The organism is Bacteroidota bacterium (genome assembly GCA_016714535.1).
Taxonomy (GTDB): domain Bacteria; phylum Bacteroidota; class Bacteroidia; order AKYH767-A; family OLB10; genus JADKFV01.
On the sequence record JADKDR010000005.1, the window covers coordinates 346,029 to 403,699 of the forward strand.

Sequence of the window (57,671 nt, forward strand, 5' to 3'; positions counted from 1 at the left end):
CTATTGGGTACAAGAGAGTGTAAAATATATAGCTTTTGAAGATGGTTTGGGTGGTTATCAGCCGCGCGATGCCGAGGTGGTATTGCAACGAAGGTTTGGCGACTGCAAGGATATGAGCAGCATACTTACTGCTATGCTGCGAATAGCAGGCCTTGACGCTTACCTGTGCATTATTGGTACGCGACATATTCCTTATAAATACAGCGACTTTGCATTGCCTCAATTGAACAATCACATGATATGTGCATTAAATGATAATGGGAAATGGAAATTTTTGGATGCCACCTTTAATGCATTAAAGTATGGGCTCAATCCTTATCATATTCAAAATAGAGAGGCATTAATTATTAAAGACAGCAATACTTTTGAAGTGTATGCAATTAACGAAACAGATAAAAGTGTAAATTTGATTATTGACACAGTTATGCTCACCATAAATAACAATACACTGGATGGAAGCGGGGAAATTCGTTTTACTGGCTATCACAAAAGCAATTATCAGATGGAATGCAGGTATTTGGCATCCAAAGATATCTATGAGCGATTTAGCAAAGTAGTGCAGGCAGGCAATAACAAATGCATTACCGATACCCTTAATTACCGTGGCCTAACTGACCGCGATCAGGACCTTATAATAGATTATAAGTACCATATTCATAACTACAGCACCGTAGTTGATAATTCAGTTTTTGTAAATCTAAATCTAGATAAGCCTTATAAAGACACCCATATAAACAAGGCTCAGAAAAAATATGATATTGAACATGATTTTAAATCGCAGGATATTTTTGTTGCAGAACTTGAAGTGCCCGCTGGATACACAGTGGTCAAAATTCCTACTGATGTGAAATTTGAGAATCCCAAGTTTGGTTTTACTATTAAATATGAGCAAAAAGGTAACCGCATAAGGTTGCACCGGACTTGCTTTGTTGATACCTTGTCTATAAAACCTGAATCGTTTGATACATGGAACGAAATGATATTAAAACTAAACAACGCTTACAAGCAAACAATTGAATTGGTAAAAAAATAATACAAGCAATATGATTAAGTATTTCGCATTCGTGCTCTCTTTGTCAATAGTTAGTTGTTTTACAATCCTTGCTCAAGACATAGATTACGCTCAGTTTCATTTTGACAAAAAGGCACCAGTGCCAGAGCTAAACGCAGAAGCTAAAAAGGAACCGGCAGTGCTTTTAAAAGATAAGCGAGTTGTAGAATATGTTTACAGTGATAAAGGCGATTTGGAATCCTATACATTCAGATATAAGGCCATTGCCCTGTTGGAAGACCGTGCCATTGAGATGTATAACAAAATATATGTTCAGGCTTACAGCATCGAGCAGATAAAAAAATTGCGAGTACGAAGCACTTCTCCTTCAGGAAAAGTAATTACACTAGGCGAAGCTGAAATGAAAGAAACCACTGAAGATGGCAGAACATTTTTTATACTTGCCATCGAAGGATTAGAGAAAAATAGCTTGCTTGAGTATTATTATATTTTGCAAAACGGGGTTAGTTACTGGGGTACCGAAAAATTGCAGACCAGAAGCTATGTGCAAAAATCAGAGCTTGAGATTATTTCTCCCAAAAATTTATTTTTTAAAGCAAAATCTTACAACGGATACGGAGCTTGTATAGATAGCACTGGCAATGAAAAAAATTATATAATGGCTGCAGCTGAAAATATTACCCCAACCTACGAAGAACAATTTTCGCCAGACGAAGCAGCAGCCATGCGAGTAGAATATAGTATGCAACGCAACAGTGCACGCGAAGGTTTAAGTATGTTCGATTTTAAAAAGGCGGCTACCTACTTTTTTGAGCAACTACATCCTGAAAAAACGCTTAGCGAAAAATCGTTAAAGAAAATTATTGCTAACCTTGAAACTAAAAATGAGAATGAAGAGAAAATGGTTTTGGCAATTGAGAATCACATAAAATCGGCATACCAGATAATTGATAATACCAATAGCAAATCACTTGACGATGTGGTGAAAAATAAATACGGCACTCAAACCGAAATTAACCAACTATACGTGGCGTTGTTTGAATATCTTGATATTCCCTATGAAATGGGACTTACATGTAATCGGTTCGAAAAAAAATTTGATAAAGAGTTTGAAGCATGGAATTACCTCGATGAAGTAATTTTTTATTTTCCGGGTTCCAAGGGATATTTGAGTACCAATAACATTACCCTCCGATACCCAATGATACAGCAACATTATATAAATCAACAAGCTTTGTTTATTGCTAGTTTTGGCATTGGCGAAGTGAAGAAGGCCGTTCATTCTGTGCGTACTATTGAACCACCTGCTGCCGATAAAAGCAATGATAATCTTGATTTAAAAATTTCATTTTCAAAGGATATGGAGGCAGCAGAGATTGATTACACAAGGGAAATTACAGGTTATAATGCAGCGGGAATAAGACCGTTTTATTTTATAACAGCGCAGGATAAGCGCAGTGAATTAATAGAGCAAGTAATTAAAGAAAAGAATGACAATTCTAAAATAGAAAAATTGCAGGTACTCAACTATGACATGACCACAGATGATGTGCAGAAACCATTTACGATGAAATGCATTTTTATCAATCCGAATTTGTTAGAAGCTGCCGGAGATAAGTATTTATTTAAGCTAGGCGAAACTATAGGAGCACAAACCGAAATGTATAACGAGCGTCCGCGAGTTACGGATATTGAGAATGAATACAACCGCTTTTACTTGCGAAAAATAGAGGTAGCCATACCTGAAGGATACACCGCAACCGGCCTTGAAAAGTTAAAAATGAACGTGGTGATGCCAAAGGATAAAGCAAAGGGTACAGGTTTTGAGAGCGATTATGTATTGGAAGGAGACAAGTTGACCGTTACGGTGCGAGAGTATTACAACGACCTTGTTTTGCCAAAAAGCGAGTATGAGCAATTTGTAAAAGTGATAAATGCAGCTGCCGATTTTAATAAGATAACGTTGGTTCTACAAAAAAAATAAACAAGCTTATTGTTACAGGTATTAATTAATTCCCATTATTAATTGCAATGAAAAAAGTAGTAGTTTTTACAGGAGCTGGTGTTAGTGCCGAAAGCGGAATAAAAACGTTTCGCGATAGTAATGGACTTTGGGAAGAACACAGAATAGAAGATGTTGCTACACCTGAGGCATGGCAGCGCAATCCGGAGTTGGTGCAATCTTTTTATAATGACAGACGTAAGCAGTTACTAGAGGTGGAGCCCAATCAGGCACATTATTCAATTGCAAATCTTACCAATTATTTTAGTACCAAGGTTATTACTCAAAATGTTGACGACTTGCATGAGCGTGCCGGAAGTAAAAATGTGCTACACCTTCATGGTGAATTGCGCAAATCGCGCAGTACAGTTAACCCAAGCTTGGTTTACGATATACCAGGATGGGAACTGGGTATGGGAGATACCTGCGCTATGGGTTCGCAATTGCGACCACACATTGTGTGGTTTGGTGAAGCAGTTCCGTTGATGGAACATGCCATTATGCAAGCTCAAGATGCAGATATTTTTATTGTAATTGGTAGTTCTCTCGAAGTTTATCCTGCAGCCAGTCTTATTGAGTTTGCCCCTGAGAATTGTGTTAAATATTTTATTGATCCCAATGCCCGAAAGTTAGGCCATATTCAAAACCTGCATGTAATAAAGGGTACTGCTGCATCCGAAGTTCCCAAATTAGTTGAGCATTTAATTGCACGTTAACCCATAACTTGGCAATAACTTTCATTAATTTCTCTTAGCTCTTAAAAATTGCTGAATGGTGTTGCTTTTTTTTCGTTTTCATTTAAGTTTAGTTTGAGCCTATATCCATTGTCTTTGCTTTGCAAAGGCTCATTGCACAGATATCAAAGATTAAATCTATCATGTGGCAGCCCAATTATTAAGCGCATTATCTGTCATGTTAAAGATGCCGTAAAAATTGAACCATCAACCAATGTTTTTAAATAATTGTTTTCATTTGCAATGAAGATGCTGATCTTGGATTAAAAAATTATGTTTAGAGACTATTTCCAAAACCAACCAGAATTATACGAATGGGTTATTCTGCCACTTATGATTTTTCTGTCGCGTGCCTCTGACGTATCATTGGGTACCCTGCGCAATATTCTTATAAATAAAAATCAGAAAAAGATAGTCCCTTTTATAGGTTTTTTGCAGAAGCAATGCTTTGGCTATTTGCTGTAAGCGGTGTATTAGGATATGTAAATAATTGGATTGGTTACCTGGCATGGGGCTTAGGGTTTGCAACAGGCATTTTTCTTGGTATTAAGATTGACGAGAAGTTAGGCCTCGGATATCAGTTGTTTCAGATCATTACTCATATGGATGTGGCAGAATTGCTACAAAGTTTGAAGGAAGAGGGTTTCTCTGCAACGGTATTAAATGGAGAAGGTACACGTGGCAAAGTATTACATATTTCACTGATTGTATTGCGTACCGAAAGTCTCAGGATTCGTTATTTATTAGGGGTTTACGCCCCTGGAGCATTCTATACAATATCGGATGTTAGGGAGTCTAATGCAGGAGTATTCCCCCAAAACCATAGAAATAGTATTCTTTTTTACGTAAAAAGGTTACTTCCCTTGCACAAATAGTAACTTTGAGCGATATTTGAAACCAAACAAACGTTAGTTGTTGTGTAGTAAAGCGACCAAAAAGTCGCATTTTTTAACCTTACATAAGATACTTTAGAAGTCATGAGCGACAAAAAAACAGGTAATAAAATTTATTCAACGAGTACCTTTTCTCGTATTGAACAATTACATCCATTCAAGACTTTTTTATTTTTTGCAATGGTAGGAAGCACATTGGTTTTCCTTTCACTGCTATGTGTCTATGTCATGAATACTGATTTTGCAACATTATCATCCTATAGTTTACCAAAAGCATTTACCATTGGTACCATTCTGGTTTTGTTCAGTAATTTTTGCATTTCGCATTGCGCAAGAGCCTATAGCGAGGATAGAATAAAGAATCTGCAATTGCTTCTTTCTATTACGCTAGTATTAACTGCCGCATTTTGCATTTGTCAGTTTTACGGATGGAAATTAATGTTTAACTCCGGGTTAATAATTGCCAATGCCGAGGCCATGAAATATCTATACATCGTTTCTGGCTTATATATGTTACACCTCATTATTGGAATTGGTTCGTTAGTCTATTTCAATCTTTCTATTTTTTCTATTTCTGGCGACATAGTAAAAACGTTGCTCTACTTTAGCAATAAGTCAAATAAAACACGCATCGAGATTCTTTCAGTGTACTGGCATTTTACAACTTTTTTGTGGCTTACAATGTTTACACTTTTTCTTGTTACATTGTAAATTCAATTTGGTTTTTCATGAATTCGCAACCAGCATTATTTCCGGTTTAGCAATTTGTTGTAATCCATCAGCCTCTACTTTTTTTATTAATTTATAGTCATAAGATTTATTTAACAATTCATTTTGTGAAATACCTATTGCGCGTGCATCAAAAGTTTGTATTGCCCAGGGATTTAACTTAACTAAAATGTTATACATGCAATTAAAGTGGGCACCCTCACGTATTTTTTAATAATCACTTAAACAAAAATCAAAATGAAAAGAAGTACACTCATCATTATCGTATTATTAGCTGTAGTATTTTTTACAGGAGGCTATGCCTTTCGTTTGTTGCTTGTAAAAGGAGATTTTAACAGTAACAAGCCATTAATGGCTGCGCGTTTTGCAAATCAATTGCCAGATATAATTTCAGCCGAAGAAGAAATAAAAGAGATGCCCAAGGCCGCAACTGCTAGCTCAAACTTTTCGATTTCAGTAAAAAGTATAACCCGGTATAAGAATCTTTCGATGTTTGCATTAATAAGTAATACTGAACTTGATGCTAAAAAGTATATCACGTTGCAAGAGGCTATAAAAAAGGGGATGGCCATTGTGCACGAAACAGAGGATGTCAACAATCTTTCTATAACCAATAAGTCAAATTCATTTCTATTTGTAAATGCAGGGGATATAGTAAAAGGTGGTAAGCAAGACCGCACACTGGCCACAGATTTAATAATAGGACCAAATCAGCAGCGGGTTAAGCTAGCAAGTTTTTGTGTTGAGCATGGAAGGTGGAGTAACCGGGCAGGAGAGGTAACAACTCATTTTAACGCATCCGAGAAATCGTTATCGAGCAACGAGCTTAAAATTGCCGCCAAGCGACAGCGCAACCAATCGCAAGTATGGGAGAAAGTTTCAGTACAACAGAATAAATTGACAGATAATATTTCGAAGATAACAGGTGCTAAAGGGTATATCGCGAGTGACGAGGCTTCCAGATCGAGTTTGCAACTTACGTTAGAAAACAGTGTGGTTGACTCACTCCTAAGTGATTATAAAAAGTATCTGCAACATGCACTTAAACAAGATGGTGTAAACGGAGTTGCATTTTTTATTAATGGAAAATTTTATGCACTCGATATTTATAATAATGCACAGCTATTTAATGACCTGGCTAATAAGTTGCTCGAAGCCGCAATAACCGAGGCCATTAGTGAGTATAATGAGAACATTACTGTAAATCCCCTGAATACCGAGCATTTAATGGTGTATTTAAAAAAGGAATTTAAAGTAGACAATACCATTAATCCTAATAAATACACAACCATAGTCAATAAGATTTTCAAAGATAAAAGCGATATATTTTTATTTGAAACTATAGATACCCATGCAACAAATTGGTTGCACCGCAACATTCTGGTTGATGTAGAAAATACAGCAAGCAACATCAAGCCTCAACAGAGTAATCAGTATTTAAGGAACTAAACTAAAAGTCGAGTTTTAATGCGTTAGTTAAGTTGACTGCATTCGAATTATTGCATAGCCGGGATAGTAATTATTGATTCGATTTCCAATCTTTTTGGCAAAACCCAATGGGAGCTCATCAAAATAGTAAACGAACGTTTCGTTTACATCTATAGAAGGCAACGTTGTACCTCCGCGCAGATAAACCAATGCATCATCGTATGAAAGGGCAACAGAACGAAATGCATCCTGATTAAATCTGGTACATAATGCCAAGGATAATTCTGGTAAGAATTTACGCATTTGGGTATCGCCAATTTTGCAACCGCAATCAACTATGCGGATATGATTTTCGAGTTTACTTAGCATATCAGCCGCTTGTACAGGCAAGGCATGCATGTTATTGCCAATCATTCTGTAATCATACGAAGTATGATTTAGTAGAAATGGTTCCTTATTACTAACCTGAACATACCTGCTGGTTTTGTTGCGTCTGGCACTTTTACGATTATTAGTTGAATCATTTTTTCTTAACATGGCAACCGTAAACCCTTCGCCTTTGCTTTGGCCTGCAAAAAAGCGGTTAGCGTTAATATTTTTTTGCTGAAGGAAATATTCCTTCGGCCTCTGATTTTACAGCAATGTTTTCTGCCTTTAAATTTTCAATTGCCCAAAGTATATTTTCTTCGTTTTCATATGTATTGTAAGTACAAGTAGAATAAATAATATAACCACCGGGCTTGAGCAATTGCCATGCATCGGTAAGTAGTTTTTTTTGCCTAGCAGCATTTAGCTTTACACTTTCTTCACTCCAATAATGCAAAGCTTCTTTATCTTTTCTAAACATGCCTTCGCCACTGCACGGTGCATCCAGTAAAATCAGCTCAAATAATTCTCCTGCTTCAGCAAAACTTTCGATGGATGATTGAGTAACTATACTGTTCATATTTCCCCATTTGGCCATGTTGTATTGTAAACTTCCGGTACGGCTTGCTATTACTTCGTTGCTAATTAGTATACTTTCTGCATGCAGGTAATCTAAAAGAAGAGTCGATTTGCCCCCCGGTGCTGCGCATGCATCAAGCACAGTTATTGGTTTTTCATTTAGCTTAAGAGCATTAACAACATAGCCTATGAACATAGATGATGCCTCTTGTACATAATAACGCCCCTGATGAAAATGGGGGTCAAGTGTAAACTTAGGTCGTTGTGGCAAATAATATCCATACTTACACCATGCTACACAATCCTCAGAAGGTGGTACGGCATGTTTGTTTGCATTCACTCTAACCGAAACGGGTACCGCTCCATCAAGAAAACGTTGAGCAATGCTATCAGCGATTTTAAGATTAGTTGTAATAAACTTGATGTAGTTGCTTTCTGTTGACATTCTAATAGTTTGCTGCCTGCTCAGATTTTTAGTCTGTTTATGATTTATAATTTGAATTTATTTCGAGCTATTTTTTTATTATTAGGAAACGTTCTGCAGATTTATTGCAGTGTGCGATGGCATAAAAACCTAACGAAGATAATTGGAAAATTCGCTATCAGAAAACAATTAGATAAATCTTATACCTTCTCTTTATAACAAATAAAAATATAACTTTGTCACAAAATAATTTTATTAAAAATGCAGGAGCAAAATAACAATCAATTAAATATTGAACTAACAGAAGAAATAACCGAAGGTATCTACTCAAACCTTGCCATAATAACCCATAGTAACAGTGAGTTTGTTTTAGATTTTGTAAAGGTAATGCCCGGTGTTCCAAAGGCAAAGGTAAAATCGCGCATATTGCTTACACCACAGCACGCTAAGCGACTCATAAATGCGCTTGCAGATAATATTTCGAAGTATGAAAAAATGCATGGTCCCATAAAGGAAACCGAAGGATTTGGTATACCAATGAATTTTGGCGGACCTACGGCACAAGCATAATCATTGCTGCTTATTAATCTAAGATCATCTGAGCAGCTTCAAGGCCAATTATACTGCCTATAGCCACGCCCATGCCTCCCATGCGCACCGCACAGTAAACATTGGGTTGTAACAGTTTCACTATACTTTGCTTGGTCGAACCCAATCCCATAATCCCGCTCCAGCGCATATCAACTTCGTAAGTAGTGTTTGGTAATATTACCGTGTTTAACAATTCCTCAAGTTTAGTTTGAATTTGTTGGGTAACATTAAATTCAAATGTATGTTCACCTTCGAAGTTCAAATTGCGCCCTCCGCCAAACAATAAACGGTTGCCCACATTGCGGAAATAATAATACCCTTGCTGATAATGGAATGTTCCTTCAATTTTAAGATTGTCGATAGGCTTGGTAATCAATACTTGTGCACGGGCAGGATTTGTTTCAACTTCAGGAAGTAATTGTCTTGCAAATCCATTGGTACAAATTAATAGTTTGCCTGCCGTTATGCTGAATCCGGCAGAGGTCGTTAATTCAACACCATCATTAAGCGAAGTAAACTGCGTAACCTCTAATCCACAAATTATTTCAACCCCTTCACGCTTTACAGCATCTGTCAATGCATGCATCATTTTTCCCGTATCTACCTGACCCTCACATTCATTTCTAATAATATGTTCAACTCCTGCAAACCCTGATTGCGCAATTTTTTCATTATTCCTGCTATAAGTATTTGTATTTGCAGTAATGTCAGCTAACAATTTATTATAGTCAGGTAAATGTTCTTGACATTGTTCAAATGATGCTTGATCATCATTTGTAAACAGTTCGAAGCCGCCCAAAGCAAGGTAATCTATGCTTTTATCGCCAAGATTTTTGCGTAATAGTTTTAGGCCTTCAAAACGTTTCGATACAATTTCCAGCATGCTTTGTTCGCCCCATTTAGAGGCATCTTCAATCAATTCACTTAGGCTGCCAAAGCAAGCAAAGCCAGCATTGCGAGTACTCGCGCCATAAGGCAAAAAGCCCCTTTCTAATATCACAATCTTTAATTTCGGATTTTTTCGCTTTAAGTTTAATGCGCTGTTTAGCCCAACTATACCGCTGCCGGCAATTACAATATCGATGTGATCAAAATACGTTTCTCTTTCCCAATAACTTAAGTGGAACATGCCTTCTTAATTAATAAAGCAAATGTGACTTTATTTTTTCTAATAGAAAATACTTGAGAGTAAATTACTATACGCTAACTTCGCCAATCTTAAAATTAGGTAATGAAAAGAATTATTGTTAGCACGATGCTATTCTTGTTAGCTCATATGGCTTATGGAATAAAAATTCGGTATTCACTAGACTTTGCTAAAGCAGCCACGCATTACATAAGTGTAACCATGCATGTTACTGAGTGGGCCGGTGATAGCATGATAATAAAACTTCCCGTATGGATGCCGGGAAGCTACATGGTGCGCGAATACTCTAAAAATATAGAATCGGTTGCGGCACAAGTGGGAGGCAAAGCAACCAAGGTTACCAAGGTTAGAAAAAACGGTTGGAAAATAGATACACGCGGAGCTAATACGGTTACCGTTACTTATTTATACTATGCTAATGAACTTAACATAAGACAAACCCATACCGATGAAGGTCATGCCTTTATTATGCCCGGAACTATATGTTGTTTTGTAGAGGGATTCATTAACCAACCCTGCACCTTAGCCATCGTCCCTTTATCTGACTGGAAAAATTTAAGCACAGCGCTTGAGCAAATTGCTAATACTAGGTTTGAAGTAGTGGCAATGGATTATGACGAACTGGTTGATAGTCCGGTAGAAGTTGGTAATCATCAGGTTATTCAATTTGAGGCCCAAGGAATTCCTCATGAGTTTGCAATTTATGGAAACGTGAATCCTGACAAGGATAAATTAGTTCGCGATACGCGAAAGATTATTAAAGCATGTACGAATGTTTTTGGAGAAAATCCCTGTAAGCGCTATGTTTTTTTTTCGCACCACTATCCCGGAGCAGGTGGTGGCTTGGAACATAAAAACAGTTGCACCCTTGCTGGAAGTACGGAGATTTTTAGTAAGGATGATTTGTATAGAGGTCATTTAAACTTAATTGCACATGAGTATTTTCATTTGTGGAATGTGAAGCGATTAAGGCCGGAGCCTTTAGGTCCATTCGATTATGATAACGAAAATTATTGCGAATTACTTTGGTTTGCCGAAGGCTTCACAGCTTATTATGATGACCTGATTACTTACCGGTGCGGCCTTGTAAAACAAGATGATTATTTAAAAACCGTGTCAGGATCATTAAGTTATCTCATACATACTCCGGGCAATGATGTGCAATCTCTTGATGAAAGTGGTTTTGACGCATGGATTAAATACTATCGCGCCAACGAAAACTCACCAAACAGTACCGTTTCTTATTACACCAAAGGTGGTATGGTAGGTCTCTTATTAGATTTGGAAATTATTTCGCGCACACAAGGGTTAAAAAATCTTGATACCCTGATGCGTTACATGTATACCATTTACAGCAAACAACTTGATAAGCCTTTTTCCTATTCTGATGTTATTGCTGCAGCTAATACCATTACCGGTACAAATATGAGTTCCTTTTTCGATAAATGGATAACATCTACAGGTGCGGTACCAACGGCATCTTATTTCGATCAATTTGGAATATTGTATAAACAAACGATAGATTCAGCGTTATCATGGACACTCGGCATTAAAGGTAATGCGGTAAGGCAAGGATTCGCAGTTACAGGTGTTACGCGAAATTCGGAAGGCTTTAACAAAGGTATTACTGCCGGGGATATCATTATTTATTTTGATGGGGTAGGTGGACCGGAAAAAATTGACAGCCTTGTCAAAGTTTCTACAAATTTGACATTCGAAACGCATGTATTCAGACGTGGGCAGACTATAAAACTCAAGTTAGAAAAAAAGTTTCAGGCGGTGTATCAAATAGCGCTGGAGCCAATAAAGAAGCGGGATAAGTACTTTGATTTGTGGCTGCAAAAGGAAGACTAGGTACGAATGAAGTTGCAGTTAGACATACAAATTAAGAGGCCCTCTTCTTTAATCACATTTAGCGATTCTATTTTTTTAATAGGCTCATGCTTTACAGGAAATATTGGTGTTCAGTTGTCGCAGTTAAAGTTCAATACCATTCATAACCCTACCGGAATTTTATTTGATCCCAAAAGTATTGCTACCCATCTTGAACATATTGTATCAGGCAAAACGTATACTGAATCAGATACATTTTACATGAACGAAGTCTGCAGCAGTTGGCTACATCATTCAGATTTTAATGGCATGACCTGCGATGAATGTATTAATTTGATAAATGAGGCTACCCAAAGAGCTCATTTATTTTTATTGCGTGCTAACAAGCTTGTGATTACGCTTGGCAGTGCATTTCATTATGTGCTTGCAGATAATGATATGCCGGTGGCAAATTGCCACCGGGCTCCTTCTGCATGGTTTACTAAGAAATTGATAAGGGCTACCGAGGTGGCAGATATGTTACGAAATGCAATCACTGCAGTTCGAAAAGTTAACCCGGATATTACCGTAATATTTACTGTAAGTCCGGTGCGGCACATTCGCGATGGAGTGGTTGAGAACAACCTGAGTAAGGCGCAACTGATTACTGCCGTGCATCAACTATGCGATGAGTTAACAAATTTGCACTATTTTCCGGCTTACGAGATTGTGGTGGATGTATTGCGCGACTATCGCTTTTATGATATCGATATGGTACATCCTAATTATCTTGCTACACAAATCGTGGCCGATTATTTCTTGCAAAATTATTTTGACGAAAGAACAAGGGCTATTATACCAGGCATAAAGCAGTTGACAACTGCAATGAATCATCGCCCACGCAATCCATTAAGTATGCAACATAAGCAGTTTCTTCAAATACATCTTGATTTATGCAGGCAATTGCAACAGAAACTTCCCCACCTAAACTTCAATAACGAGCAAGCATATTTTTCAACATAAAGCGCAGCGTCTTTTAGAATTAGCAATACATGGCTCTAAAGCTAAATTACCCTCCGGCTTTTTTATGCAATATTTAATAATCCAAATGATTGCTGCATGGTAAAAACTACTACTTTTGTGTTGTGGTACCCTATCAAAAAAGCATAGTCGGTTGTTTTACAAGCATCTTTGTTTTAATGCAAGTGCTTTCCAATGCACATGCGTGGTCGCATCATGATGATTTTCATTGCCTGGCCAAGAACGAGTATCACTTTCATCAGCATGAGCACTCTTGTACACTATGTGATTATGCAGTTCAAGTTATTGATAGTGCCAAGTTTGAAGAAATAAGCATACAGTCGCCTTTTGCTTTTAACCGTCACACCATATGTGCATTACCAGAAGGTTTCAGACAACATCTAAATTACACTTTTCCTGAGCGAGGTCCTCCTTTAGTTTAGCGCTTTTACAATGACATCTTATCCATAAGTTTTGCCTAAATAGGGTAAAGGTTATGTTGGTTATTTAGTGTTTTACTCAGGGTTTAGTAACTCTCTTATTTTATTTTGATGATTTTTAGTTTTGGCAAAATGTTAATACTGCTTGCAGTCAATACATTGAGCATTATGCTAGTGAATGCTATAGCCAATGCGCAAAGCAAGGTGCCTCCTTGTTCGCATACCTTAAGTGGTTATGTTACCGATGAGCATGACGGTATGCCTCTCGAATATGCAGCAGTATACATTGTGGAGTTAAAAATTGGAGGTGTAAGCGATAGCAGTGGTTTTTATAAGGTCAATGGTTTATGCAGTGGAACATATACCGTCAGGGTTACGCATATCGGTTGCGATACGGTTTATGAGAAATTGACATTAACCCAAAGTATGATCAGTAACTTCCAAACGGAGCACCATGTGGAAGAGTTGGAACGCATTACCATTTCTGCTTCCAGGTTGAATGATGAAACTACCACGCCACGAAAGCAAGTTGCAGCGTATCGATTAAATGAAACCAAAGGAGAAGTATTTGCAGCTACTTTAAGGAGTGTAACAGGTATTAACATGCTAACAACAGGTGCTACTATTTCAAAGCCGGTGTTGCATGGTATGCATAGCAATAGGTTATTGATTATAAATAATGGAGTAAGGCAAGAGGGGCAGCAATGGGGCACCGAGCATGCTCCTGAAATAGATGCTATGAATGTGGGTAATTTGCAAGTGATAAAAGGAGCAAGTAGTGTTCAGTATGGTCCCGATGCAATGGCAGGAGTTATAATTGCCGGTGCGCCCGCTATGGCCGATAGTGCCGGTGTTAGTGCCAACGTATTGCTAAGCGGATGGAGCAATGGCCGCGGAATGGCAAGTGCCGTTAATCTTAAAGGTAAGTTAGGTAAGCGTTTCCCGCTTGCATGGCAGGTGAATGGAACGCTAAAGAAAACAGGCGACATGCACACACCACATTATAATCTAAAAAACTCTTCTACGCAGGAAGTTAATTTTTCTTATGCTTTAGCTTATCGCATGCGGAAAATATCAACCGAAGTGTACTATTCGCAGTTTAACACCAAGCTTGGAATTCTATCGGCATCGCACATTGGTAATGTAACCGACCTTTTGCAGGCCTTCAATAGCGATACTCCGCAAGTAACAGGTGATTTTAGTTACGATATTGGTAAACCATTCCAGGATGTGCAGCATGAGCTTTTTAAGACTAAGACATATATACTTACCGGTACAGCAAGCAAACTCGAGTTGCAATATGCAAGGCAGTATAACAAAAGGGCTGAGTATGACAAGCATGGCAGCAAGACCAATGACGATTTGCCTGAGATGCAATTGGAAATTACCACCCATTCAGCAGATATGATTTGGCATCACAACCGTTTTTCTGAGATTTCGGGAATGGTTGGGGTAAGTGGATTTTTGCAAAGCAATACGATAGAAGGTAGGTTGATTATACCAAATTATAAAACCACTAATGCAGGGGTTTTTATAATTGAAAAGTGGAAACACAATAATTGGTTGGCAGAAGTAGGGGCAAGGTATGACTTTCGAAAAATTTCCATTTATAAGTACGATTATGTAAGTGCAGGAAATTATGTGCTAACTACACCTGAGCATACTTTTAATAATACCTCCATTAATGCAGGTCTAAGTTATTCAGACCAAAAAGGTTGGTCGTTTAATTTGGCTTGCGGTATGGCATGGAGGCCTCCTTCGGTAAATGAGCTCTATAGCTATGGCTTGCATCACGGGGCAGCCGCCATCGAAAAAGGGGATTCGCAATTGCAGGCTGAAACGACCTATAATATTTCTCCAGAGCTGAGATATCAAAATGCAATCATAGAACTGGAATTGAATCCTTATATGCATTACATTACAGATTATGTGTACCGTCAACCTGAATCGAAACCTGTGATTACCATACAAGGAGCTTTTCCTTCTTTTCAATATAAGCAGGCAGATGCATTATTGTATGGTAGCGACCTTACTTGCAAACTTACACCTGCATTTTCAACACAGTTGGTTTACACCGCTTCATTGGTGCGTGCGCAAAATCTTGAGTCAAATACATGGATAATAAACACCCCATCGGACCGGCATGCCTTGGAATTAAGACAAAATTTAAAGGATGGTAAGCGAAGCAAAAGCGCTTATGTGGCCGTTACTGTAAGCCATACAAATAAGCAATGGCGTGTGTCGGCAAACGAAGACTTTACACCGCCACCTCCTTCTTATGCATTGGTTGAATTGGTTGCATCAACAACGCTGCTTTATAAACAACAATCGGTAACCGTGGTTACCGGTATTAATAATCTTACAAACAACAGCTATCGCGATTACATGGATAGATTTAGATATTATGCAAACGCTCCGGGCCGCAATATTTATATTCGATTAATTTTTAACTTTCTTTAATTTAAAAAATATGAAAAAAACAATTTTAAATACATTATTTTTTTTGGCAATTATATCAGTAGTAACCTCTTGTAAAAAAGATAAAGATGATCCTGAAAATCCTCCACCTACAGGCAACGAACAGGAAATTATAACTACCTTGAAATTAATTTTTAAGGATAGCGCAAATTTAGCAGATGTGCGTTCAGCCACATTTCGTGATCCGGATGGAGATGGGGGGTTAGGCCCCAATATTTTTGATACCATTAAGCTTGATGCCAATAAAACCTGGCTAACCGAAATCGTTTTATTAAACGAAACTGTAAATCCTGTTGACAGTATATCGAACGAAGTGCTTGAAGAGGCCAACGATCATTTGTTTTGTTACACAGCAACTGTGAATATAGTCGAAATTGTAGTAACCGATAAGGATGGCAACTCCTTGCCTATAGGTATTCAATCAAAATGGACAACAAAAGCTGTAGGTCAGGGCACAGTTCAGGCAGTACTTAAGCATCAACCGGGCACTAAGAATGGACAATGCAATATCGGTGAAACCGATATTGATGTTACCTTTCAAATGCAAGTGCAATAAACTAACGCAGGCGGGTGAAAACCTGCCTGCTTACTTTTCCTTTTGAATTGGTTATAGCTACTACAATATTGCCTGTACTAACTTTTTCGGAAATAGTAATCTGATTTATAAAAATTGGAAGCACATATTTTGTGAATGACTGAAGTAGTTTTCCTGTCACATCATATATAGATACCGTTACATCCTGATTGGTGGTAGTAAAGAAACCTATTGTAAACTCATCCTTAAATGGATTTGGTCCATAGTTAATAATAAAATCTTCGTCCTTACTAACAGGAGTATCTAGTCCGCCTAATATGAAGGATGCTTGCGAGAAATTAGGAATCCCAAATCCGAGTAGTGTATCGGGGTTACTGTATTGCGAAGCACTTTGTCTAATTGCACTTGTAAGTTCTGCGCTGGTTTTTGCATTATGCGCTTGCCAAAGGCAAGCAGCAAGTCCTGCAATTACTGGTCCTGAGAACGAGGTTCCATTACCGGGCACCACTGAACCATCCCAGGGCGAAACCACATAGGTGCCTTGACCTAAAGCACATACATCAGGCTTCACACGTCCATCGGGGGTTGGGCCATTTCCACTAAATGATGCATATTGCATTAAACTATCTACAGCCCCAACAGCTAAAATGTTGTTAGCATCGGCTGGCACACTAATATAGTTCCATGGACTATTTCCTTCGTTTCCAGCACTGTTAATTACTACAATGCCTCTGCTTGCTGCAATATCTGCTGCAATGCTCATTGGCGCTGTATTGCCATCCAAGGAGGCATAACTGTGGTTGTGATTTGGATTGTCAAATAGCGTGTAGCCAAGTGAAGTTGAGAATACATCTGCACCAATACTATCTGCAAATTCAGCACCTGCAGCCCAATTATACTCTTCAATTATGTTTTCAGTAGCGCCATCTTCAATTCTGCATAGTATGTATTGAACATGGGGAGCTATTCCTACCATTGTACCGGGAAGGTTAGCGGCCATTACTGATAGGCACGAAGTGCCACGTGGGTGAAAATCAAAAACTAAGTCATTATTCAAAACAAAGTCATGAGTTGCTACTATTCGGTTTTGTGCGAATAGGCTATCAAATACTGGAAGCGAATCTGTTTTCCAAAAACCAGCATCCATTATAGCAATCATCATTCCATTGCCACTAAAGCCGGCATCGTGCAGGTTAATAGCGTTTAGCATATTAATCTGATGAAAGGCCGGGCCATAAGAAAAACTATTTGACTTTTCTGAATTTGCCGCTTTCGGTCTTGTTAATATTTCACTGCCCTTAAATTTTCTGCTGTCTATATCTGCAGATGTGGCTACTATTATTCTGCCTACATTATTTACCGAACTCACAAATGATAAAGCTTGAACATCGGCAAGCACTTGTGAGTTGGTAGTTTGAATGGTTATGGTATTTAGCCATTTCGAATAATTTATAATCGTTGCACCGAGATTACTGATAGTGCTTACATAAACAGGGTTTACAGGCAAGTCCATAGAATCTATGGCTATATTTTGATTCGCTCGCCTGGTTATAGATTTTTGACTTAGATACGCACCCGGATTAGAAAAACTGTAGGGTGAATTATTCTTATCTTTCAACTGCACCACATATCGGTCCTGAGCCACAGCTGTTGTCAAAGAAAAAAATAGTAAAGCAATTACAATATTGTTTTTTTTAAATAGTGAATTCATAGAATAAAATGTTATTTCTTATAATCAATTATGTTCTCTATGTACTTTATGTATTTTACTGTATCAATAATATTGGGGTTGCCTTGCTGTGCTTGTCGTTCAATTTTGTAACTGTAACGATATACCAAGCCCACATTGGCAGCATATTTTTCATATTCAAATTCGGGCTTCACCAAATTGGTGGTGTCATCAGTGTGCAACACAGTAGCAACTGAGTCAAGGTTAAATTTTCCAACCTGTTCATTTACGTGCACATCAGTAAATTCATAATCCATGCGCTCAAATATGTTTTTGCTATTTCCATTCCATGTTTTACCATTCTTAATCGGAAAGCTAACTTTAATGAAACGGTTATTGTCTTCGTTTCGCTCATACGCCATGCTGCTAATGCGCGCACTCCATACCTGATAAATTGTCCAATCTGGAAATTGACCAGAATCTTTACGAAATCGTTCGATACGATATGCAAGGTGTCCTTCATCATCAATAAACGTGTCTGCAACTACCTCTTTTATTTGATAATGGGCGTGAACATAATTTGTAAATCCTGCCTTATAGGTTGAATCAACATCGTAAATGATCCAGTCGCCAATTTCAATGGGAGTGTAATTTATTCCGATGTAAGGAATTTCATCTTGCGAAGAATCTTTTTTACATGCGCTTATAGTAAAAATATAAAACATGTAACTAAATATTGTCAAGCAATATTTAGCCGAATTTGAAACTTGAACTTTTTTTATCATGACCTAAATGGTTTATTTTTACAAAGGCATAATCATTTCCAGCGCACAAGGACTTTTTACATATACATCTTTCTGCCCATCTGGGTAGGTTATTTCAAAATATACCGAATTTCCAAACCTCCAATTACTAATAATAACTTCTGTTCCGTCATCGCTCAATCTTGATTTTAAAGTTTCTCCGGTTTTTTGCAAAGTTCCTTTGTCAATACATTGAGCGGGTCTGCGTAGTTTAAACTTGTACTCATTAGGTGCTAGTTTTCCATTAAGCGAAGTATCCACCTGATTTATTGTTTGCGCTTTGGTATCTAGCGAAATAATTAAGGCGAAGAAGAATGCAAGTAAAAAATATCGTGCCATAGTAACAATGTTTTTAATTCGCATCTAATTTACAGACTATTTACTAGATGCGCAAAGATAATTTTATTTGAAGCGTTTATTTTACACAAATTTGCAAATAGAAACGTTAGATTTTTTTAAACTATATAAATTAATAAAAGATGGTTCACGAAATTGATTTTAACATAGTAGGTGATGATGTTCAATTGGTGGAAATTGAATTAGATCCGAAAGAGGCGGTGCGTGCCGAGGTAGGAAGCATGCTCTATATGGAAGAGGGAATAGAAATGCAAACCGGCACAGGTGGAGGTATATTCAAAGGCTTAAAGCGTATGATAACCGGAGATAGTTTTTTTATAAGCAGTTTTATTAATCAGGGTGGTGGCAAGCGTAAAGTTGCTTTTGCAGCTCCATACCCGGGAAAAATTATTCGAATAAATCCTGCAGATCATGGAGGAGCATTTTTTTGCCAGAAGGATGGATTCCTTTGCGCTGCTCAAGGGATAGAAATAAATGTGGCTTTCACTAAAAGATTTGGTGCAGGCCTATTTGGAGGCGAAGGATTTATTCTGCAAAAATTAGAAGGAAATGGCAATACGTTTATTCATGCAGGTGGTACGATTATACGGAGAGAATTGAAGCAAGGCGAAACATTGCGCGTAGATACTGGTTGTCTGGTTGGCTTTAGCCCTACCATTGATTATGACATTAAATTTGTTGGAGGATTTAAAAATGCTTTATTCGGTGGCGAAGGTTTGTTTACAGCCCTTGTTACAGGTCCTGGTTTAGTGTTTCTGCAAAGCCTACCATTATCGAGGTTAGCTGGTCGTATATTACAAGCGGGAGGATCTTTTGGAGGTAGAGAAGAGTCGCGCGGTCTTGGTGGAATAACCGGAGGCTTGCTTGGAGGCTTAATAAGCGGCAAAGAATAATTATTAATTTCTATATCTCTTCATGGCAAGTATTTATTTTAAGACTGAATCGTTTTATTTTCTTAAAGATATGCTCCATCCGGATATTGCTAAAGCAGGATTCTTTAGTAGTTGTAATTGCATTAATATTAATAGGCAAGAATAAATTTTCATTTATTGGCTTACAAACTTGATTTGGATAAAAAAAAGACATATATTTGCTTAACTCTTAAATCAAAAAAAATCAAAAATGGCAAAGAAAACTACATTATTATTTATTCTTTTAACTGCCGGAATGGCTATAAGCGATAAAACTTATGCGGCAAAGTTTACTGTTCAAGTAAGCTCGTTTCAGTTTTCGCCAAGTACTTTTAGTATGAACCTTGGTGATACTGTGATTTGGCAGTACGTAAATGGTAGTCATACCACCACCAGTACAGTTATTCCTAACGGAGCAGCACCATGGAATTCGCCTATGAGCCCCAATGTAACAACCTTCTTGTATGTGCCTGCAGTTGTTGGAACGTACAATTATCAATGCAATCCGCATTCAGGCGTAATGCAAGCTAGTTTTGTTGTTCTTTGCCCGCCTGTGCAGGTTGCAATAGCTGCAAATGGTCCAACCACTTTTTGTAAGGGCGGAAGTGTGACACTTGCAGCCACACCATCTACCGGCACATTTAAATGGCAGAAGAATGGGGTTGACATCCTTGGAGCGGTAATGTCAACTTATACAGTAAATCAAACAGGAACTTTTAATTACAGTGTAATTCGAACTAATAATTGTGGTAATACTTCTGCATCGAATGCAATACAAGTAAAGGTAAAAGCATTGCCAGCTGCTACCATTACGCCTAAAGATACCGTTCTAAAATGTGCAGCTCAAACCATCACCATGCTGGCAAACTCAGGTAATAACTTAACCTATCAATGGAGACGAAATGCAACCCTATTGAATGGACAAACCAATCAAGTATATATGAGCAATCAGGCAGGTACCTATAGGGTTATCGTTACCAACACTGCTTCAGGTTGTAGCCGCACATCGCTACCAACCTATGTTATTAATAATTGCCGCGAAGGCAATCAATTAGAAACTGATTTGGCTGTTGGGCCTAATCCATTTTCGCATGATTTTTCAATACTACTGCCGGTTTCAGGCATGGTTTGTAAGCTCGAAATATATTCCATAAGCGGACAACGTGTTTTTGCAAAAACAATATCTGAAACCACGTCCGGCCTTGGGACTGAGCTAGAGCCAGGAATGTATTTTATTAGAATGATAGATGCATCAACAGGAGCGATCTTAAAAATGGAGCGATTGATAAAAAATTAATTAGTTGCTACATTGATCTTCGTTAATATGGTTTCAGCCATTTTATGCACGATTATTAGAAACATTTTTAAACAAGTTATATAGCAGGATTGAAAATAGTTACATTTGCAAAAAGATAATTAACACAATAAATTCTTTAAAATAATGAAAAAAACACTACTTGTAGTATCTGCCGCATTTTTATGCATAAGCAGCATGAATGCGCAGGATCAAAAAAGAACGCGCCAATGCGCAACACATGAACACAACGCAGAGTTAATGTCCAAAGACTCGCAGTTTAAAGCCAATTATGACAGATTAAATGCAGAAGCTGCAGAAGTTGATGCAAATCCCTCATTAAATAAAGTAACAAACATTGTGACCATTCCGGTTGTTGCGCATGTATTATGGAAAACTCAAACACAGAATATAGTAGATGCTAAGATATTTGCTCAAATAGAGCAATTAAATCAAGACTATAGTGCTACTAATACTGACACTAACCTTGTTCCTGCTGTGTTTAAGCCACTTATTGCCAATTCACAAATTCAGTTTTGTCTTGCAAAGCGCGACCCTCAAGGTAACCCGCATACTGGAATTAACCGTGTACAGACAACAAAAAGCTCATTTGGCTCAAGTAATGATGCAAAATTCACGAGTCAGGGTGGTGTAGACGCATGGCCTCGTGATAGTTACTTAAATCTATGGATTTGTAACTTAGGTGGTGGCTTATTAGGTTATGCACAATTTCCTGGTGGTGCTGCCAATACCGATGGCGTAGTTGTATTGTATTCTTCGATAGGAAGCATTGCAAATCCGGGCTCATTTAGCCCATACAACCTTGGTCGTACAACAACGCACGAAGTTGGCCACTGGCTAAATCTTCGTCACATTTGGGGAGATTCAAATTGCGGAAACGATTTCGTTTCCGATACTCCTGTGCAACAATCCTCTAATTTTGGTTGCCCATCATTTCCAAAGATCACTTGTAGTAATGGACCTAATGGCGAAATGTTTATGAACTATATGGATTATGTTGACGATGATTGTATGAACATGTTTTCGATAGGACAAGGGGCTCGCATGAACTTGCTATTTAACCCTAACAATGGAACTCGTAAAGCATTATTAACTTCTCTAGGCTGTGTTCCGGCAAGCATTAACGAAATTTCAGATGCTGCCGAAATCATGAGTATATTTCCTAACCCTTCAAGTGGTATTTTTAATCTATCATTTATGGCAGGAAATATTCGTCAATTTGAAGTAGAAGTGCATAATCTTGTAGGCCAAAAGGTATTTAGTACGCAAGAAAAGGCTTTTACAAACAGTAACTATCAACTTGATTTAAGTAGTTTGAAAAAGGGAGTATATAATATGTTATTTAGTACCGAAGGCAAGATTTATACAAAGCGAATAAGTATTCAATAAATTTAAATAAATAATTTTAAAAAAGCGCAACTAAGAAGTACTTTTGGTTGCGTTTTTTTATTATCAATAGTCTCTAAGAAAAGTGCGTTAAAGCACCATCACCGTATGCAAAAAATAATAGTTCTCGTTCTCGCTTATTTCTTCTCACAATTAAGCCTTATTGCTCAAGATGCTATAATCAGGTGCGGAACCACCGAGTATATGGCAGGCAAAAGTTATGGCAATACCAAAGTTTTGGAAAATGAAAACCAAAACCAAATATCCGGTGTTATTGTTATACCTGTGGTTGTTCATGTACTATACAAAGGAGAGCCTTTGGGTGTAGGTACAAACATACCTTCAGCACAAATTGAATCACAAATAGACATTTTGAACGAAGATTTTAGAGCGAATAACAACGACTTAAGTGCAGTACCTAATGTATTTAAGCCAGCAATTGGCGATTCCAAAATTCAATTTTGTCTGGCAAGCATAAATCCGGATAGCAACCCATCAAGCGGCATTGTGCGCAAGTTGACTACCAATTCCTTTTTTACATTGGATGATAAAATCAAGTTTGATACCGCAGGTGGCAGCAATGCGTGGCCTGCTGACAGATATTTGAATATCTGGGTTGGTGATTTAAAGGATTTCGGTGGGGGCAGTTCGTTATTAGGTTATGCCACTTTTCCGGGCGGCCCGCCTGAAAATGATGGGATAGTTATTTTATCTTCAGCTTTTGGCAATAAAGGTACAGTTAGCCCTCCTTATAATCGTGGACGCACCGTAACCCATGAGGTTGGGCATTGGTTGGGTCTCTATCATATTTGGGGTGATTCGCAGTGTGGAGACGACTTCTGCGCAGATACCCCACCGCAAGAGGGGCCTAACTATGGTATTAACAGCGGACAAGGGTTTCAATGTCCTCAATTTCCGAAAATTTCTGCACTATGTGGAAATGCACCCGAAGGAGATATGTATATGAACTATATGGATTACACCTATGATAAATGCCTGAATATGTTTACAAAAATTCAGTGTAAAAGAATGAATAATGCCCTTGAAAATTTCAGATCATCCTTTTTTACAAACTCCATATGCGCGCCAGCACCTGCTGAGGTCGATACTGCCGAAGTTGATTTTGAAATCTATCCTTCTTTATTTCTTCCCGGTGATGCAACAAATGAGCTTAATGTGCTTATAGTTGGAGAACTTAGTACCGATATAGAAGTTAATATTTACAACGCTTTAGGTCAATTATTTTTTAACGAGATTTATCTGAAGGATGAATATGCAACGCAAACCAAATTCATAATCGACACCTCCTTAATGCCGGGTGGTGGATATTTTATAAGAATATCAGCTAACAAAAAAGATTATGTAAAACGATTTGTAAAGTCAAAACAGTAAATGAAAACTTCAGACTCCCAATTGAATTTGTTAGAGGGTTCAATAAAATCGATGCCCGTGCAAACCATAGTTGAAAAAGTTAAAAATAATATTAGACTAAGTAACCAAGATGCATTAGTGTTATATCATACAGATATCAACCTGCTCGGAGTAAGGGCTAATGTGGTCAGAGAAAGAAAGAATGCCGACCATGTATATTTTAACCGCAATTTTCATATTGAGCCTACCAACGTTTGTATCTTTAGTTGTAATTTTTGTTCCTATTCGCGTCAGTACAAAAATCGCGAAGAAGGATGGGAGCTTAGCTATGACGAAATGCTTGATAAAGTAAAAAGCTATGATGGACATCCAATTACCGAAGTACATATTGTTGGAGGCGTACATCCCAAAATGGACATATATTATTTTGCAAGGCTATTAAAGGCTATAAAGGAACATCGTCCCGATTTGCACATTAAAGCATTTACAGCAGTAGAATTGGACTATATGATAAAAAGGGCGAAGATGACCTATAGCGAGGGTCTTGGCTACCTAAAGGAGAATGGCCTGAACTCGATACCCGGAGGAGGAGCCGAAATATTTGCCACCGAAATCAGAGCTAAGATATGTGCCGATAAATGCACCGCTGATGAATGGCTCGAAATACATGAAACTGCTCACAGGCTGAGCATGGCAAGCAACGCCACCATGCTCTATGGGCATATTGAAACCTATGAGCACCGTATTCAACACATGAGCCTCTTGCGCGATTTGCAAGATAAAACAGGTGGTTTTAATACTTTTATTCCTCTTAAGTTTAGGAATAAGGATAACGATATGTCGCACATAGAGGAGGTTAGTATGATAGAAGACCTTAAGAACTATGCTGTTTCCAGGCTTTTTCTAGACAATTTTAATCATGTTAAAGCGTACTGGCCTATGATTGGTCGCCAAACAACTCAGTTAGCACTTAGCTATGGAGTAGATGATATAGATGGAACCATTGATGATAGTACTAAAATTTATAGCATGGCCGGTTCCGAGGAGCAATCGCCAGCCATGACAACTTCGCAATTGGTAGATTTAATTAAAAATGCAGGACGGGTGCCAATTGAGCGCGACACCCTTTATAATGTTGTCAAAAACTGGAATTAATTAATGAGCCTGTTAATATTTGACTGAAATAATAGGCTGTCTGTTTTTGGATAGCAATTCGTTATGGTTTTTGTAAACAAAAACGTCAACATTCTTATTGCACCTTGATTTCTGCCGCATTTCCTTTCCTTAAAAACCGGCAGAATTTTTTTTACACAACAACTTACCACCTTAAAACCAATACATAAAAAATGAGCAGGCCACAGCTTCTTGTTGTTCGAAAAATAATATCTCCACAGATTTGTATTTGAAATTATTCTTCTATATTTGCACCCTTCAAAAAAAGAACAGGTTATGTCAAAAATTTGTGATTTAACGGGAAAGACTTCGATAGGAGGAAATCACGTATCATTTTCGAATAAAAAAACCAAGCGCAGGTTTAATCCCAATCTTCAAACTAAGCGTTTTTTCATTCCGGAAACCGGCCAATGGATTACGTTAAAGGTTAGTACAAGTGCATTACGCACTATTAACAAATTGGGTATAAGCGCAGCTATAGAAAAGGTTTTTCGTAAAGGCAGCCTTTAATATTTAGGATTAACAGAAAAAATAACTGAACAATGGCAAAAAAAGGAAATCGCATTCAAGTAATTTTAGAATGCACCGAGCACAAAAATAGTGGACAACCGGGTACTTCTCGTTATATTACTACCAAGAATAAGAAGAATGACCCTGAGCGTTTGGAGTTGAAAAAGTTCAACGCAGTGCTTAAGAAAATGACAGTTCACAAGGAAATCAAGTAATTAATAATCTAAATTAATACGAAAATAAAATGGCAAAGAAGGTTGTTGCGACACTAAAAACAGGAAAGGGAAAAGAGTTTTCGCGCGTAATTAAAATGGTTAAAACCGCATCAGGAGGATATTCATTCAAAGAAGAGATTGTGCATAACGATCACGTAAAAGATTTTTTGAAAGATAAGTAATTATCGCAATTCATAAAATATGTAAATGGCTTCTTTCGCTTGTAGAGAGAAGCCATTTTTTATAAAGATATATTGAGAATAAAAAATAACAGGCCGTATGGGTTTTTTCAGTAAAATATTTGGCAAATCAGAAAAGGAATCGTTGGACAAGGGGTTAGAAAAAACCCGTGACAATGTATTTACCAGAATTACCAAAGCGATAGCAGGTAAGTCAGCCATAGATGATGAAATACTAGATCAGTTGGAGGAGATACTGGTTTCGTCAGATGTAGGAGTAAATACTACCTTGACTATCATTGAAAGAATTCAAGCCCGGGTTGCAAAGGATAAGTACGTGGGAGCAAACCAACTCCATCAAATGTTAAAGGAAGAAATTACCATGTTGCTTAATGAGCAGCAAGGAGATTTAACTCCGGCTAATATATATGATTCTACTAAGAAGCCCTATGTAATAATGGTGGTAGGTGTAAATGGCGTTGGTAAAACTACCACAATTGGCAAACTTGCCAATCATTTTAAGCAAGACGGCAAGTCGGTTTTGCTGGGAGCGGCCGATACTTTTAGGGCAGCAGCTGTTGATCAGCTAACTATTTGGAGTAAACGTGTAGATGTGCCAATCATTAGCCAAGGAATGGGTGCCGACCCTGCTTCGGTTGCTTTTGATACCGTGCAAGCAGCCAAAGCACGTGAAGTGGATATTGCATTGATAGATACTGCCGGGCGGCTGCATAATAAGACCAGCCTGATGAATGAATTAGGAAAAATTAAACGCGTAATGCAAAAGGTGATTCCCGATGCTCCCCACGAAATACTACTTGTACTTGATGCAAGTACCGGTCAGAATGCGATTGAACAAGCCAGGCAGTTTATTTCTGTTACCGAGGTAAATGCGTTGGCATTAACTAAACTTGATGGAACAGCCAAGGGTGGTGTTGTTATCGGCATCAGTAATGAATTTAAAATACCGGTTAAGTACATTGGAGTAGGAGAGAAAATAGAAGACCTACAGTTGTTTAATAAAATGGAATTTGTTAACTCATTATTTAAAGAAACAATAATGGCGTAACTATATCCCTATATGTTGTAGCATGCAATCTATCCAAAAGAATATTTTTATTTTATTAATACTATTGGCAGTATTTCCAGTACTGGCGAATGCTCAAGCATTATCTGGAAAACAGTTTGAGATTTTTTGGTCCGATAATCTCGGCTTTCAATTATTAAGACAAGATTACCGATTAACTGCGGATAGCCTTGTAATAGCGGGTTTGTCAGATGATGGAAAGTCTACCGTAAATTATCTGAATCGAAAACTTAGCCGCAAGGAAAGAAAAATCGTAAGAAAGTTTGTAAACGATTATCGTTTCGATTTGCTCGATACCGTTTACTATAAAGACTTTGCAAATCTGGGTTATATTAGCTACGACCATTATCCAAGAGTTATCAAATTTAATTACCGCAGTGCTTTTTATACGCGAAGTTGTTCTATAACCAATTGTTATGTTGACAAGGCGGGGGACTTTATCATTTTTCTTAATCAGCTTTTGCCACCCGAAGTGAGAATTTCATACAAGAAGGAAAATTTTAAAGAGTAAAAAGAACATATAATCCGCTATCGTCATGTTTAAGTTAAAGCTTGCCACTGACCCACGATGGGTAAATATTGCAGAAGAAAACATAGAAGAGATATTGATAGATCATGCCTACTGCGAACAAAAGGCTGCAAGTAATGCAATTTCATTAATCATTTTATATCCTGAATTTTCGGACTTGGTTGAGTCAATGATTGAAATTGCCCAGGAGGAAATGGCACATTTTAAAATGGTGCATCAACTGTTGTTGCAAAGAGGTATGAAGCTTGGCAAGTCAAGAAAAGATGAGTATGTAAATTTATTATTGGAGTTTATGCGCAAAGGGGCTAACCTTAATCAAATTATGGTAGACAGGCTGCTGTTTGCAGCCATGATTGAAGCGCGCAGTTGTGAGCGATTTCGTATACTTAGCGAAAAGCTTACCGATAATTTTCTTGCTGGTTTTTATCGCGATTTAATGATTAGCGAAGCTAATCATTATACAACCTTCATAAATTTTGCACGCAAATATGGTAAGGAAGATGTTGATCAGCGTTGGGAAGAAATTTTACAATACGAAGCAGAAATTATGAAGCGCTTTAGTGTGAAGGAAACGATACATGGCTAATTCCTTTTTGCAGTTAGCATATTTGTTCCCCGATTTTCTTTCTTTTGTCATATGATTTTGGTCTTCAGAATTTTGTGGTTAGTGTTGTATGTAAAGATAATACGTAATAATCGATTCTTCTTTTTCCGAAGATTACATCCACTTAATTTTCAACTTGCTTTTCTTGTTAAGTTGTTTTTTGCATTCGCCATGTTTTTAATTTATACCTTTTATTACACCAATAGGCAAACTGCAGACATATTTCGATATTATGATGATGCCCGACTAATCTTACAGCATTTGCAGATAAAGCCATTTGCAACATACGATTTTTTACAAGGCCATTTTACAAGCGAAAATTATAGTTTGCGGGTAAGTGTTAATAATTGGGAAAATGCGAAGCATTCATATTCCAGTAATCATGTAATGATAATAATGAATGCAGGCTTGATATTAGTTTCGGCTGGCGATTATCTGATACAAATGATGTTTTTTACTTTTTTATCATTTGTAGGATTGATGGCGCTGTTCAAGGTTTTTAGTAAGTACTCGCAAACTCCACCCGGTGTATTGTTTGTGCTCCTATTTTTGCTTCCTTCTATATTATTTTGGACGTCAGGAATTTTGAAGGAAGCCCTAACCATATTTGGATTGGGCCTGATGATTTTTCATTTCTCAAAATTCATTTCTAACGCTGCTACTTACCTGGATCTTATTGGTATAATAGCTGTTATGTTGATGCTTGCATTTTTAAAATTTTACGTGGTATTAATTGTGTTGCCATGTTTGTTGATTTTAAGTATTGTACGCAAGTTAATAAAAAGGCATTCCGTAAGCATTGCATGGTGGTTTGCGGGCGTAAGTCTTTTTTATCTTTTAATGTTTTTGTTCAGTCATTATGTTGGAAGTATCAATGTATTAACAGCTCTAATTGAAAAGCGTAAGGCTTTTATTGTTCTCGCCCAACAAATGAATGCGGGCAGTTATTTTTCTACTCCCGATTTTTCAAACTATTCACAATTGATAGTGGCATTGCCTCGCGCGTTTATCAATACATTGTTGCGCCCGTTTTCTGATTGGTCCAACCCATTTATCGTAATTTCGGCTATCGAAAATGCTGTTGTATTGTTGCTTACATTGGTTGCCATGTATAATAGAAAAAAGCAAACAGATCTTAATTTACTTTGTGTATCGGTTGTGGTGGCCGGCTTTTCCTTACTTGGATTGATAGTGCCTGTGGAGGGTGCATTAGTTCGATATAAATCCATCTTTCTACCTTTCCTGATGATTTGGATAGCTGATAATATCGATTTGAATGCGATGGCTTCTCGATATGGCTTTATCAAAAAAATAATAAACATTTGATCGAGGCAGTATTATTTACAGTGCTTGCTTTAGGCATGCTTTATGGCATCATAAGATTGCCTTTTTTTAAATTATCCGGGGTTCCAAATAAAATCATTGCAATAATTTTTATTCTAAAAATTGGAATCGTTCAGGTACAAGTAAATTTGGCAAAAAAGTATGATGTTAATGCCGACATCTATCATGTGTTTGAAGGCACAAGGCCCTTTGCAAAATTATTTCTCACAGATAAAACCACTGCCTTTAGTATTTTTTGGGGACAGGCTAATGATGTGCAAGTTAAACCAATTACAAGCAATTTTCCCGGTTGGAATCACCGACTTCAAACTCACAATGATACGCGCACTTTAATAAGGCTTAATATGGTTGCCATTCCGCTTCATTGGTTTTATTTTAGTATTATGAATTTGTGGTGGGCATTTTTTTCGCTTTGTGCTTCAGTGTTTTTGTGTCGTAAAATTCCATCGTTACCTGCATTTGCAATGCTGTATAATAAATCAGCTATCCAGTTGGCGTTTTTTATTTGCACCACATCACTACCGGGATGTTTGTTTTGGTTTTCGATGGCTTTTAAGGAAACAGTAGCATGGTGTTTCTTTGCCTTGTTTATTATAGCTCTTTCTAATGTTATAGCACGGCCGGGTTTTGTCAATATCGCGTGGTTTGTACTTTCTCTGCTCATTTTTACATCAATAAAACTCTATTTTGCAGTTGCAGTAATGGTATTCTTGCTATTTTATTTTACGGCAAACTATTTTCGAAGATTTAACCCGATAGTTGCTAGTCTGCTTATTTTTGCTTGCATTGTTTCATCCTGGATTTTTGCAGAAGTATTTTTAAACTACCATCAGTTTTCTTTGGCAATTTATCAGCAAGCAAACAATACGGTTAATTATGCTGCCAAAGTAGATGCAAGCACACTATTGCCTTCACTACTTCAAGGTCCATCGGTGTTCGAAATTCTGCTAGCCATTCCCGAAGCAATATTTAGAATTCTTGCGATTCCATTTTTTCCCGAAACAAATAATGCTAAACTGTTGTTTCCTATTTTAGAGAATTATGTTTTATTTTCCTTGTTATTAATAGGCATGTTTCATTTCAGATATAAAAAGGAATTTGCATTAATTTCAATTGCTATGCTCTTTTTTGCATTAAGTTCCACTGCACTTATTGGTATAACTACACCCATTATAGGAACATATATTCGGTATAAGGTTCTTTTTACTCCATTTATTTTATTGGCTCTGGCATTACATATTGATTTAAGTAGTATTAAAATCTTTCGGAAATGGAGTTAAAGCAATTGATTAATACTACCACTAAACCCATCATTTTTTTTGATGGTTATTGTAACTTGTGCAATGTTGCAATACAGCTTATTATCAAGCACGACCAACATCAACAATTTTTATTTTCTACACTTACAGGCGAGTTTGCTTTGGCCAATAACCTATTTGGTCACATACAAATGGAGCAGGATACCATGGCATTATGGGTTAATAATCGACTATATATACGAAGCGATGCCGTAATTGAAATAGCCAAACGCCTTGGCGGATGGTTTGTCATCATTAGTTATACTAAAATATTCCCAAAGTTTATTCGAAATGGAGTTTACAATATCATAGCAAAAAGCCGGTATAGATTGTTTGGCAAGAGGGCAAATTGTATGATTCCCGACCAGGCACTATTGGCACGATTTGTCAAATAGAATACAAGTGGCCGGCATTCGCCTAAAATAATTACACATAAAATTTTGTTAGCATAATATTTGTTTACATTTTGCGTCATTCTTTCTACTCATTAATATTCAATTTTAAATGGAAAATAATAATTCAAAAAGTGGTAACACCACAAAAGTTGTATTGGGCGTATTACTTGCAGCTTCGCTGGGAGGTAATGTTTACCAAATGCAAAACACAAAAACCGAAGTTCAATATGTTCAAGCCAAAGCCGATTCGCTTGTAATTGAAAAAACGGATATTGAAAACGAGCTTAAAGCAACCTACGATGAGCTGGATAAATACAAAGGCCAGAATGCCCAGCTTGATAGCCTCCTGGCCGAAGCTAATAGCCGGGTAGATGACCAGAAATTGCGAATTAATCAACTTATTAAAACGAGTAAAAATTCGCAAGAGCTGAATTCTAAATTGCAAGCTGAGTTAGCCTCATTGCGCGAAATGCGCGACCAGTATCTGGATAAAATTGATTCGCTCATGTTGGCAAATCAACAGCTTACAGTTGATAAAGAAAATCTTACGGGCAAAGTGGATGAGTTAACCAAAGACCTCGCATCTACAGTTGACAAGGCAAGCATTGTTGGAGTAGAGTACGTAAAATTGGCAACATTTAAGAAACGTGGAAATGATAAGTACAGCGTAACTTCGTTGGCTAAGCGTACCAATAAATTTGAATCTTCGTTTACCATTATGGACAATAAAATAGCCAAGGCTGGAGAAAAGGTAGTATATTTACAAATAACCGAACCAGGTGGCAAGGTACTTGGCAACCGCAGCGAAGGCTCAAATAAATTTACTGTAAAGGGAAGCAACGAAGAACAACTTTTTACCACCTCTACAAAAATAAATTACAACAATGATAAGCAGGAAGTAACCATGAAATATGAAGAAGAAGAGCGCAATTTTGTAGCCGGTGCGTATAAAGTAAATATCTATCTCGATAATATGCTTGTGTCGTCAACAAACATTTTTTTAAAGTAAAGCTTGGTGAAGATCAAGGCTTTTGCAAGAGGGGTTAAGTGCATTGCCAATCGGACGGCACTGTTTATTGGCTTATGTACCGTTTTGCTTTCAGCATGTAATCCTTCAAAAAGGACTAAAACTTCTTCGCAAATACAGTTTCCAACGGATACTGCTACAACGATTCATTCTAATAAGGACACCGTCATTGATAATACGGAAAAGGGCGAACAAACACTTTCCATGAACTTTGTATTGCCATTTGATTTTGAAGAGAACCTGCAAACTGAAGGCGGCACTGGCAGCGAAACAAAAGTAGGCTCTGACGGCACTGAGCGATCTGCAGCAGCAATAAGTTTTTATCAGGGATTTCAAATGGCTGCTGCTGATCATGCATCCGAAAAGATAAAACTTAAAAGCCGTGCAATAGATACCGCTCAAGATTCGCTTTTATTGACAGCAAACTTGATTTTGGATGAAACATATAATGCCTCTTATATTTTTTCTCAGCTGAACCAGGTGCAGCTCGATCAATTGCAAAAACAAAATAAAATGCATCGTAAGTGGATTGTATGTCTTAATGCAATTCAGCAAGATTGTGAGCAGTGCATTCAACTCGTTCCCAACAATGCGCTTTTAATAAAGATGGCATCGCAGTATATATTCAAGAACTATGCGGCTGAACAAATTACTTGTTTATATCGCCCTTCGAATAATAAAGAAAAAAACCTGGCATTTAGTTTTATTAACCAATTGAGAGGGATGGGCGATAGCTCAACTGTAATTCCATTTGAGTACGGTATAACCAAGGATTCGCTCGTATTAAAGAGCAGCAAAACAAAACGGTTGATTATTATTGCAAGCAATGATGAATCGTATGTGTCGGCAGTTTTTAATTGGTTAAAGTATTATGCAGATAGCGAAAACCTTACGGTTTTCGGAATGCCAACCTGGGAGAATTTCGAATCCATCGATTTTAATCAGTTCCTTAAATTCAATACTACCATTTTTAATTCTAACTATGTAAATTACAATAGTCCTGAATTTACGGAGTTCAAGAAAGTATATACCAACCGTTACCACGCGGCACCCACACAGGCAGCTTATCTTGCGTACTTTTTTACCAAAGGGCTTATTGATATTGGCAACAGCGGTAAGTTAGTAGAATCGGGATTTAGTGAAGAAGATGCTGCCCTGTTTAACAACGATTTGTTTAATATAAAAGGAACAGGAAAAAATAGATATAGCAACTTAAAAGTACATATACTTAAATTTAAGGATTACAAACTGGTGCCGGTAGAGTAAGGATAGGCACTTTACTAATAGCAATATTGCTCAAGAAGGATATAATTTGACTAATACGGTTTTAAAAAAAACGTAGCTGAAGTTTCATACTTTACATATTGCAAATATTAAGTTTAGCCTTTATTAATAATTTAATAATCTTTAGTTTACTTTGTACTAACCTAATTGGTGTCACTTTGCAAAAAGCAATTTATGCACGAAAAGATATTGTTGGTAGATGATGATCCGGATATACTTGAGTTTGTAAGTTACAATTTAAGGAAGTCAGATTATGATGTATCTCTAGCCACCAATGGCAAAGAAGCCATTGAAGTGGCGCTCAAAGAGCGTCCTGACCTTATCATTCTGGATATCATGATGCCTGTTATGGATGGCATAGAAGCATGCAGACAAATACGAGAAATTCCGGAACTTAAACATACCCTCATTACCTTTTTAACTGCCCGTACAGAAGAGTATTCGCAAATAGCAGGACTGGATAATGGAGCAGATGATTACATAACCAAGCCAATTAAACCACGCTTACTTATTAGTAGAGTAAATGCGTTGTTGCGTAGAGTAAACCGCAGTAGCGATGAAACATTGCCACTTCACTTTGGCGACTTACTCATTAATCGCGAAAAGTATCATGTAATGCTAAAGGGAACCCAAATAAGCCTACCCCGCAAAGAATTTGAATTGTTGAGTTTACTTGCTACCAAACCGGGCAAAGTGTTTACCCGCGAAGATATTTTGAGTAGAGTATGGGGCGATGACATTGTAGTTGGTGATCGTACGATTGATGTGCATATTCGAAAAATTCGTGAAAAGTTGGGAGATGACTATATTCGTACCATAAAAGGTATTGGATATAAGTTTGACTTGTAAGACGTGATTCATTTAGTTTATTCTGCTATAATCTTAATAGTTGTCGCCATTTGGATGGCCGATAAATATAGACAACGCATTCACCTGAAACGTTTCAGAGATAAACTTTTACAACTTTCCAAATCGTTAGTGCCAGAACAGCAAACAAACTTTTCAAGCAGTTCGATGCTTAGGTTAATTGAATTGAACATTGAGAAAATTGAAGAAGCGCGCGAAATAGAAATGAATAAACTGCGCAATGTGGATTCGTACCGAAAGGAGTTTTTATCAAATGTTTCGCATGAATTAAGAACACCCATATTTAATATCGAGGGGTACATACACACCTTGCTTGATGGGGCTCTTGAAGATAAAAACATTAGCACTTCTTATTTGCGTAAAGCAGCCGAAAACCTTGAGCGTATCACCTCACTCATAGATGACCTTGATGCGATATCGCAATTGGAACCCGGCAGGTTTGCACTTGAAATTCGAGAGTTCGATATTGTAAAACTGATTTACGATGTGGCCGAGGATCTTAGGCGCAAAGCCATTCAGAATAACTGCTATTTGATTATTAGCACGCATATTGATTCATGTGCAGTATTGGCAGATCGCGAACGTATACGGCAAGTGTTAATCAATTTAGTAAATAACAGCATTACTTATGGCAAGCAGGGAGGCACTACTACGCTTTCCTTATCAACTGATGATTCGTATTGTTTTGTCGAAGTAAAAGATGATGGCATAGGCATAAGCGAGGAGCACCTCCCTCGTATTTTTGAGCGTTTTTACAGGGTTGATAAGGACCGCTCCAGGGTTAAAGGTGGAAGCGGTTTGGGCTTGTCTATTGTAAAGCATATTATCGAAGCGCATCAATCAGTTATTCAGGTTGAAAGTAAAAGCAATGCAGGAACCCGATTTACCTTTCGAATTGATAGAAAAACGAATGAGAACTAATTTTTTCGATTGAAGTGGTGATGGAGTGCCTAACAGAAATATTTGATAATGCAATGTGTCATCATCATCATCCTAATCATCTTTAGTAAAGTTAACTTTCAGTTATTTACATCCTGCAATATTACATAGCCTTGTCCATTGCAATCCGCTTCGGCCTCTTACACAATTGTATGCCTTATCTATCACCCATTTTGTAGGCATCTCATTATTCTTAACACTTGTACTAAGTAAAATTTCATTTTTTTCTCGTTTCCAACTTCCTTCTATTAATTCCTTTTCGAAAAATGAGTTTAGATAATAATATTGAAAGCTATTATCATCATGCAGATTTAGTTGTGGCAACGATTGCTCTCCACCACAGTTGGCAAAAGTTCCGATACTGAATTTATCCTCTCTTGTAGCTACTTTAAACGAAATTAACATTACAAAGGCAACAAGGAAAAAAATAGAATAGCTGATATAGTTTTTCATTTAGGTGTATCAGAGTTTAAAGAGCTGACTCCGCTCTTCTATGTTTTTTTTAAAATAAAGTTGGAACTATTAACAATAATACAACGCAGCAGCTTATAATGTTACAGGTTTTAAAAAATAAGTTTAATTATACCCGGTATGCACGTTCTTCAATAGGTGCCGCAGGGTACTTCGGTGTTCGACAAGCCATACAGAGCATTTCGAAGAGCGAGTTGTACAATAACTTGAGACATTGTTTTACAAAACTATCAAGTATCTGCATTGCAAATGCACATGAGTGTGGGACATCCGCATTGCAAATGCGGACTAATGGGGGAGACTTAACTGTAACTATATACGTTGCTTTAACTTTTTACATTGCGTAAGAGTCAACAGACTACATGCATTATTAAGATTTGTGCGAGGTTGCAAGTATTGTATTCTCCCCTCTCCTGAAGGAGAGGGGCAGGGGGTGAGGTTTTTCAACAAGCCATACGGAACATTTCGAGGCATGAGTTTTACAATAACTTGAAACATCGTTTTACAAAACAATCATGAATCCGCATTGCAAATGCAAACGAGCAGTGGATCCTGATACATTACAATTTTGATTTTTAAACAACTTGAAGCATTGCATTAGAAAACTATCTGGTATCAGCATCGGATATGCGGACGAGCAAAAGGATTTTTTTGTTTTTGGAAATCTTTTAAACTAACTTTGTACAAAAACAATGCAGTTAAATAAATTTAAAAATGCACACAGTACATCCACACTACATCACTGACAATACAGGAAAAAAAATATCCGTGGTGCTACCAATGCAAGAGTTTAAAGCTATAATGGAAGAATTGGAAGAGTTAGCAGATATTAAACTTTATGATGAAGCCAAAGAATCCAACGAGCCTTCTATTCCTATTGACGATGCTTTCAATATAATTGAAGCAAAACGCAAAGCGAAGTAATGGTTTACAATGTTACTTTAAAGAAACGAGCCATTAAAGCTCTTCTACAAATTAATGAGCCATATTATTCCGAGATCAAGAAGGCTATTTATAGCCTTGCCAATATTCCGCGCCCTATTGGATATAAAAAACTAAAAGGCAGAGATGGGTAGCGTATCCGTGTGTCAGATTGCCGCATTATTTACGAAATTTTTGACGATGTCCTTATTGTTGATGTTATTGACCTCGGGCACAGAAAAGATATTTACGAATAAAAGCGAAAAACTCTTTTACATGGGTTTTAATTTTAATTACTATCCCACACTCTTCAACCTGTTCCACATAGTATGTCGAGTTTCTATGAAAAGTCATTTTTGACGCGTCATCAAAGGGAGGCAAGCTCAAGTCAGCATTTTGTAACTTCATAATAATCTCCAGCACCGCTTCAAGTAAAGTCTTCTTACTTTTTAAAAATCTCAGCACTAGCTGGATTTGAATGTATATTATTTTTCTTTATTTCACAAACTTGTTAGTGGGAATTTCTTTTTCTTAATTGCCTTCTTCCCAATTCCAAATTTCATCTTTCTTAATAGTAACAGTAGTAACGAACTTGTTCTGCCACTGGTTTTGTAAAGGCTTGCGAGAAATTCTCCTACATTAAAATATGTTTTTACAACGACTGGAGAAATTGGTTTACAAAACTATCTGGTATCAGTATCACATATGCGGACGAGCGGGCGTGTAGCGCTAAGAATATACGTTGCTTGTGCTTTTAAACTTGTGCACGAGTCACTCTCTGATTGCCTTGGCTGTGACTCGCCCGAGGCTAAATGATTAGTGTTTAATAACAATTTTGTAAGTTTTTATTTGTTCTCCTTGAGTAAGTGAGACAAAATAAATTCCATTATTGATTTTTGAAACATCAAGCGATATTGAGGCACTAACTCCTGCAAATATTTTATCAAGTATTTTTTCACCAAGAGAATTGTATAATTGAACTGTCATGTTTCGCAAGTCAAATGGATGGTTGATAAATAATTCATTGTTTGCGGGGATAGGAAATATAGAATAATTTGGAATTTGAGTTTCTATTAAATCTAAAGCGCAACTGCCATAAGTGCAATTGCCAAAAACTGAAGAAATGCTGTCTGTAAAACAACTTAAGGCGCAATTTCCTGTGTTTACATAATTGGCATATACTATAAAGCCATAATCTAATACAAATCCATAAGTTAAATCTCCAATACCTTGAACCCATTGAATAGGGTCTTGGTACATTTGATAGAAGGGTATACGGGTAAATTTGATTCTCTTACGTGGAACTCCGCCCAAAATAAGCGTATCAACTGAATCAACGGCAAGAGCATAAGTGTTGGGAAAGGGTGTGTTTGTAACAGCATTAAATGTAAACGAATCTCCTACATTCAAGGTAAAATCATATAATAAATTTAGTGAATTGGGATCTGTACCAGCAAAAACTTTATTCGAATCAGTATGAATATAAATCCAAGGTTTAAGACACAGGGAATCAAAAATTTCTGATTTTGACGAATCAACTTTTTGCAAGAACTTATTATTGACTATAGTATCTCCAGTAATTTGAGTTTGCTGATAGGTACAGACACACAAAGGTGGCTGACCACTTCCAGGACTATACCAAAATGTTGCAAATTGTGACCAATGTGAATGATTAGGTGCAAACTCTATTCCTGTCTGAGCAAAAGACTTTTAAAAATAAAAATGTGAATAAAAATTAAAGTGATTGTGGTAATGCTCAGATGTTAATTTTATAAAACGTATACGGTTGGCGATGTACATCATTTATAATTAATCCTTAATATACAACAAAGATATGAAAAAAAACAATACTAGCAAACATGGTTGAGCCCTTGCTTCCCCATGAGTTATCGCTGGTGGCTCTTAGCAATACTATTCAACTTTTTTAATAGTTTTATAGACTAAAATTCAATGCTTTTGCATAGTATTGAAATTTTCAAAATCCCAGTATGCAAATTTTTTCGATTTAGTTTGGGATTGTTATATTTTTAAGTTGATAGAAGAATTAACCTTAACTATATACGTTGTGTTAGGAATTTATGAGCCAATGGCAAGGGCGCTTGGGTGAGCAAGGAAGATTTGAAATATTTTTCGGGTATGTTTTATTTTGGTTGTGGACTTTAGGGAGGCTTAACTGTAACTATATACGTTGCTGCAGCTTTTTACATTACGATTGATTCAACAGTCTGCATGCATTGTTAAGACTTGCACGAGGCTGCGTGTATTGTATTCTCCCCTCTCCTGAAGGAGAGGGGCCGGGGGTGAGGTTTAAATCGCTGTTCAACAAGCCATACGGAACATTTCGCAGCATGAATTTTACAATAACTTGAAACATCGTTTTACAAAACAATCATGAATCCGCATTGCAAATGCGGACGAGCGGGGGGGATTTCATTATTCGTGGGACGGGTTTCCTTTAAAAGGTAGCCACCTAAAACATCAAATTGGGGGTTTGAAACAGCTTTTACGCAGTTTAAAACGCATTTTGCCTAGCAAGCTGAAAGCTCATTCTTAAGTTTTATTAATTTTTGACACTGTTGGCGAACATAGATTTAAAAATAATCTACTTGATAATCAGTAATATAAAAAATATTTTAGTACTTGGTGTAACAAGGTACTGTTTTTTGCATTTATATTTGCATAACATTTTACTAGGTAAGGCATTGTACAGGCTTATACCCAGTATTATAAAAATCAAACTCAGTAAAACACAAATAAGCAATGAGTAATTTAGAGAACACACAGGCTCAAATGCGCAAAGGGGTTTTAGAGTTTTGCATATTAAGCATCATTTCCCAAGGCGAAATTTATCCAAGCGATATAATCAGCAAAATGAAGGATGCCAAACTGTTAGTAGTTGAAGGAACATTGTATCCACTGCTTACGAGATTAAAAAATGCAGGACTTTTAAATTACCGTTGGGTAGAGAGTAACAGCGGGCCACCGCGCAAGTATTATTCGCTGACACCAATTGGCGAAAATTTTTTAAATGAATTAAAACAAACCTGGTCTGAATTGGTGCAGGCCGTAAACGAAACCACAAATAAAACCATCATACAATGAACAAGACCGTAACAGTAAATATAGGAGGCATGGTGTTTCATATAGAAGAAAGTGCCTATGAATCGCTTGGAAAATATCTGAATGCAATACGCGGCCACTTCACCAGCAGCGATGGGCGCGAAGAAATAATGCAGGATATAGAAAGTCGCATAGCTGAGATGCTGCAGCAGCGCATTGGTACCACTCGCCAAGTGGTTGAATTACATGATGTAGAAGAAGTAATAACCGTGATGGGTAAGCCTGAAATGTTTGAAGGCACTACCGACAGCGATATCAAGAAAGAAGACACTGCATACGATATGCCACTAAATGGTGCTCGTAAAATGTATCGCGATGAAGACGAAAAAGTAATTGCAGGTGTATGTGCCGGATTATCGTACAGGCTAGGAATAGATCCTGCATGGCTTCGCGTAGCATTCGTATTATTATTTTTATTTGGTACCGGAGGTTTTTGGATCTACTTAATCCTTTGGATTGTATTACCAAAAGCAGTAACAACTGCACAAAAGCTTGAAATGCGAGGTAAGCCTGTAAATGTGGAGTCGATAAAAAAAAATTTTAATTCGTACCAAACTGAGCAAACCGGAATTCAACGTTTCTTCGAAACCCTTGGCGAAATTATTAAAATAGGGTTTAAGATTTTCGCTTACATAGCAGCAGTGTTCTTTGGTATAATTGGAGTAATCGTATTAATAGCTCTGGTAGTTGGACTTTTCGGAATATTAGGTGTTACCGGCATAAGTATGCCGGTGTTTATGACCAATATGTTCATCAGTCAGTCGCAGCAGTTTTGGGTTATTGCAGCTACGCTGCTTCTTATAGGTGTGCCTGTTTTATATATTCTTTACAAAATTTTCAAATGGATATTTAAAGTAAAGACATCGTACCCATGGGTTCGTGCAAGCGCTCTTTTTCTAATGCTTATGGGAGTTGCAATTGCCTTTTATTGCGCATTCGATATCGGACAGGAAATGGCCTACGAAGGAGGTAATCGCACTTCGGTAAACATTGCACAACCTATGCGCGATACGGTAGGTATAGCATTGTTACCTCAAGATGAAAGTATGAATATGATTCGAAATAATTTTTCGGTTGGCTTTAATAGCAAAAGGTGGAGTGTACGTAATGGCGACAAGATTTTTAATCTTGAAGACAATGTGCAGCTTAATATTGAAAGGTCGATGGACGATAAGTTTGAATTAGTTCAAGTATCAAAAGCAAAGGGCAGGAGCGAAGAGGATGCTATGCAGAATGCTAATGCAATCATATACAGAATGGAGCAGCGCGACAATAAGTTTTTCTTTGGTAGTCGTTTACAAATAGATCAAAAACGTAAGTTCCGTTTTCAGCGAGTACGTTTGGTATTGCGTGTACCTGTTGGTAAAGTTATTTATCTGGAGCCCGGAAGCGAAGATGTATTTTATGATTTGAAAAATGTAACTAATACGTGGGATAATGATATGGTAGGGCATTACTGGCTTATGACCGATAAGGGTTTAAAATGTCTTGATTATGATTTTAAAAAAGAAGGATCAGAATCTGAATCATACAATGAAAATGACGATTGGAATAGTGACACCACCAGAAGCACCTTGAATATTAATGGAAAAGATGCCAAAGTTGAGATTAATAAAAATGGAGTTACCATTACTACAGATAATGATACTATCAGTATAAATTCTAATAGTTCAAAATAGTAAATTAACGAAATCGTCTTGTGATTATCTCTCAATAATTCTAAATCAAAATACTTAATTAAAAAGATAGAAAATGGAAACTTTAATGCTTGTTCAATATTTTCTGGTATTTGTAGTAGTGGTAGCTGCATTACCAGGTACTAGTTTGCTTTACCAGCATTTGTTCGATGAGGAAACAGAAGTTAGTGAAGGGAAACAAAATTTTCAACCGGCACTTCAAAATAGTCTTTCTATGAGTATTTAAGAAATGTTTGGTAGTTTATAGTAATTAAAAAAGCCCGTTAATCATTTTAACGGGCTTAATTTTTTTAACGCCTATCAGAATATTAATTCCTTAAATCAATTACCTCATCTTTAGGATAAGAAGTTTTATTAAATGTAAAAATAGAATCTTCTAAGGTTACATTTGGTGCAAAGCTATCAACCTTGTAGGTAAGATTGGTTCCGCTTTTTTCAAATATTACTGCTTGCGCTATATACTTTTCTGCTTTATTAATGGTTAATTGAATTTTTATAAAATTTCGTTTTGCATCTTCAGGAACCAATTCAATTATTTGAAAATTTTTACCAGCTACAATTTTTTCTTCAATAAATCTTGACTTAAATCCTTTTTCATAAATGGTAAAAATATTTTGAGGAGTAATACTGTTTTCATCCGTTTTTTGATCATTGATCTGCACCTCATTTGCTTCTTTCAAATAATTCCAAACTACTTTGCCATCGCTTATTATTTCCTGATCGCCAAGCAACACAAGATATTTGGTGCCTTTTAATTTGATACTACCTGTTTGATTTTGTACAGTCTTATTGGCTTTATCACTTACTTTAACAGTAAACTTTGCAGCAAATGCTTTTAAACGAACGGTATTTGGTACTTACCGATTTCAAAATATCTTGTGCTTTCTTATCCGTTTGTGCATTTACAACACTCGTTGCAAGCATCAGAATTATTAATATCCTCAACATGTTAATCATTAACTTCGTATTTTGATTGGAATTCAAACAATTGGTTTATTTGGAAGCAAAAGTATTAATAAATGTGCCAAACTTGTAAAGATAAGCTGCAGTGCTTGCACGTTCATTATTCCTTCAATATTACTTATGCACTTCAATTTTACAAAAGTTGGTTTTGCCTCTAGCTGCAACCCGCGCTATGTATAGTCCATTAACCACTTCTTGCCCCGAATTATCTTTTAAATTCCACGTAGCAAAACCAACATTACTTTTATTGTCAGTAGGTAAGGTATTTATCAAGCGACCGTTTAAGTCGTAAATCATTATTTCAGAATTATTACCTCCGGTAGAATTAAAGTACATAAGTGTTACCTCTGAGCTTGCAGGGTTAGGGAAGCAAGTCAAATAAGCAGGGTTTGGCAAAATAAATGATTCCTCTACAAAAACGGGGGTAAATGCAGGTAATTTGCTATCGGTATATAAACGGTATTCGCCCTCAGTCAACCCAATGGCATCCTGCACATGGGAAACAGTTACACTATCACCGGTAAAATATTCATACCACCAACCTGTATGTTGAAAATAAGGGACTATGGATAATGGATATATATCAAAATTGCCAAGTACCACAGCATTCATTTGTGAATCATTCAATCGTATTGATTTTCCGCCACCATTTAAAGACATATTGAAACTGTTCGTTTTAAATACCTGAAAATCTTTTTTTAATTTCATCAGGTTTCCAGTTACATCATATAAATGCTTGCGTGCCGGTTGGTAATAATAAAACCACTTTAGTGGTTTTGGGGCTGTGTTGCCACCACCAAAAAGCAAGCTAACATCATAGCCTAATTCTCCAAACTGCCATAGCATTTTAGGACCCGGTACAGTATAAAAAAATGCTGAAGCTAGTTCCATTCGCGCAAGTGCGTTTATCGTATCCTTCAAATTATAGTTTGGATTGGTGCTGTTGCCAAAGGTAATATTCTTAAACATCAACCGTTGCTCATCGTGACTTTCCATATAACCTACAAGGTGAGGAGAATTATATCCTCTGTTTTGATAAGATACACCACTAAAGTTGCTATTGCTTAACCAACCCATTGTTGCTTCATTGTAATTATGAGTCATATTACCCCAAAGCATCATACCATAATCGGCCAGCTCTTTTTCTTCTTGATTGTCGGCAAACATTTCAAGTATTACATAGCTGGTAGGATCTATATTCCACATCACATCAGCTATACGTTTCAGATTATCAATGCGTGCACCATCATATGCATTCCAAGCTGTAATATTGCCAAGGGTGTTCTTTTGAGTAAATCCTTTTGCCAAATCGAAGCGATATCCATCTACTTTAAATTCATTAATCCAAAATTCAACCACGCGATCAACAAAATATTCGGTGGCAGGTGCATCGTGATTCATATCGTAACAAACATTAAAATCATGTTTAGGTTGTTGATTAAACCATGGGCTGTTTGCTGCAGGCTGACTATTGCCGGCATCCCAGTATAGTTGCACCATGGGGCTTTGCCCGCATGAGTGGTTAAGCACAATATCAGAAATTACCGCAATGCCACGAGCGTGGCACGTATCAATAAATTCTTTAAGCTTATCTTTAGTTCCATAATATTTGTCCACTGCAAAGTAGTACGATGGATTATAACCCCAACTATTGTTGCCTTCAAATTCGTTAACAGGCATGAGCTCAATGGCATTAATTCCGAGCACTTGTAAATACTCAAGTGTGTCGAGCAAAGTTTGAAAATTTCGTGGACCCACAAAATCGCGAATACACAATTCATAAATTATCAAATCAGTTTTTGCCGGCTTGGTAAAATTTGTAACGGTCCATGTATACGGAGTTTGTGCAGTTTGCAAAACTGAAACGATACCTTGCGTTTTTCCGGTAGGGTAGGGTGTGGGGTTAGGATAGGTGGCAAGCGATATTCCTGCATCATTATTTGGGTCAACAATTTTATGGCAATAAGGATCGCCAATTCGCAACTCACCATCAACAAAGTATTGATAGGTATATTCCTCACCAGGTAGTAAATTATTTAACTGAACCCAATAACGGTCGCCTGCCGGAGTGCGATGCATAAAATACAAACTATCGGTAGTCCACGAATTAAAACTGCCAAGCACATAAACGAAATTTTTGCTGGGAGCATACAGATTGAGTATCACTGCGCTGTCATTTAAATAGGTAATACCATCGAGGGTATTTGTTGGCAATGGTGCTATTACCTGTTGTGGGTTTACAACAATTATTATGGTATCGTAAGAAGTAGTAATACCATCATTGGCTTCGAATACTACTTGATTATTTCCTGATTGATTAAAGGTGATATTGGTTGCAAGCGTATCGCTTGCACTTTGGTTTGCTTGTAATACACCGTTTACAAGAAAGCTTAAATCTGCATTCGCGTTGCATATACCTGTAACATTAAGATTGCTTCCTTGTGCAACAATCAATGGTTGATTGAATGATAGAGCCGGATCAGTAATTTTTACATTAAGGCCTGCTGTATAAACAGGGATAAACATATCACTGCCATCGGCATTGCGTCCAACAACACTTCCGGTGGTATTACGAAATACAAATGCAAGACTAAGTATTGTTTCGTTTGCAGGCACATTGTAATAACTGCGTATGTGATATTTAATTCTATAAAGATTATTTCCAAGCGAGGTCATGAGTACATTAGTATCGGCCACTCCCCATTGGCTCTTTACATATTTCCAATCGCTAGGACCAGAACTTAAATTGGTAATAACTCCGGTATGAGCATAGATTGGGGGTGGAGTTTGAGCCAGTGCACCATTTCCTTTAGTTGCATCGTATATGATTGTAATAGTATCTGTATCTGTACAAAAATAGGGTGACCATGTAAGTGGATTGTTTTGAGCAGAGGCCAACAGGTAAAAACTTAAAACCAATGATAACAAAGTTATTTTTTTCATTTTTAAATTAGTTGAGGTGATAGATTAACAATTGAATAAAAAAAGGGTTAACATTAATTATTAACCCTTCGTATTACTTGGAATTATTAGTTTTTTGCTTCTAAATAAAAAGCGGTAAAGGAAAACTTACCTTCACCGCGGATGAAAAGCATGAAAACTATCTTAACGATTTACGTTTACTTTTTGAGTTGACACGATACTTCCGTTTGCTTCTAAACGTAAGAAGTAGATGCCATTTGCTACTGAACCACCTGCATTATTATCTGCATTCCAATCGTACACATATGCTTTACGACCAATTTGAGCTTCGTTATCAACAATAGTCTTAACTAAGTTTCCTACCAAATCGTAAAGTTTCAAAGATACGCTATTGTTATTATTTACCAAAGAATAACCTAACTTAGCATATGTTGATACCGGGTTTGGATTACAGGCAAGAAAAACTAGTTGCGAAGTTGGAGCATCCAAAGACTGAGGTGTAGCTAATGGTACAATAATATCGGTACAAGCACCAGTTGAATCAAATCCTTTGCCTTCGTTGGTCCAAGTGCTCATATCACTTTGCTCACAAAATACCATATCCAAATGGTATGCAATGTTTGGCGCAGTAACACTGTAGTAAGTAGCTGGAATAAGAGAGATGCTAAATGATCCGGCACCATTCCCGAACATAATAGCTGCAGGGTTATCTTTTTGAACAACATTTTGCCACTTGCTAATATTGGGATCTGGGTCGAAGCCAACTCCTGAGTGCATATAAGCATTAGCAGCAGCAGGATCAATCGCTGCTCCTGGCGCGCAAGCTTGACTTACATCAAGGGTTAGGGTAATTTGGGTATTCATGTCGGCATTGGCAGGCGACATTACAACTACTTGTGCGTTGGAATTTAATGCTGCCCCAGCGCAAACAGCTACGAAGAGTAATTTTTTAATCATCTTTTTTTATTTTTTTTTGTTAGACTTAAATATTATCAAAGTGTAAAAGTAACACTAAGTTGTTACGTATCAAACAAATTAACGAAAAGTTTTCAATACATAATTGGTGATTTAAAGGATGTTTTAGTATAGGTATGAACTTGAACTTATAGATTAAACAATGAGTACTTAAAACTGACCGAATCTTTTTGAATAAAAATAAGATGGTTGTTTTTACTTAATCAGGTAGTTTGCAATTTATCAGGCTATCCGATTTGTAGCTAGAAGATTTTTGTTTGTCATCCACACCCTTATTTGCATACCTATGAGTATTCAAAAAAGATTAATTTGTAACGGAAAATCTTCAAAAAAAATCCCATCAATTCTGACGGGATTCTGTTTTACTTAAAAATTCTCTTACCAGATTTTTGCTCTTTCTTTTTCTTTCTAAACATTTTATCTCCAGGCTTAATACCAAATGCTTCGTAAAATGGAGGGAAGTTCATTAACGGAGCATTGCAACGATAAACACCAGGCGAATGAGGATCAGTCATAATGCGCTGTGCCATTGCGGCATCACGAATATTATTTCTCCAAACTTGCGCCCAACCGATAAAGAAACGCTGTTGTGGTGTAAACCCGTCAATTAATGTTGGGGAAGGGCGACCACGTTGCGTTTGCATAAATGCATCGTAGGATATTGTTATTCCTCCAAGATCTGCTATGTTTTCGCCTAACGTAAGTTCACCATTTACATGCACCGTATCTAATACCATAAAGCTATTAAATTGCTCTACCAACATTGCAGTTTTCGCAGCAAACTTTGCTGAATCATCAGTAGTCCACCAGTTTTTCAAATTACCTTCAGCATCAAAGTTACGTCCTTCATCATCAAAACCATGTGTCATCTCATGACCTATAACTGCTCCAATACCTCCGTAATTTATGGCATCATCTGCATCGGCATTAAAAAATGGAGGCTGTAAGATTCCTGCAGGAAAAACAATTTCATTATACGAAGGATTATAATAGGCATTAACCGTTGGTGGCGACATCATCCATTCGGTGCGGTCTACAGGCTTGCCTATTTTGCTAACCATGTAATCAAATTCAAATACACTTGCACGTTTTATGTTGGCATAGTAGGAGTCCTCTTTAATAGTTAGTTTGTCAAAATCTTTCCACTTATCAGGATATCCAATTTTCTTTATAAAGGTTGATAATTTTTGTAAGGCTTTTTGTTTGGTAGATTCTTCCATCCAGTCGAGAGCAGTAATGCGTTTTTCAAAAGTTTGTCCAATGTTAGTAACCATTCTAAGACAACGCTCTTTGGTTTCAGGTGTAAATGTGCGATTGCAATATTCTTGTCCAAGCAATTCGCCAAGGTTACCATCCACAGTATTCAAAACACGCTTCCAACGTGGTTTCATTTCTTTAGTTCCCTGCATGGTTTGCGAGTAAAATTTGAAGCTTTCGTTTACCATGGCATGATTCAGATAGCCTTGCGCATTGCGTATGGCATTCCATTCCAGATAAGTTTTCCAATCTTCAATGGGCATATCACGCATTAGGGTATTTACCTCGCTAAAAAATGCAGGATTATCCATTATAAAGTATTCTGCTGCAGGAGCCTGAATTAGCTGGAAAAAATTTTTCCAACCAAACAATGGCATTTTTGTATCAAGGTCGGCAAACGAGATTTTATTATATGTTTTTTCGTTATCTCTACGTTCAACGCGTGTAAGCGATACTTTAGCAAGGCGCGTTTCAATTTCCATAATTTTGTCGGCAACTAATGCAGTGCGATCACTTTTTCCAAATGCGACTTCAAAACTACTTGTAATGTATTCTTTATAACTTGCACGTATGTTTACAGTACGTGGATCATCTTTGAAATAGTAATCACGATCAGGCATACCAAGGCCACCTTGTCCTATTTGCGGCACTACCAGGGTGCTATTTTTGGCATCGGCAAATGCATAGAAATTAAAGAAAGGCGCCCCAACCCCTCGAAACATATTATAAACCAATTTTACTCCTTCTTCTTTGGTCTTAATGGCTGCAATAGCTTTTAGGTCTTCCATAATAGGGGTAATGCCATCGGCCTCAAGCTTCATGCTGTCCATACCTAACTTATAAAGTGTACCAATTTTTTGGGTTGAACTGCCGGGTGCTGCGGTGGCACTTTGCTGTGCACATTCTTGTAAAAGTGTTTTAAGCACTGCGTAATTGTACTCCTGCACTTCGCTAAATGCTCCCCAACGGCTTTCACTTGCCGGAATCGGATTGTTTTTCAACCATCCGCCATTCACATACTGATAGAAGTTTTCAGTTGGCTTTGTTGAATTATCAAAATTTGAAAGCTCTACCGGTTTGTTTTTTGGTAGCGATCCTGTTTTTGATGGCTTGGCCTGCCCAAAGCATACAGCCGTAATGCTTACAGCAAGCAGAGTAAAAGTAATTTTTTTAGTCATTTTTAATAAGTTATTCTTTGAATTATTTTATACATTTTTCACAAACTTCTTTAGCAGGTTGCAATGCTTTAAATATTTTTTTTCCCAGAAAGTATATAGCCGCAGTTACTATTCCAGTTACACATATAATTTGCCAGTCAACCAGGTTATTATTCATTGCTTTAGTTTGAGGTGTCAAACTTAATTATTTATTCAATAAGAAATATTTGTATTCTTGTTCAATGGAAATATCCACGGCATTTTTATTAAATATTTAACCAAATACCCCATGAAGGCACATTATCAGCTCGTTATTAATTTGGCCTTGGTTGCTTTGTTGTTGGTATATGCCATCCCAATGTTATATGCTGTTCCTACTGCCGATGATTATTGCTCAGGTGTATATCAACATTTAGGTTTTGTAGAATTTATTTTATACTATGCTAAGCTTTACACCGGCCGATTGGGTGCCGTGGCACTCATGTATTTTACTCCCCTTGCCGGATCGCCTGTTTCTTATAGCTTTGGATTACTTGCTTGTTGGGCGTTTTTAATTTTTTCTATTTTTCTGTTTTCGTATAAACTTTTTTCAAAACCTGAAATAAGTACAACGTTTGCTTTGCTTTTTAGTTGTTGCTATATGGCATGCCTCATTAACCCGAGCGAAACCTTATATTGGTTTACCGGTGTGGCAACGTATACTGTAGCGGTGTCATTTGTATTTTGTTTGTTGGGTTTTATGCAATTTAAAACAAATGTGCTAATTGCATTAATGTGCATGGTGCTAGGATTTATTATTCCTTTATTCAGTGAGTTGTTTATTATTCCGCTCTTATTTTTACTGTGCTATATAAATATTAAAAAGGCTGTTTTTTCGTTACATCTTCGTGTCAATGCGCGATATGCTTTAGTTGGTCTTGTTACTGGCACTGCTTTATTTGCATGCATGCCTGGCAACTGGGTTCGGCTAGATCAATATCACAACAATCTGAATCTGTTTTCAGCTGCTGGTACCGCACTTTTTTATTCAATCATTTTTATTTTTAGAATATCATTTCATCCCGTTATGATTATTAGTTTATTCTTAATTGCAATTTATATAGATGAGATAAAACAACACACCAAATTGCGCGAAATAAAGGGACAATTACCTTATAATGGGGCAATGTTTTTAATTTTTATGGCATGTTTCATACCTGCTTTTTTTACAGGAATATTAGGACAGCACCGCACCATAGATGCAGTTATTCCGTTTGTGATTTTTTTGTTTTGGTATTGGGTTTTTTTGCTTAGCTGGGACTGATGCATTTATTCATGTAAAAACATTTTTACAAATACGAATTATTCGGATTATCGCTGTTGTTTTAGTAATCGCCATAGTTTCATTTGATGTTATTCTAATATTAAACGAATGGATAAGTGGCGAATTATCCAACTATAAGCAAGAGCAAGAAGGTCGTATAATAAAAATTAGTAAAGCCAATGATGCTCATTTGTATGCAGTTGATAGTTTGAAACATACCAATACGATACTTTATAAATACGATATAAAACCTGGCGACAGCACTTTTTATATTAACTATTGTATGTGGGAATACCTACAACAGAGTAAGTAGAGTTTATAGTAAATGTGCTTTCCCAAATTTGGTAATCAGTTGCAAAAAGTGGCTTATTGAATTTATCATGAATATTATCGTGTTGCGAAATAATTTACCTTTGCCTACGTAATAAAGGAAGTAATCTTAAAACCAAATCGAATGAATAAATTAAAAATCAGCATGCTTGCTTTGTGCTTTGCAGCAACATTTACAGCATGCAAGAAAGAAAAAGATGATGAACTGCAACTTGATGCACAAACCGAACAGCACAATAAAGATGCGAATTATTACCGTGGCGAAGCCGATCAGGCAGATAATGATATTAATAACACGCTGCGCGATATCCCAGCATTTGGAAAGACTGCCGGCTTACAATCCGATCCATTATGTGGATGTACGGTAGACTCAAGTCAATTAAGCCAAAAAACCTTGTTTTTTAATTTTGATGGAGTTACCCCATGCTTTAGCCCTTCGCGCACACGTAGCGGGCAAATAAAGGTACAATTGATTAGCGGGAATTTTTGGAGTGATGTAAATGCAGTAATTTCTATTCAGTTTATTAATTACAAAGTTACAAGGCTAAGTGATAATAAGTCGGTAAAGTTTAATGCATTTAAGACATTGCAAAATGTAAATGGTAATGATTGGTTAGGTTTTTTATTAGGAAGCAAAGCCCTTAAATATCGTGAGCGTGCATTTAATATAAACGTTGATTTTGATAACGGCCAAACAGCCATATGGAACAGTGCTCGCACTACCGAGTGGACTTATTCTGCTGCTACACAACGAATTTCTTTTAAAGCAAATGGCGATACAATTGTTAATGGACACTCCAATACAGATAGCTGGGGTAGCAATAGATTTGGAACCGGTTTTGTGATAAACTATAATTCGCCATGGAGCAGTAATACATATTGCGGACTATGGAGGCCGGTAAGCGGTGAAGCCGTTAATCATATTAATAATAATCAGTATAAGCTTACCTTAGGTGTTGACCAACAGGGTAACCCAAGTACTCTTAACTGTGCGTATGGATACAAGATATCCTGGGTGGTGGATGGCAAAACAGGTAGCAAGGTGATTAGTTACTAAAAATAAAAGTATAACATAGCGTGTGCCACCTAATTAGGTGGCATTTTGCTTTAAAAGAAATTAATAATTGCTTATTCATAACATTTTGTATTGTTGCATTATTAAGAGCGGCACATCTATATATTTACAACATTATTTAAATGAAGATTATCAAGATGAGAAAAATAATATTTTGGATATGCATTCCACTTATAGGAATAATGCAGAGTTGTTCGGATACGGTTGTAGGCGAAGGCGATGTAATTACGAACAAACGTAAAGTGAGTACCTTTAAGCGCATTAAAGTTGAGGCTACAGCTGATATTTACGTTAATATAAGTACAATAAATGAGCTGACGGTAACAGCGCAAAAAAATATTGAAGAACTAATTCACACTAAAGTGATTGATGAAACACTTATAATATACAGCGACAAAGTATACAGTACTGATGAAGGAGTAGTTATTCAATTAAATTCTAATGACCTATCCTATATAAAGGCAAGTGGCGCAGGCAATGTATTTTGCAAAGCACCTTTAACAACACAAGACCTTGATCTAGAGCTGTCGGGTGCTGGCACTATGGAACTTAATGTAGCAGCAATAACAGTGAGCGCTGACTTGTCGGGAGCAGGACTAATAAAATTAAAAGGTAATTGCAACGAAGCAAAATATAAGGTGTCGGGTGCCGGTAAACTTGACGCGTTTGAATTGGTAGCAGATGAATGTAAGGTAGACTTAAGTGGAATAGGGGTAGCAGAAGTAAATGCTAGTGAAGAACTAAATGCATCGGTAAGTGGTGCTGGCAATGTATATTATACCGGAGCAGCTACTAACTTAAAAACTAATATTTCGGGTTTAGGAAAAGTTGAACGTAAAAATTAAATTAAGTGCGCATAAACTATCCCGAAAAGTTTTACGACAATCGTCCATCCATGATTTTTATTCATGGACTGTGTTGTAATCAAACAGCTTGGCAATACTCCATAGCATACTTAAAAGATTGGTTTAATTGCATCACCATCGATTTGTATGAAAGTATAGGTGAGCCAAATCATTCAAATTTTGAAGTTGCCAATCTTACCACACTAATTTGCGAGGCAATTAAATCGCATCAACTTTCTAACCTGACTATTTGCGGCCATTCATTTGGTGGGCAATTGGCTATCAATATCTGTAACGAAGCTCCTGAATTATTTGAGCAAGCTGTACTTATTGCACCTGCAGGGATTGAAAATTACTCCCATTTTGAGCAGCTGATGATTAATCAGGGAGCGCGTAATTTACCAACCAAGCTGTTTACAAAAATCGAAGAGTATCTGCATTTATCCTTTTATCATTATGATAAACATTATCGCGATTTAGCCATTAGCTTATTTTCAAGTTTTAACAAACTTGATAGCGAGAGCCAGAAAAAATTCTTTTCGACACAGTTAAGCGAAGTTTTGGCCGCTAATGTAAATTTCAAGAATAAATTTAATAAACCCGTGTTGGTAATTTTTGGTAATATGGACAGTCTTGTTCCTAACATCGTATTGCATCCATACCTTACCAGCAGGATGATGGCCGCACACACTGCTCGCTTATTCACTCATGCTTCCTACAGGTTAATAAATGATGCCGGTCATTTTCCGATGCTCGAACAACCCGAAGATGTAAATCAACTAATAAAAAAGTTTGCGTATACAGGCACCGTTACTCAACCCAGTCAGCTATAAACAGGTTGGTTTCGGTGGTGCCATTGTTGTTTCGGTTACTGCTGAAAATTAGTTTTCTTCCATCATTCGAAAACATGGGGAAGGAGTCAAACATGGTGTCATATGTTATTTGCTCAAGGCCTGTGCCATCCAACTTTATCATGTATAAATTGAAAGGCAAGCCACGCTTGGATTTATAATTGCTTGCAAAAATTACTTTTTCGCCCGAAGGATGAAAAAAGGGAGCCCAACTGGCATTGGCTAAATCTGTTATTTTGCGCAAACCACTTCCATCGGCATTACACATATACAAGCTCATTTGCGTAGGCATAACCAGGTTTTCTTTAGCAAGCGAGTTATAAATTTCTTTCTCTTCGTCAGTTGATGGGCGCGAAGCTCTAAATATTAATTTACTCCCATCAGGGCTAAAGAAGGCACCGCCATCATAACCTAACTGATCGGTTATTTGCTTGGCATTATTGCCATCAATGTCCATTGCCCACAATTCCAAATCGCCCGAACGAGTGCTTGTAAATACAATCTTATCGCCTTTGGGCGATACGGTTGCTTCGGCATCATAGCCTGGTGTATCGGTCATACGTTTAATAAGATTCCCTTTTAAGTCGCTTACATAAATATCATAATCCGCATAAATTGGCCACACATACTTATGGTCGCTGCGCTTGGCTGGTACCGCTGGACATCCATGCTGTCCGCTATGCGTACTTGCAAATATAATACTTGTATCGCCAGGCATAAAATAGGAGCAAGTAGTTCGGCCGGTATTATTGCTTATCATTTGAGGCAGGTTTTCTTTAAGATTTGCTGTTCGCCAATTGAAGTAAAAAATTTGGTCGCAATCCAATTTCCAGTTTTTGTTGGTTACCTGAAAGGTGAGCAAGCTATCGTTAAAACTAAAATATGCCTCTGCATTGTCACCACCAAAGGTTAATTGCTTTATGTTGGTCAGATGCTTTTCTTCTTTAAATCGCAATTCTGAAGCAATCCAGTTGGTATCATTTTGTGCTATGCAACTTGCACTTATGGAAAAAAGACCAATACTTAAAAATATGTTTTTCATTTCAACCTAAAAATTTTTTACAAAAGTAGTTTTCAAAATACCTTGCGCAAACATGCCGTACAATATTTATCATTACATCATTAATATTAATACAAAAAAAACAGCAACCATTTTAAATGATTGCTGCTTAATTATCAAATCAAGAAATAAAAATATTAATGCTTGTGATCGCCTCCACGCTCATGCTCTTCAGGATCAGGCAAGTCGCGCGTCTTCTTTCCTTTCGTATTAATAAAAAAGAATTCTTTGTCTATACGCACTAGGGCTTCGCCATTATTAAATGGTTGAGCGTCTTTAAATTTAGCATCAATCATCATTTTGCCTTCTTTGTTGATAAAGCCCCATTTATCATTATCAAGCAAAACAGGAGCAAGGTCATTGCCAAAATTAAATGCATTTTTATAAACTAGAGCAATAACAGGTTTGCCGGTAATGTCAATAAATCCCCATTTTCCATCTTTACTCACACGTGCAATGCCATTTTTAAAATCATCAGCAAAATCATAAACAAAGTCAATGACAACTTCATTCTTAAGATTGATGTATCCGTTCTTATTTCCTTTCATAACACGGGCAACACCCTCAAAGAAAATACTTGCATCATCATACATAAAAGGAATAATCACATCTCCTTTATCATTTATAAAGCCACGCTTGCGGCCTTCGAGCACCAATGCATAGCCATCCATAAATTCGCTGCCGGCAATATATTTTGCTGGCACCACAATTTCGTTTGTGGCCTTACTTCTATATCCAACTTTCGAATTTTCATAAAAACGTAATAGTTGGGCCGATGCTGTTTGCATAGCAGCTATTCCAATAAAAGATAATATAGTAAAGATTTTTAATTTCGTATTCATTGCTATTTAGGTTTTTTATAATCGTGTCAAATATAATAATCATTTAATTAAAGGAGAAAATATTTTCTTCAAAGTGGTAGAGGAGTAATCTGTTCGCTTATATTTGCTTAACTAACCAAAAAATGTTTTTGTGCCTGAATCAACTTTTAATTTTAAGCAATTTATCATCAATCAAGATAAAAGCGCTATGAAGGTAAGTACCGATAGTGTTCTACTAGGAGCATGGGCAAAAGCAGATAATACGGTGCAACGAGTACTAGATATTGGCAGCGGTACAGGTATACTTAGCCTGATGCTTGCACAGAAGACAGATGCAGAAATTACTGCGCTCGAGATTGATATACCATCGTACTTACAGTCGCTTGAAAATTTTGCCATTAGTAAATGGAAAGACCGACTGCATGCCATAAATAAGTCATTGCAAGAGTTTGCACTTAGCACTTCACAAACTTTTGATATAATAATTAGCAACCCACCTTTTTTTGCCGATGCATCGCCAGCGCCTGATGAGGCACGCAATATTGCCCGACACCTTGACGAGACATTATCACTTGCCGACCTTGCCAATGGCGTAAAAAAACTACTCGCACCCAATGGGAAGTTTTATGTAATTTTTCCATATCGTGAGGCGATTAAGTTTTATGAAACTGCTTTACGAAAAGATCTATTTTGCAATTGCGTAACTCGTATAAAAACAAGACCTCAAAAGTTAGAAAAAAGGATATTAATGCAGTTTAGCCATATTCTAACTCCTATTAACGAAAGTCAGCTTACCCTGGCAAGTGCAGATAATGTTATGACTGAAGATTACAAGCAGCTAACCATAGATTACTATCTTGACAGTCCGGATAGCGCCAATGTATAGTTTTAAGATCTTAAATTTACATTGGTGTGACTGAGTTTACCTATATTTTTACTTTATTTGTAAAGAATTAATTATATCCACCATGTACAAAAAAATTATTTCCATGTTAATGTTAGCCGGGATGCTAACGTTTGCAAATGCTAAGCAAATAGCTGCAAGTTTAAATTTTGCCAAGTTTTATTCACCAACCGATGGACCATATTTGGAAGCATATCTTGCCGTTGATGGCAACAGTGTCTATTTTGTAAAAAATGAAAATGGAAAATTTCAAGCGACCATTACGGTAGGTGTTGTAATTAGCGATGAAGCAGGAGTAATTAAACATATAGATAAATATAACCTGCTAAGCCCCGAAATAGATGATACGACAAAACTTGCATTTAATTTTTTGGACAGGCAACGTATAGCACTCGACCGCGGAACGTATACCTATAAGCTTACAATTAAGGATAAAAATTCGCCTGATGCTGAATTAGAATCAAGTTCAAAGGTTAATGTAGATTATGATAAAAACATCATGAGTTTTTCTGATGTGCTGTTACTTGAAAACTTTGAACCTACAACAGAGACTACAGGTCTTTCCAAAAATGGGTACAACATGACTCCACTTATGGACAATTACTATCCCAAAACGATGGAGAAGCTAAGCTTTTATGCAGAGTTATATAACACTGCCACTTTGCTTCAGAGCGAATCATTTTTGCTTTCTTATTTTATTGAAGATGTTGAATTAAAGACGGTAGTAGAAGGTATGAGTAGCTTCAGAAAGGAAACCCCTTCCGAAATAAAAGTGGTTTTGGCAACCTTTGATATTAGCAAATTACAATCGGGCAATTACAAAGTTGTATTAGAAGCCCGCAGTAAGAAAAATGATTTGCTTGCATTTAAAGAGATGTTCTTTCAACGAAATAATGGAAAGCGCGAAGTAGCCGAAGCCAATTATAGCGATGCACAAGTAAGCAATACATTTGTTGATGGATTTAATAATAAAGATTCACTAGTCGAAAAAATTGCCTGTCTGCGAGCTATAAGCAATGCCAGTGAAATCATATGGCAGGACAATCAATTAAAAGCTGCTGATACCGACATGATGAAGCGATTTTTGTTAGGTTTCTGGATGCGCAGAAATGCGCAAAATCCTGAGGTTGCCTATGCTGCTTATATGGAGCAGGTGGCCATCGTTAATAAGCGATACAAGAATCCTCCAATAAAGGGATATGCTACTGACCGTGGCCGTGTGTATTTGCAATATGGAGCTCCTGATAATTTTAATTTTGCAGAGCACGAAAACGAATCGTATCCTTATGAAATATGGCATTATTATAAAATTGGTAACCTCACTAACCGTAAATTTATATTTTATAACCCAACCTTGGTTGGCAACGATTATGTTTTATTGCATAGCGACATGCGTGGCGAACCCAACAATCCACGTTGGCAAATGATGCTGTATCGTAGAAATTCGCAATCGCTAAACCTTGATAATCAGGATCCCGGCAAGGGAAGTAATTTTGGAAATAACGCTAGCGAGTTTTTTAATCGACCTAAATAATACTTTTGATGC

General features: G+C 37.1%; 55 protein-coding genes and 1 pseudogene (1 of these 56 only partly in view). 40 read left to right on the forward strand and 16 right to left on the reverse strand.

What is annotated here, in order from left to right; translation table 11 throughout:
* The 5 genes from IPO27_09125 to IPO27_09145 form a co-directional block, all read left to right on the forward strand.
* Positions 1 to 1,033, forward strand: the 3' portion of a protein-coding gene (locus IPO27_09125) for a DUF3857 domain-containing protein (GenBank protein ID MBK8846676.1). Its footprint begins 890 nt before the window's first position; the window shows 1,033 of its 1,923 coding nt (coding positions 891-1,923); the start codon falls outside the window, past its left edge; its stop codon occupies positions 1,031 to 1,033.
* A gap of 10 nt (positions 1,034 to 1,043) precedes the next feature.
* Positions 1,044 to 2,996, forward strand: a complete 1,953-nt coding sequence (locus tag IPO27_09130; protein MBK8846677.1) for a hypothetical protein — start codon at positions 1,044 to 1,046, stop codon at positions 2,994 to 2,996.
* A 47-nt stretch (positions 2,997 to 3,043) separates the two neighbouring features.
* Positions 3,044 to 3,730, forward strand: coding sequence for an NAD-dependent deacylase (locus IPO27_09135; protein MBK8846678.1), 687 nt, complete (start codon positions 3,044 to 3,046; stop codon positions 3,728 to 3,730).
* A 461-nt stretch (positions 3,731 to 4,191) separates the two neighbouring features.
* Positions 4,192 to 4,623 (forward strand): hypothetical protein, encoded by a 432-nt coding sequence (locus IPO27_09140; protein MBK8846679.1) that lies wholly within the window; start codon positions 4,192 to 4,194, stop codon positions 4,621 to 4,623.
* A 102-nt stretch (positions 4,624 to 4,725) separates the two neighbouring features.
* Positions 4,726 to 5,352 (forward strand): hypothetical protein, encoded by a 627-nt coding sequence (locus tag IPO27_09145; protein ID MBK8846680.1) that lies wholly within the window; start codon positions 4,726 to 4,728, stop codon positions 5,350 to 5,352.
* A 15-nt stretch (positions 5,353 to 5,367) separates the two neighbouring features.
* On the opposite strand, the gene IPO27_09150 is transcribed toward IPO27_09145, so the two are convergent.
* Positions 5,368 to 5,550: a hypothetical protein gene (locus tag IPO27_09150; protein ID MBK8846681.1), complete on the reverse strand. Its 183-nt coding sequence runs from the start codon at positions 5,548 to 5,550 to the stop codon at positions 5,368 to 5,370.
* Positions 5,551 to 5,607: 57 nt separating this feature from the next.
* On the opposite strand from IPO27_09150, the gene IPO27_09155 reads away from it, so the two are divergent.
* The gene (locus IPO27_09155; protein MBK8846682.1) at positions 5,608 to 6,819 is read left to right on the forward strand and encodes a hypothetical protein; all 1,212 of its coding nucleotides are present in this window, start codon (positions 5,608 to 5,610) and stop codon (positions 6,817 to 6,819) included.
* Between the two features lie 27 nt (positions 6,820 to 6,846).
* On the opposite strand, the gene IPO27_09160 is transcribed toward IPO27_09155, so the two are convergent.
* Both IPO27_09160 and IPO27_09165 read right to left on the reverse strand, forming a co-directional pair.
* On the reverse strand, positions 6,847 to 7,335 hold the full coding sequence (locus IPO27_09160; GenBank protein ID MBK8846683.1) for a hypothetical protein: 489 nt from the start codon (positions 7,333 to 7,335) through the stop codon (positions 6,847 to 6,849).
* Positions 7,336 to 7,387: 52 nt separating this feature from the next.
* Positions 7,388 to 8,188, reverse strand: a complete 801-nt coding sequence (locus tag IPO27_09165; protein ID MBK8846684.1) for an RsmB/NOP family class I SAM-dependent RNA methyltransferase — start codon at positions 8,186 to 8,188, stop codon at positions 7,388 to 7,390.
* A gap of 240 nt (positions 8,189 to 8,428) precedes the next feature.
* On the opposite strand from IPO27_09165, the gene IPO27_09170 reads away from it, so the two are divergent.
* Positions 8,429 to 8,737, forward strand: coding sequence for a DUF3467 domain-containing protein (locus IPO27_09170; protein ID MBK8846685.1), 309 nt, complete (start codon positions 8,429 to 8,431; stop codon positions 8,735 to 8,737).
* A gap of 13 nt (positions 8,738 to 8,750) precedes the next feature.
* Here IPO27_09170 and IPO27_09175 read toward each other — a convergent pair whose 3' ends face one another.
* Positions 8,751 to 9,887: an FAD-binding oxidoreductase gene (locus IPO27_09175; GenBank protein ID MBK8846686.1), complete on the reverse strand. Its 1,137-nt coding sequence runs from the start codon at positions 9,885 to 9,887 to the stop codon at positions 8,751 to 8,753.
* A gap of 102 nt (positions 9,888 to 9,989) precedes the next feature.
* Between IPO27_09175 and IPO27_09180 the strand changes: the two genes are divergently transcribed.
* The 5 genes from IPO27_09180 (at position 9,990) to IPO27_09200 (ending at position 16,211) form a co-directional block, all read left to right on the forward strand.
* Entirely contained in the window at positions 9,990 to 11,759 is a 1,770-nt protein-coding gene (locus IPO27_09180; protein MBK8846687.1) for a M61 family metallopeptidase, read from the forward strand.
* A gap of 6 nt (positions 11,760 to 11,765) precedes the next feature.
* Complete coding sequence (locus IPO27_09185) at positions 11,766 to 12,740, forward strand: GSCFA domain-containing protein (GenBank protein MBK8846688.1); 975 nt, start codon at positions 11,766 to 11,768, stop codon at positions 12,738 to 12,740.
* A gap of 122 nt (positions 12,741 to 12,862) precedes the next feature.
* Positions 12,863 to 13,180, forward strand: a complete 318-nt coding sequence (locus IPO27_09190) for a hypothetical protein (protein MBK8846689.1) — start codon at positions 12,863 to 12,865, stop codon at positions 13,178 to 13,180.
* Positions 13,181 to 13,309: 129 nt separating this feature from the next.
* Positions 13,310 to 15,637: a TonB-dependent receptor gene (locus tag IPO27_09195; GenBank protein ID MBK8846690.1), complete on the forward strand. Its 2,328-nt coding sequence runs from the start codon at positions 13,310 to 13,312 to the stop codon at positions 15,635 to 15,637.
* A 10-nt stretch (positions 15,638 to 15,647) separates the two neighbouring features.
* Positions 15,648 to 16,211, forward strand: a complete 564-nt coding sequence (locus IPO27_09200; protein ID MBK8846691.1) for a hypothetical protein — start codon at positions 15,648 to 15,650, stop codon at positions 16,209 to 16,211.
* A 1-nt stretch (position 16,212) separates the two neighbouring features.
* On the opposite strand, the gene IPO27_09205 is transcribed toward IPO27_09200, so the two are convergent.
* The 3 genes from IPO27_09205 to IPO27_09215 are packed head-to-tail and all read right to left on the reverse strand — an operon-like array spanning position 16,213 to position 19,001.
* Positions 16,213 to 17,901, reverse strand: a complete 1,689-nt coding sequence (locus IPO27_09205) for a S8 family peptidase (protein ID MBK8846692.1) — start codon at positions 17,899 to 17,901, stop codon at positions 16,213 to 16,215.
* 11 nt (positions 17,902 to 17,912) lie between these two features.
* Complete coding sequence (locus IPO27_09210; protein MBK8846693.1) at positions 17,913 to 18,644, reverse strand: hypothetical protein; 732 nt, start codon at positions 18,642 to 18,644, stop codon at positions 17,913 to 17,915.
* Between the two features lie 18 nt (positions 18,645 to 18,662).
* Positions 18,663 to 19,001, reverse strand: coding sequence for a hypothetical protein (locus IPO27_09215; protein MBK8846694.1), 339 nt, complete (start codon positions 18,999 to 19,001; stop codon positions 18,663 to 18,665).
* Positions 19,002 to 19,141: 140 nt separating this feature from the next.
* On the opposite strand from IPO27_09215, the gene IPO27_09220 reads away from it, so the two are divergent.
* The 18 genes from IPO27_09220 to IPO27_09305 all read left to right on the forward strand — a co-directional run bounded on the left by IPO27_09220 (position 19,142) and on the right by IPO27_09305 (position 35,435).
* Positions 19,142 to 19,912 (forward strand): TIGR00266 family protein, encoded by a 771-nt coding sequence (locus IPO27_09220; GenBank protein MBK8846695.1) that lies wholly within the window; start codon positions 19,142 to 19,144, stop codon positions 19,910 to 19,912.
* Between the two features lie 229 nt (positions 19,913 to 20,141).
* Entirely contained in the window at positions 20,142 to 21,227 is a 1,086-nt protein-coding gene (locus IPO27_09225; GenBank protein MBK8846696.1) for a T9SS type A sorting domain-containing protein, read from the forward strand.
* Between the two features lie 144 nt (positions 21,228 to 21,371).
* Complete coding sequence (locus tag IPO27_09230) at positions 21,372 to 22,634, forward strand: T9SS type A sorting domain-containing protein (GenBank protein ID MBK8846697.1); 1,263 nt, start codon at positions 21,372 to 21,374, stop codon at positions 22,632 to 22,634.
* Between the two features lie 105 nt (positions 22,635 to 22,739).
* Positions 22,740 to 24,023 (forward strand): T9SS type A sorting domain-containing protein, encoded by a 1,284-nt coding sequence (locus IPO27_09235; GenBank protein ID MBK8846698.1) that lies wholly within the window; start codon positions 22,740 to 22,742, stop codon positions 24,021 to 24,023.
* Entirely contained in the window at positions 24,024 to 25,157 is a 1,134-nt protein-coding gene (gene mqnE / locus IPO27_09240; GenBank protein ID MBK8846699.1) for an aminofutalosine synthase MqnE, read from the forward strand.
* A 294-nt stretch (positions 25,158 to 25,451) separates the two neighbouring features.
* Positions 25,452 to 25,685 carry a 50S ribosomal protein L28 gene (rpmB, locus tag IPO27_09245; protein MBK8846700.1) on the forward strand — a complete coding sequence of 78 codons (234 nt, stop codon included), beginning with the start codon at positions 25,452 to 25,454 and terminating at the stop codon, positions 25,683 to 25,685.
* Between the two features lie 32 nt (positions 25,686 to 25,717).
* Positions 25,718 to 25,900 carry a 50S ribosomal protein L33 gene (gene rpmG, locus IPO27_09250; protein ID MBK8846701.1) on the forward strand — a complete coding sequence of 61 codons (183 nt, stop codon included), beginning with the start codon at positions 25,718 to 25,720 and terminating at the stop codon, positions 25,898 to 25,900.
* Between the two features lie 29 nt (positions 25,901 to 25,929).
* Entirely contained in the window at positions 25,930 to 26,082 is a 153-nt protein-coding gene (locus tag IPO27_09255; GenBank protein ID MBK8846702.1) for a DUF4295 domain-containing protein, read from the forward strand.
* 97 nt (positions 26,083 to 26,179) lie between these two features.
* Positions 26,180 to 27,148, forward strand: coding sequence for a signal recognition particle-docking protein FtsY (gene ftsY, locus IPO27_09260; GenBank protein MBK8846703.1), 969 nt, complete (start codon positions 26,180 to 26,182; stop codon positions 27,146 to 27,148).
* A gap of 64 nt (positions 27,149 to 27,212) precedes the next feature.
* Positions 27,213 to 27,677: a hypothetical protein gene (locus IPO27_09265; protein MBK8846704.1), complete on the forward strand. Its 465-nt coding sequence runs from the start codon at positions 27,213 to 27,215 to the stop codon at positions 27,675 to 27,677.
* 25 nt (positions 27,678 to 27,702) lie between these two features.
* Entirely contained in the window at positions 27,703 to 28,281 is a 579-nt protein-coding gene (locus IPO27_09270) for a tRNA-(ms[2]io[6]A)-hydroxylase (protein MBK8846705.1), read from the forward strand.
* A 189-nt stretch (positions 28,282 to 28,470) separates the two neighbouring features.
* Positions 28,471 to 29,625, forward strand: coding sequence for a hypothetical protein (locus tag IPO27_09275; GenBank protein MBK8846706.1), 1,155 nt, complete (start codon positions 28,471 to 28,473; stop codon positions 29,623 to 29,625).
* Positions 29,622 to 30,923, forward strand: coding sequence for a hypothetical protein (locus IPO27_09280; GenBank protein MBK8846707.1), 1,302 nt, complete (start codon positions 29,622 to 29,624; stop codon positions 30,921 to 30,923). Before IPO27_09275 ends, IPO27_09280 begins: the two co-directional genes overlap by 4 nt.
* A complete protein-coding gene (locus IPO27_09285) occupies positions 30,914 to 31,336 on the forward strand; it encodes a DUF393 domain-containing protein (GenBank protein MBK8846708.1) in 423 nt (140 codons plus the stop codon). The genes IPO27_09280 and IPO27_09285 overlap by 10 nt, the downstream gene beginning before the upstream one ends.
* A gap of 109 nt (positions 31,337 to 31,445) precedes the next feature.
* Entirely contained in the window at positions 31,446 to 32,345 is a 900-nt protein-coding gene (locus IPO27_09290; GenBank protein ID MBK8846709.1) for a hypothetical protein, read from the forward strand.
* A gap of 6 nt (positions 32,346 to 32,351) precedes the next feature.
* Positions 32,352 to 33,629 carry a hypothetical protein gene (locus IPO27_09295; protein MBK8846710.1) on the forward strand — a complete coding sequence of 426 codons (1,278 nt, stop codon included), beginning with the start codon at positions 32,352 to 32,354 and terminating at the stop codon, positions 33,627 to 33,629.
* A gap of 192 nt (positions 33,630 to 33,821) precedes the next feature.
* Positions 33,822 to 34,496: a response regulator transcription factor gene (locus IPO27_09300; protein MBK8846711.1), complete on the forward strand. Its 675-nt coding sequence runs from the start codon at positions 33,822 to 33,824 to the stop codon at positions 34,494 to 34,496.
* A gap of 165 nt (positions 34,497 to 34,661) precedes the next feature.
* Entirely contained in the window at positions 34,662 to 35,435 is a 774-nt protein-coding gene (locus tag IPO27_09305; GenBank protein MBK8846712.1) for an ATP-binding protein, read from the forward strand.
* A gap of 102 nt (positions 35,436 to 35,537) precedes the next feature.
* Here the strand turns inward: IPO27_09305 and IPO27_09310 are convergent, their stop codons facing one another.
* A complete protein-coding gene (locus tag IPO27_09310) occupies positions 35,538 to 35,906 on the reverse strand; it encodes a hypothetical protein (GenBank protein ID MBK8846713.1) in 369 nt (122 codons plus the stop codon).
* 732 nt (positions 35,907 to 36,638) lie between these two features.
* Here IPO27_09310 and IPO27_09315 point away from each other — a divergent pair.
* The gene (locus IPO27_09315) at positions 36,639 to 36,848 is read left to right on the forward strand and encodes a hypothetical protein (protein ID MBK8846714.1); all 210 of its coding nucleotides are present in this window, start codon (positions 36,639 to 36,641) and stop codon (positions 36,846 to 36,848) included.
* A gap of 813 nt (positions 36,849 to 37,661) precedes the next feature.
* Here the strand turns inward: IPO27_09315 and IPO27_09320 are convergent.
* Positions 37,662 to 38,456 carry a T9SS type A sorting domain-containing protein gene (locus tag IPO27_09320; GenBank protein ID MBK8846715.1) on the reverse strand — a complete coding sequence of 265 codons (795 nt, stop codon included), beginning with the start codon at positions 38,454 to 38,456 and terminating at the stop codon, positions 37,662 to 37,664.
* 595 nt (positions 38,457 to 39,051) lie between these two features.
* Entirely contained in the window at positions 39,052 to 39,219 is a 168-nt protein-coding gene (locus IPO27_09325; GenBank protein MBK8846716.1) for a hypothetical protein, read from the reverse strand.
* A gap of 386 nt (positions 39,220 to 39,605) precedes the next feature.
* Here IPO27_09325 and IPO27_09330 point away from each other — a divergent pair, with 386 nt between their 5' ends.
* The 3 genes from IPO27_09330 (at position 39,606) to IPO27_09340 (ending at position 41,888) form a co-directional block, all read left to right on the forward strand.
* Entirely contained in the window at positions 39,606 to 39,947 is a 342-nt protein-coding gene (locus IPO27_09330; GenBank protein ID MBK8846717.1) for a PadR family transcriptional regulator, read from the forward strand.
* Entirely contained in the window at positions 39,944 to 41,644 is a 1,701-nt protein-coding gene (locus tag IPO27_09335; GenBank protein MBK8846718.1) for a PspC domain-containing protein, read from the forward strand. The genes IPO27_09330 and IPO27_09335 overlap by 4 nt, the downstream gene beginning before the upstream one ends.
* Positions 41,645 to 41,717: 73 nt before the next feature.
* Positions 41,718 to 41,888: a hypothetical protein gene (locus IPO27_09340; GenBank protein ID MBK8846719.1), complete on the forward strand. Its 171-nt coding sequence runs from the start codon at positions 41,718 to 41,720 to the stop codon at positions 41,886 to 41,888.
* Between the two features lie 82 nt (positions 41,889 to 41,970).
* On the opposite strand, the pseudogene IPO27_09345 reads toward IPO27_09340, so the two are convergent.
* From IPO27_09345 to IPO27_09360, 4 genes and pseudogenes are all read right to left on the reverse strand, one after another.
* Positions 41,971 to 42,501 (reverse strand): annotated as a pseudogene (locus tag IPO27_09345) (outer membrane lipoprotein carrier protein LolA).
* Between the two features lie 238 nt (positions 42,502 to 42,739).
* Positions 42,740 to 45,568, reverse strand: a complete 2,829-nt coding sequence (locus tag IPO27_09350; GenBank protein ID MBK8846720.1) for a T9SS type A sorting domain-containing protein — start codon at positions 45,566 to 45,568, stop codon at positions 42,740 to 42,742.
* Positions 45,569 to 45,730: 162 nt separating this feature from the next.
* The gene (locus IPO27_09355; protein ID MBK8846721.1) at positions 45,731 to 46,504 is read right to left on the reverse strand and encodes a T9SS type A sorting domain-containing protein; all 774 of its coding nucleotides are present in this window, start codon (positions 46,502 to 46,504) and stop codon (positions 45,731 to 45,733) included.
* 380 nt (positions 46,505 to 46,884) lie between these two features.
* The gene (locus tag IPO27_09360) at positions 46,885 to 48,957 is read right to left on the reverse strand and encodes a M13 family metallopeptidase (protein ID MBK8846722.1); all 2,073 of its coding nucleotides are present in this window, start codon (positions 48,955 to 48,957) and stop codon (positions 46,885 to 46,887) included.
* Positions 48,958 to 49,225: 268 nt separating this feature from the next.
* Here IPO27_09360 and IPO27_09365 point away from each other — a divergent pair, with 268 nt between their 5' ends.
* The 4 genes from IPO27_09365 (at position 49,226) to IPO27_09380 (ending at position 53,322) form a co-directional block, all read left to right on the forward strand.
* The gene (locus IPO27_09365) at positions 49,226 to 50,239 is read left to right on the forward strand and encodes a hypothetical protein (protein ID MBK8846723.1); all 1,014 of its coding nucleotides are present in this window, start codon (positions 49,226 to 49,228) and stop codon (positions 50,237 to 50,239) included.
* Between the two features lie 454 nt (positions 50,240 to 50,693).
* On the forward strand, positions 50,694 to 51,626 hold the full coding sequence (locus IPO27_09370; protein MBK8846724.1) for a hypothetical protein: 933 nt from the start codon (positions 50,694 to 50,696) through the stop codon (positions 51,624 to 51,626).
* A gap of 155 nt (positions 51,627 to 51,781) precedes the next feature.
* On the forward strand, positions 51,782 to 52,489 hold the full coding sequence (locus IPO27_09375) for a DUF2807 domain-containing protein (protein MBK8846725.1): 708 nt from the start codon (positions 51,782 to 51,784) through the stop codon (positions 52,487 to 52,489).
* Between the two features lie 5 nt (positions 52,490 to 52,494).
* Complete coding sequence (locus IPO27_09380; GenBank protein ID MBK8846726.1) at positions 52,495 to 53,322, forward strand: alpha/beta hydrolase; 828 nt, start codon at positions 52,495 to 52,497, stop codon at positions 53,320 to 53,322.
* Here the strand turns inward: IPO27_09380 and IPO27_09385 are convergent.
* Positions 53,300 to 54,382 (reverse strand): PD40 domain-containing protein, encoded by a 1,083-nt coding sequence (locus IPO27_09385; GenBank protein ID MBK8846727.1) that lies wholly within the window; start codon positions 54,380 to 54,382, stop codon positions 53,300 to 53,302. The genes IPO27_09380 and IPO27_09385 overlap by 23 nt on opposite strands.
* A gap of 155 nt (positions 54,383 to 54,537) precedes the next feature.
* A complete protein-coding gene (locus IPO27_09390; protein MBK8846728.1) occupies positions 54,538 to 55,242 on the reverse strand; it encodes a WG repeat-containing protein in 705 nt (234 codons plus the stop codon).
* A gap of 130 nt (positions 55,243 to 55,372) precedes the next feature.
* Between IPO27_09390 and IPO27_09395 the strand changes: the two genes are divergently transcribed.
* Together IPO27_09395 and IPO27_09400 are read left to right on the forward strand one after the other, a co-directional pair.
* Positions 55,373 to 56,107, forward strand: a complete 735-nt coding sequence (locus IPO27_09395) for a methyltransferase (GenBank protein ID MBK8846729.1) — start codon at positions 55,373 to 55,375, stop codon at positions 56,105 to 56,107.
* An 82-nt stretch (positions 56,108 to 56,189) separates the two neighbouring features.
* Entirely contained in the window at positions 56,190 to 57,659 is a 1,470-nt protein-coding gene (locus IPO27_09400; protein MBK8846730.1) for a GWxTD domain-containing protein, read from the forward strand.
* Positions 57,660 to 57,671: the final 12 nt, after the last annotated feature.

Excerpts from the sequence above, each read along its gene's own strand:
- IPO27_09130 (MBK8846677.1), top strand. The coding sequence starts at position 1,044 with ATGATTAAGTATTTCGCATTCGTGCTCTCTTTGTCAATAGTTAGTTGT.
- IPO27_09135 (MBK8846678.1), top strand. The coding sequence starts at position 3,044 with ATGAAAAAAGTAGTAGTTTTTACAGGAGCTGGTGTTAGTGCCGAAAGC.
- IPO27_09140 (MBK8846679.1), top strand. The coding sequence starts at position 4,192 with ATGCTTTGGCTATTTGCTGTAAGCGGTGTATTAGGATATGTAAATAAT.
- IPO27_09145 (MBK8846680.1), top strand. The coding sequence starts at position 4,726 with ATGAGCGACAAAAAAACAGGTAATAAAATTTATTCAACGAGTACCTTT.
- IPO27_09150 (MBK8846681.1), bottom strand. The coding sequence starts at position 5,550 with ATGTATAACATTTTAGTTAAGTTAAATCCCTGGGCAATACAAACTTTT.
- IPO27_09155 (MBK8846682.1), top strand. The coding sequence starts at position 5,608 with ATGAAAAGAAGTACACTCATCATTATCGTATTATTAGCTGTAGTATTT.
- IPO27_09160 (MBK8846683.1), bottom strand. The coding sequence starts at position 7,335 with ATGTTAAGAAAAAATGATTCAACTAATAATCGTAAAAGTGCCAGACGC.
- IPO27_09165 (MBK8846684.1), bottom strand. The coding sequence starts at position 8,188 with ATGTCAACAGAAAGCAACTACATCAAGTTTATTACAACTAATCTTAAA.
- IPO27_09170 (MBK8846685.1), top strand. The coding sequence starts at position 8,429 with ATGCAGGAGCAAAATAACAATCAATTAAATATTGAACTAACAGAAGAA.
- IPO27_09175 (MBK8846686.1), bottom strand. The coding sequence starts at position 9,887 with ATGTTCCACTTAAGTTATTGGGAAAGAGAAACGTATTTTGATCACATC.
- IPO27_09180 (MBK8846687.1), top strand. The coding sequence starts at position 9,990 with ATGAAAAGAATTATTGTTAGCACGATGCTATTCTTGTTAGCTCATATG.
- IPO27_09185 (MBK8846688.1), top strand. The coding sequence starts at position 11,766 with ATGAAGTTGCAGTTAGACATACAAATTAAGAGGCCCTCTTCTTTAATC.
- IPO27_09195 (MBK8846690.1), top strand. The coding sequence starts at position 13,310 with ATGTTAATACTGCTTGCAGTCAATACATTGAGCATTATGCTAGTGAAT.
- IPO27_09200 (MBK8846691.1), top strand. The coding sequence starts at position 15,648 with ATGAAAAAAACAATTTTAAATACATTATTTTTTTTGGCAATTATATCA.
- IPO27_09205 (MBK8846692.1), bottom strand. The coding sequence starts at position 17,901 with ATGAATTCACTATTTAAAAAAAACAATATTGTAATTGCTTTACTATTT.
- IPO27_09210 (MBK8846693.1), bottom strand. The coding sequence starts at position 18,644 with ATGATAAAAAAAGTTCAAGTTTCAAATTCGGCTAAATATTGCTTGACA.
- IPO27_09215 (MBK8846694.1), bottom strand. The coding sequence starts at position 19,001 with ATGGCACGATATTTTTTACTTGCATTCTTCTTCGCCTTAATTATTTCG.
- IPO27_09220 (MBK8846695.1), top strand. The coding sequence starts at position 19,142 with ATGGTTCACGAAATTGATTTTAACATAGTAGGTGATGATGTTCAATTG.
- IPO27_09225 (MBK8846696.1), top strand. The coding sequence starts at position 20,142 with ATGGCAAAGAAAACTACATTATTATTTATTCTTTTAACTGCCGGAATG.
- IPO27_09230 (MBK8846697.1), top strand. The coding sequence starts at position 21,372 with ATGAAAAAAACACTACTTGTAGTATCTGCCGCATTTTTATGCATAAGC.
- IPO27_09235 (MBK8846698.1), top strand. The coding sequence starts at position 22,740 with ATGCAAAAAATAATAGTTCTCGTTCTCGCTTATTTCTTCTCACAATTA.
- mqnE (MBK8846699.1), top strand. The coding sequence starts at position 24,024 with ATGAAAACTTCAGACTCCCAATTGAATTTGTTAGAGGGTTCAATAAAA.
- rpmB (MBK8846700.1), top strand. The coding sequence starts at position 25,452 with ATGTCAAAAATTTGTGATTTAACGGGAAAGACTTCGATAGGAGGAAAT.
- rpmG (MBK8846701.1), top strand. The coding sequence starts at position 25,718 with ATGGCAAAAAAAGGAAATCGCATTCAAGTAATTTTAGAATGCACCGAG.
- IPO27_09255 (MBK8846702.1), top strand. The coding sequence starts at position 25,930 with ATGGCAAAGAAGGTTGTTGCGACACTAAAAACAGGAAAGGGAAAAGAG.
- ftsY (MBK8846703.1), top strand. The coding sequence starts at position 26,180 with ATGGGTTTTTTCAGTAAAATATTTGGCAAATCAGAAAAGGAATCGTTG.
- IPO27_09270 (MBK8846705.1), top strand. The coding sequence starts at position 27,703 with ATGTTTAAGTTAAAGCTTGCCACTGACCCACGATGGGTAAATATTGCA.
- IPO27_09275 (MBK8846706.1), top strand. The coding sequence starts at position 28,471 with ATGTTTTTAATTTATACCTTTTATTACACCAATAGGCAAACTGCAGAC.
- IPO27_09285 (MBK8846708.1), top strand. The coding sequence starts at position 30,914 with ATGGAGTTAAAGCAATTGATTAATACTACCACTAAACCCATCATTTTT.
- IPO27_09290 (MBK8846709.1), top strand. The coding sequence starts at position 31,446 with ATGGAAAATAATAATTCAAAAAGTGGTAACACCACAAAAGTTGTATTG.
- IPO27_09300 (MBK8846711.1), top strand. The coding sequence starts at position 33,822 with ATGCACGAAAAGATATTGTTGGTAGATGATGATCCGGATATACTTGAG.
- IPO27_09305 (MBK8846712.1), top strand. The coding sequence starts at position 34,662 with ATGCTTAGGTTAATTGAATTGAACATTGAGAAAATTGAAGAAGCGCGC.
- IPO27_09310 (MBK8846713.1), bottom strand. The coding sequence starts at position 35,906 with ATGAAAAACTATATCAGCTATTCTATTTTTTTCCTTGTTGCCTTTGTA.
- IPO27_09315 (MBK8846714.1), top strand. The coding sequence starts at position 36,639 with ATGCACACAGTACATCCACACTACATCACTGACAATACAGGAAAAAAA.
- IPO27_09325 (MBK8846716.1), bottom strand. The coding sequence starts at position 39,219 with ATGTTTCAAGTTATTGTAAAATTCATGCTGCGAAATGTTCCGTATGGC.
- IPO27_09330 (MBK8846717.1), top strand. The coding sequence starts at position 39,606 with ATGAGTAATTTAGAGAACACACAGGCTCAAATGCGCAAAGGGGTTTTA.
- IPO27_09335 (MBK8846718.1), top strand. The coding sequence starts at position 39,944 with ATGAACAAGACCGTAACAGTAAATATAGGAGGCATGGTGTTTCATATA.
- IPO27_09340 (MBK8846719.1), top strand. The coding sequence starts at position 41,718 with ATGGAAACTTTAATGCTTGTTCAATATTTTCTGGTATTTGTAGTAGTG.
- IPO27_09350 (MBK8846720.1), bottom strand. The coding sequence starts at position 45,568 with ATGAAAAAAATAACTTTGTTATCATTGGTTTTAAGTTTTTACCTGTTG.
- IPO27_09355 (MBK8846721.1), bottom strand. The coding sequence starts at position 46,504 with ATGATTAAAAAATTACTCTTCGTAGCTGTTTGCGCTGGGGCAGCATTA.
- IPO27_09360 (MBK8846722.1), bottom strand. The coding sequence starts at position 48,957 with ATGACTAAAAAAATTACTTTTACTCTGCTTGCTGTAAGCATTACGGCT.
- IPO27_09365 (MBK8846723.1), top strand. The coding sequence starts at position 49,226 with ATGAAGGCACATTATCAGCTCGTTATTAATTTGGCCTTGGTTGCTTTG.
- IPO27_09370 (MBK8846724.1), top strand. The coding sequence starts at position 50,694 with ATGAATAAATTAAAAATCAGCATGCTTGCTTTGTGCTTTGCAGCAACA.
- IPO27_09375 (MBK8846725.1), top strand. The coding sequence starts at position 51,782 with ATGAGAAAAATAATATTTTGGATATGCATTCCACTTATAGGAATAATG.
- IPO27_09385 (MBK8846727.1), bottom strand. The coding sequence starts at position 54,382 with ATGAAAAACATATTTTTAAGTATTGGTCTTTTTTCCATAAGTGCAAGT.
- IPO27_09390 (MBK8846728.1), bottom strand. The coding sequence starts at position 55,242 with ATGAATACGAAATTAAAAATCTTTACTATATTATCTTTTATTGGAATA.
- IPO27_09400 (MBK8846730.1), top strand. The coding sequence starts at position 56,190 with ATGTACAAAAAAATTATTTCCATGTTAATGTTAGCCGGGATGCTAACG.